Origin of the sequence: Siminovitchia thermophila, from assembly GCF_016909185.1 — a bacterium.
In the GTDB taxonomy this organism is placed as follows: domain Bacteria; phylum Bacillota; class Bacilli; order Bacillales; family Bacillaceae_C; genus Siminovitchia; species Siminovitchia thermophila.
Genome location: NZ_JAFBFH010000007.1, coordinates 1 through 57,671, shown reverse-complemented (window position 1 = coordinate 57,671; position 57,671 = coordinate 1). Strand labels below are relative to the sequence as shown.

General features: G+C 43.0%; 52 protein-coding genes and 2 pseudogenes (1 of these 54 running past the window's edge). 24 read left to right on the top strand and 30 right to left on the bottom strand.

Features of this window, described 5'->3' with window-relative positions; genetic code table 11:
• Positions 1-137: the 3' end of a general stress protein gene (locus tag JOC94_RS06660; protein WP_077109736.1), read on the top strand. The gene continues 184 nt to the left of window position 1, outside the view; the window shows 137 of its 321 coding nt (coding positions 185-321); the start codon falls outside the window, past its left edge; the stop codon is at positions 135-137.
• 423 nt (positions 138-560) lie between these two features.
• Here JOC94_RS06660 and JOC94_RS06655 read toward each other — a convergent pair whose 3' ends face one another.
• Genes JOC94_RS06655 through mobA form a run of 4 tightly spaced genes read right to left on the bottom strand, consistent with a single transcriptional unit; the run spans position 561 to position 2,868 of the window.
• Complete coding sequence (locus tag JOC94_RS06655; RefSeq protein WP_077109678.1) at positions 561-1,589, bottom strand: ThiF family adenylyltransferase; 1,029 nt, start codon at positions 1,587-1,589, stop codon at positions 561-563.
• A 5-nt stretch (positions 1,590-1,594) separates the two neighbouring features.
• Positions 1,595-1,837, bottom strand: coding sequence for a molybdopterin converting factor subunit 1 (gene moaD / locus JOC94_RS06650; RefSeq protein ID WP_408021904.1), 243 nt, complete (start codon positions 1,835-1,837; stop codon positions 1,595-1,597).
• A complete protein-coding gene (locus JOC94_RS06645; protein ID WP_077109680.1) occupies positions 1,821-2,285 on the bottom strand; it encodes a molybdenum cofactor biosynthesis protein MoaE in 465 nt (154 codons plus the stop codon). The genes moaD and JOC94_RS06645 overlap by 17 nt, the downstream gene beginning before the upstream one ends.
• Positions 2,275-2,868: a molybdenum cofactor guanylyltransferase gene (mobA, locus tag JOC94_RS06640; RefSeq protein WP_077109681.1), complete on the bottom strand. Its 594-nt coding sequence runs from the start codon at positions 2,866-2,868 to the stop codon at positions 2,275-2,277. The genes JOC94_RS06645 and mobA overlap by 11 nt, the downstream gene beginning before the upstream one ends.
• 457 nt (positions 2,869-3,325) lie before the next feature.
• Between mobA and pdxK the strand changes: the two genes are divergently transcribed.
• The 3 genes from pdxK (at position 3,326) to bshB2 (ending at position 5,436) form a co-directional block, all read left to right on the top strand.
• The gene (gene pdxK, locus JOC94_RS06635) at positions 3,326-4,126 is read left to right on the top strand and encodes a pyridoxine/pyridoxal/pyridoxamine kinase (protein WP_213088987.1); all 801 of its coding nucleotides are present in this window, start codon (positions 3,326-3,328) and stop codon (positions 4,124-4,126) included.
• 257 nt (positions 4,127-4,383) lie between these two features.
• Positions 4,384-4,731 (top strand): YojF family protein, encoded by a 348-nt coding sequence (locus JOC94_RS06630; protein WP_077109683.1) that lies wholly within the window; start codon positions 4,384-4,386, stop codon positions 4,729-4,731.
• 21 nt (positions 4,732-4,752) lie between these two features.
• Positions 4,753-5,436, top strand: coding sequence for a bacillithiol biosynthesis deacetylase BshB2 (gene bshB2, locus JOC94_RS06625; RefSeq protein WP_077109684.1), 684 nt, complete (start codon positions 4,753-4,755; stop codon positions 5,434-5,436).
• 96 nt (positions 5,437-5,532) lie between these two features.
• Here bshB2 and JOC94_RS06620 read toward each other — a convergent pair whose 3' ends face one another.
• Positions 5,533-6,405 carry a Cof-type HAD-IIB family hydrolase gene (locus JOC94_RS06620; protein WP_077109685.1) on the bottom strand — a complete coding sequence of 291 codons (873 nt, stop codon included), beginning with the start codon at positions 6,403-6,405 and terminating at the stop codon, positions 5,533-5,535.
• Positions 6,406-6,589: 184 nt separating this feature from the next.
• Between JOC94_RS06620 and JOC94_RS06615 the strand changes: the two genes are divergently transcribed.
• Positions 6,590-7,915, top strand: coding sequence for a short-chain fatty acid transporter (locus JOC94_RS06615; RefSeq protein ID WP_077109686.1), 1,326 nt, complete (start codon positions 6,590-6,592; stop codon positions 7,913-7,915).
• A gap of 47 nt (positions 7,916-7,962) precedes the next feature.
• Here the strand turns inward: JOC94_RS06615 and recQ are convergent, their stop codons facing one another.
• From recQ to JOC94_RS06600, 3 genes are all read right to left on the bottom strand, one after another.
• Entirely contained in the window at positions 7,963-10,056 is a 2,094-nt protein-coding gene (recQ, locus tag JOC94_RS06610; RefSeq protein ID WP_077109687.1) for a DNA helicase RecQ, read from the bottom strand.
• Positions 10,057-10,115: 59 nt separating this feature from the next.
• Positions 10,116-11,075: an NAD-dependent epimerase/dehydratase family protein gene (locus JOC94_RS06605; protein ID WP_077109688.1), complete on the bottom strand. Its 960-nt coding sequence runs from the start codon at positions 11,073-11,075 to the stop codon at positions 10,116-10,118.
• Positions 11,076-11,358: 283 nt separating this feature from the next.
• Entirely contained in the window at positions 11,359-12,546 is a 1,188-nt protein-coding gene (locus JOC94_RS06600; RefSeq protein ID WP_077109689.1) for a glycine C-acetyltransferase, read from the bottom strand.
• A 655-nt stretch (positions 12,547-13,201) separates the two neighbouring features.
• On the opposite strand from JOC94_RS06600, the gene JOC94_RS06595 reads away from it, so the two are divergent.
• A complete protein-coding gene (locus tag JOC94_RS06595) occupies positions 13,202-13,345 on the top strand; it encodes a hypothetical protein (RefSeq protein ID WP_205178880.1) in 144 nt (47 codons plus the stop codon).
• A gap of 236 nt (positions 13,346-13,581) precedes the next feature.
• On the opposite strand, the gene JOC94_RS06590 is transcribed toward JOC94_RS06595, so the two are convergent.
• Positions 13,582-13,866: a DUF3139 domain-containing protein gene (locus JOC94_RS06590; RefSeq protein WP_077109690.1), complete on the bottom strand. Its 285-nt coding sequence runs from the start codon at positions 13,864-13,866 to the stop codon at positions 13,582-13,584.
• Between the two features lie 107 nt (positions 13,867-13,973).
• Between JOC94_RS06590 and JOC94_RS06585 the strand changes: the two genes are divergently transcribed.
• Complete coding sequence (locus tag JOC94_RS06585; protein WP_077109691.1) at positions 13,974-14,654, top strand: YiiX/YebB-like N1pC/P60 family cysteine hydrolase; 681 nt, start codon at positions 13,974-13,976, stop codon at positions 14,652-14,654.
• 598 nt (positions 14,655-15,252) lie between these two features.
• Here the strand turns inward: JOC94_RS06585 and JOC94_RS06580 are convergent.
• From JOC94_RS06580 to JOC94_RS06570, 3 genes are all read right to left on the bottom strand, one after another.
• Positions 15,253-16,341 carry a hypothetical protein gene (locus JOC94_RS06580; RefSeq protein ID WP_077109737.1) on the bottom strand — a complete coding sequence of 363 codons (1,089 nt, stop codon included), beginning with the start codon at positions 16,339-16,341 and terminating at the stop codon, positions 15,253-15,255.
• A gap of 224 nt (positions 16,342-16,565) precedes the next feature.
• On the bottom strand, positions 16,566-16,763 hold the full coding sequence (locus tag JOC94_RS06575; protein ID WP_077109693.1) for an SE1832 family protein: 198 nt from the start codon (positions 16,761-16,763) through the stop codon (positions 16,566-16,568).
• A gap of 47 nt (positions 16,764-16,810) precedes the next feature.
• A complete protein-coding gene (locus tag JOC94_RS06570; RefSeq protein WP_236017003.1) occupies positions 16,811-18,010 on the bottom strand; it encodes a CynX/NimT family MFS transporter in 1,200 nt (399 codons plus the stop codon).
• Between the two features lie 121 nt (positions 18,011-18,131).
• Between JOC94_RS06570 and JOC94_RS06565 the strand changes: the two genes are divergently transcribed.
• The gene (locus JOC94_RS06565) at positions 18,132-19,109 is read left to right on the top strand and encodes an NAD(P)H-quinone oxidoreductase (protein WP_236017002.1); all 978 of its coding nucleotides are present in this window, start codon (positions 18,132-18,134) and stop codon (positions 19,107-19,109) included.
• A gap of 31 nt (positions 19,110-19,140) precedes the next feature.
• Complete coding sequence (locus tag JOC94_RS06560) at positions 19,141-19,938, top strand: YihY/virulence factor BrkB family protein (protein ID WP_077109695.1); 798 nt, start codon at positions 19,141-19,143, stop codon at positions 19,936-19,938.
• On the opposite strand, the gene JOC94_RS06555 is transcribed toward JOC94_RS06560, so the two are convergent.
• Both JOC94_RS06555 and JOC94_RS06550 read right to left on the bottom strand, forming a co-directional pair.
• The gene (locus tag JOC94_RS06555; protein WP_077109696.1) at positions 19,929-21,512 is read right to left on the bottom strand and encodes a bifunctional metallophosphatase/5'-nucleotidase; all 1,584 of its coding nucleotides are present in this window, start codon (positions 21,510-21,512) and stop codon (positions 19,929-19,931) included. The genes JOC94_RS06560 and JOC94_RS06555 overlap by 10 nt on opposite strands.
• Before the next feature lie 80 nt (positions 21,513-21,592).
• Positions 21,593-22,504: a S66 peptidase family protein gene (locus JOC94_RS06550; protein ID WP_077109697.1), complete on the bottom strand. Its 912-nt coding sequence runs from the start codon at positions 22,502-22,504 to the stop codon at positions 21,593-21,595.
• Between the two features lie 110 nt (positions 22,505-22,614).
• Between JOC94_RS06550 and JOC94_RS06545 the strand changes: the two genes are divergently transcribed.
• Positions 22,615-23,373 (top strand): AAA family ATPase, encoded by a 759-nt coding sequence (locus JOC94_RS06545; protein WP_077109698.1) that lies wholly within the window; start codon positions 22,615-22,617, stop codon positions 23,371-23,373.
• Between the two features lie 253 nt (positions 23,374-23,626).
• On the opposite strand, the gene JOC94_RS06540 is transcribed toward JOC94_RS06545, so the two are convergent.
• Positions 23,627-24,172: a hypothetical protein gene (locus JOC94_RS06540; protein WP_236017001.1), complete on the bottom strand. Its 546-nt coding sequence runs from the start codon at positions 24,170-24,172 to the stop codon at positions 23,627-23,629.
• Positions 24,173-25,086: 914 nt separating this feature from the next.
• Between JOC94_RS06540 and JOC94_RS06535 the strand changes: the two genes are divergently transcribed.
• The 5 genes and pseudogenes from JOC94_RS06535 to JOC94_RS06515 all read left to right on the top strand — a co-directional run.
• Positions 25,087-26,106, top strand: coding sequence for a DUF1646 family protein (locus JOC94_RS06535; protein WP_077109699.1), 1,020 nt, complete (start codon positions 25,087-25,089; stop codon positions 26,104-26,106).
• Between the two features lie 386 nt (positions 26,107-26,492).
• A complete protein-coding gene (locus JOC94_RS06530; protein WP_408021903.1) occupies positions 26,493-27,044 on the top strand; it encodes an arginase family protein in 552 nt (183 codons plus the stop codon).
• A gap of 960 nt (positions 27,045-28,004) precedes the next feature.
• Complete coding sequence (locus JOC94_RS06525; protein WP_077109700.1) at positions 28,005-28,217, top strand: hypothetical protein; 213 nt, start codon at positions 28,005-28,007, stop codon at positions 28,215-28,217.
• Positions 28,218-28,255: 38 nt separating this feature from the next.
• Positions 28,256-28,933, top strand: coding sequence for a hypothetical protein (locus tag JOC94_RS06520; protein ID WP_139345540.1), 678 nt, complete (start codon positions 28,256-28,258; stop codon positions 28,931-28,933).
• A gap of 811 nt (positions 28,934-29,744) precedes the next feature.
• Positions 29,745-30,179 (top strand): annotated as a pseudogene (locus JOC94_RS06515) (arginase family protein); the annotation flags it as partial.
• A gap of 345 nt (positions 30,180-30,524) precedes the next feature.
• On the opposite strand, the gene JOC94_RS06510 reads toward JOC94_RS06515, so the two are convergent.
• From JOC94_RS06510 to JOC94_RS06485, 6 genes are all read right to left on the bottom strand, one after another.
• Positions 30,525-31,421: a DUF1002 domain-containing protein gene (locus JOC94_RS06510; RefSeq protein ID WP_077109703.1), complete on the bottom strand. Its 897-nt coding sequence runs from the start codon at positions 31,419-31,421 to the stop codon at positions 30,525-30,527.
• 10 nt (positions 31,422-31,431) lie between these two features.
• The gene (locus JOC94_RS06505) at positions 31,432-32,466 is read right to left on the bottom strand and encodes a SepM family pheromone-processing serine protease (RefSeq protein ID WP_077109704.1); all 1,035 of its coding nucleotides are present in this window, start codon (positions 32,464-32,466) and stop codon (positions 31,432-31,434) included.
• Positions 32,467-32,697: 231 nt separating this feature from the next.
• Positions 32,698-33,480, bottom strand: coding sequence for a cobalamin-binding protein (locus tag JOC94_RS06500; RefSeq protein WP_077109705.1), 783 nt, complete (start codon positions 33,478-33,480; stop codon positions 32,698-32,700).
• A gap of 2 nt (positions 33,481-33,482) precedes the next feature.
• Positions 33,483-33,941 (bottom strand): nucleoside deaminase, encoded by a 459-nt coding sequence (locus tag JOC94_RS06495; RefSeq protein WP_077109706.1) that lies wholly within the window; start codon positions 33,939-33,941, stop codon positions 33,483-33,485.
• A 35-nt stretch (positions 33,942-33,976) separates the two neighbouring features.
• The gene (locus JOC94_RS06490) at positions 33,977-34,666 is read right to left on the bottom strand and encodes a phosphoribosylaminoimidazolesuccinocarboxamide synthase (RefSeq protein ID WP_077109707.1); all 690 of its coding nucleotides are present in this window, start codon (positions 34,664-34,666) and stop codon (positions 33,977-33,979) included.
• A 111-nt stretch (positions 34,667-34,777) separates the two neighbouring features.
• On the bottom strand, positions 34,778-35,680 hold the full coding sequence (locus tag JOC94_RS06485; RefSeq protein WP_077109708.1) for a LysR family transcriptional regulator: 903 nt from the start codon (positions 35,678-35,680) through the stop codon (positions 34,778-34,780).
• A 168-nt stretch (positions 35,681-35,848) separates the two neighbouring features.
• Between JOC94_RS06485 and gdhA the strand changes: the two genes are divergently transcribed.
• Positions 35,849-37,231 carry an NADP-specific glutamate dehydrogenase gene (gdhA, locus tag JOC94_RS06480; RefSeq protein ID WP_139345542.1) on the top strand — a complete coding sequence of 461 codons (1,383 nt, stop codon included), beginning with the start codon at positions 35,849-35,851 and terminating at the stop codon, positions 37,229-37,231.
• 26 nt (positions 37,232-37,257) lie between these two features.
• Here the strand turns inward: gdhA and JOC94_RS06475 are convergent.
• From JOC94_RS06475 to JOC94_RS06465, 3 genes and pseudogenes are all read right to left on the bottom strand, one after another.
• A pseudogene (locus tag JOC94_RS06475) lies at positions 37,258-38,636 on the bottom strand (FAD-binding oxidoreductase).
• Between the two features lie 566 nt (positions 38,637-39,202).
• The gene (gene bioB / locus JOC94_RS06470) at positions 39,203-40,213 is read right to left on the bottom strand and encodes a biotin synthase BioB (protein ID WP_077109709.1); all 1,011 of its coding nucleotides are present in this window, start codon (positions 40,211-40,213) and stop codon (positions 39,203-39,205) included.
• Between the two features lie 15 nt (positions 40,214-40,228).
• Positions 40,229-40,819: a biotin transporter BioY gene (locus JOC94_RS06465; RefSeq protein WP_077109710.1), complete on the bottom strand. Its 591-nt coding sequence runs from the start codon at positions 40,817-40,819 to the stop codon at positions 40,229-40,231.
• 146 nt (positions 40,820-40,965) lie between these two features.
• On the opposite strand from JOC94_RS06465, the gene JOC94_RS06460 reads away from it, so the two are divergent.
• Genes JOC94_RS06460 through JOC94_RS06450 form a run of 3 tightly spaced genes read left to right on the top strand, consistent with a single transcriptional unit; the run spans position 40,966 to position 42,687 of the window.
• Positions 40,966-41,463 carry an RNA polymerase sigma factor gene (locus JOC94_RS06460; RefSeq protein ID WP_077109711.1) on the top strand — a complete coding sequence of 166 codons (498 nt, stop codon included), beginning with the start codon at positions 40,966-40,968 and terminating at the stop codon, positions 41,461-41,463.
• Complete coding sequence (locus tag JOC94_RS06455; RefSeq protein WP_077109712.1) at positions 41,456-41,998, top strand: zf-HC2 domain-containing protein; 543 nt, start codon at positions 41,456-41,458, stop codon at positions 41,996-41,998. The genes JOC94_RS06460 and JOC94_RS06455 overlap by 8 nt, the downstream gene beginning before the upstream one ends.
• Entirely contained in the window at positions 41,995-42,687 is a 693-nt protein-coding gene (locus JOC94_RS06450; RefSeq protein ID WP_077109713.1) for a YfjL-like protein, read from the top strand. The genes JOC94_RS06455 and JOC94_RS06450 overlap by 4 nt, the downstream gene beginning before the upstream one ends.
• 757 nt (positions 42,688-43,444) lie before the next feature.
• Here the strand turns inward: JOC94_RS06450 and JOC94_RS06445 are convergent.
• Positions 43,445-44,053 carry a nitroreductase family protein gene (locus JOC94_RS06445; RefSeq protein WP_077109741.1) on the bottom strand — a complete coding sequence of 203 codons (609 nt, stop codon included), beginning with the start codon at positions 44,051-44,053 and terminating at the stop codon, positions 43,445-43,447.
• Complete coding sequence (locus tag JOC94_RS06440) at positions 44,053-44,907, bottom strand: VOC family protein (RefSeq protein WP_077109714.1); 855 nt, start codon at positions 44,905-44,907, stop codon at positions 44,053-44,055. Before JOC94_RS06440 ends, JOC94_RS06445 begins: the two co-directional genes overlap by 1 nt.
• A gap of 298 nt (positions 44,908-45,205) precedes the next feature.
• On the opposite strand from JOC94_RS06440, the gene JOC94_RS06435 reads away from it, so the two are divergent.
• The 4 genes from JOC94_RS06435 (at position 45,206) to uraA (ending at position 48,598) form a co-directional block, all read left to right on the top strand.
• Entirely contained in the window at positions 45,206-45,508 is a 303-nt protein-coding gene (locus JOC94_RS06435; protein WP_077109715.1) for a winged helix-turn-helix transcriptional regulator, read from the top strand.
• A 22-nt stretch (positions 45,509-45,530) separates the two neighbouring features.
• Positions 45,531-45,722, top strand: coding sequence for a hypothetical protein (locus JOC94_RS06430; RefSeq protein ID WP_077109716.1), 192 nt, complete (start codon positions 45,531-45,533; stop codon positions 45,720-45,722).
• A 114-nt stretch (positions 45,723-45,836) separates the two neighbouring features.
• Positions 45,837-47,093, top strand: coding sequence for a peptidase T (gene pepT, locus JOC94_RS06425; RefSeq protein WP_077109717.1), 1,257 nt, complete (start codon positions 45,837-45,839; stop codon positions 47,091-47,093).
• A 224-nt stretch (positions 47,094-47,317) separates the two neighbouring features.
• On the top strand, positions 47,318-48,598 hold the full coding sequence (gene uraA / locus JOC94_RS06420; protein WP_077109718.1) for a uracil permease: 1,281 nt from the start codon (positions 47,318-47,320) through the stop codon (positions 48,596-48,598).
• A 309-nt stretch (positions 48,599-48,907) separates the two neighbouring features.
• Here the strand turns inward: uraA and JOC94_RS06415 are convergent, their stop codons facing one another.
• The 4 genes from JOC94_RS06415 to JOC94_RS06400 all read right to left on the bottom strand — a co-directional run bounded on the left by JOC94_RS06415 (position 48,908) and on the right by JOC94_RS06400 (position 56,594).
• Positions 48,908-50,110, bottom strand: coding sequence for a dicarboxylate/amino acid:cation symporter (locus tag JOC94_RS06415; RefSeq protein ID WP_077109719.1), 1,203 nt, complete (start codon positions 50,108-50,110; stop codon positions 48,908-48,910).
• A gap of 40 nt (positions 50,111-50,150) precedes the next feature.
• Entirely contained in the window at positions 50,151-51,377 is a 1,227-nt protein-coding gene (locus JOC94_RS06410) for a threonine synthase (protein ID WP_077109720.1), read from the bottom strand.
• Between the two features lie 115 nt (positions 51,378-51,492).
• Positions 51,493-52,962, bottom strand: coding sequence for a catalase KatA (katA, locus tag JOC94_RS06405; protein ID WP_077109721.1), 1,470 nt, complete (start codon positions 52,960-52,962; stop codon positions 51,493-51,495).
• 461 nt (positions 52,963-53,423) lie between these two features.
• Positions 53,424-56,594, bottom strand: coding sequence for a DEAD/DEAH box helicase (locus JOC94_RS06400; protein ID WP_236017000.1), 3,171 nt, complete (start codon positions 56,592-56,594; stop codon positions 53,424-53,426).
• Positions 56,595-56,972: 378 nt separating this feature from the next.
• On the opposite strand from JOC94_RS06400, the gene ytxJ reads away from it, so the two are divergent.
• The gene (gene ytxJ, locus JOC94_RS06395; RefSeq protein ID WP_077109722.1) at positions 56,973-57,314 is read left to right on the top strand and encodes a bacillithiol system redox-active protein YtxJ; all 342 of its coding nucleotides are present in this window, start codon (positions 56,973-56,975) and stop codon (positions 57,312-57,314) included.
• The last annotated feature ends 357 nt before the right edge of the window (positions 57,315-57,671 follow it).

Here is a 57,671-nt window from a genome sequence, read left to right as displayed (position 1 = left end):
CGGTAACAAACGTATTCCGCGAAAGAGGAGATGAGCTTCGTTCCGAATTGGAAGCAGTTGGGCTAACCGAAATAGAAGCCGAGAAATATGAAAAAGTATTGGACGGCGGAGAAATCGTATTGGTAGCAAAAAAATAATAGATCGATTGGCTAAAAGCAGGTGAACCACTTCACCTGCTTTTGCAGTTCTTGAGATGAAAAGGGTGTCTTCTCTCCATAAGAATGATGAAGCCGTCACCTCTTTTAAAGTGCGACTTATTATCAAAAAATGCTTATGCTCCATTCACGCGCTCATATAGAGTGAGACGACTTCGATATAGGAATACCTTTGGCTATCGCTATTTCAATTCACGTACTCATGTAGAGTGCGCGCCGAATACAAGCGCTTTGGCCAAATTTCAATTCACGCACTCAGGTAGAGTGTGACGTACGAGGCCAGACGCTAGACATTGACATTGAAACGATTTCAATCCACGCGCCATGTAGAGTGGCTGAGCGGTTTGACTTAAACCATGGTATTTCAATCCACGCACTCGCAGAGGCGAAAAACCGGCCCTATTACTACCCTACTAAAGAATGGTAAATTTTGCGGGCTGTATCTGGGTTGCTTGTGCCATGAATAAGCGCACGGCCATCGCGAAAAAAGACAGCTCTCGCTCCTCCCTTGCGAACGGAAACAAGAAAAGGGTTGCCGCCTACCTCATATCCCGCTGAACGCCATTGCCTGACCATTTTCTCCAAAGGAAAATCTCTCTGGTCTGCCGGCCTGATTTGCACCGTATCACGGCCACATAAAACAGCCACCTTCATTTCATGGGCCGGGTCCAAAAACGGGTATGCCGGCTCTTCTCCGCATGAACGACAGCCACTTTCTTTTAAAGCATCCGTCTTTAGTGATAAGTAGTTGTTTTCCCACAAATCGAAGGAAACGTACGCCTGATTAACCGCCGCTACATTGCCAGATAAAATTTTTAACGCTTCCGCCCCCTGGTGGGCTGTTACCATTTGAACCGCTGGCGCGATAATGCCAACGGTGTCACATGTCTGTCCCTGTAATGGGATTTTTTTTATCAAGCATTGAAGGCATGGTGTCACATCCGGCATGATGGAAAAGGCCATGCCAAAGCTGCCAAGGCAGGAGCCGAATAAATAAGGAATCCGGTATTTTTGTGCCAAATCATTCATGATAAATCTTGTTTCAAAATTATCCGTTCCATCTATTAATAAATCCGCGCCATCTATCACATTTTCTAACAAAGGAGCATCTGCCTGGGCAACAATCGCGGTTATATCCACTTCTTTATTAATAAGCGCCAACTTCTCTTTTGCCGCCTCCGCTTTTGGCCACTTTTTCCTGGCGTCTTCCTCTGTAAACAAATGCTGGCGCTGCAAATTACTCATTTCTACATAATCCCTGTCAATCAAAATCAGCTTTCCGACTCCGGCCCTTGTCAAAAGTTCGGACGTGTTTGTTCCGAGCGCTCCGACGCCGACAATAATCGCGCTTTTGTTCCGAATTTCTTTTTGCCCGGTGGGTCCAATCGGCTTAAATAACTCCTGACGAGAATAACGGCCTGCTGGGGTGGTCATTATCATCACCCTCCGCTGACAGGAGGAATTAACGCGATTTCGTCATGTTCCCCGATGACCTTTTCATCTTTGGCAAATTCTTCATTGACGGCAATCATAATACCGTCCAAACTACCCAATGACGCTTTTTTTTCAAGGTAAGCACGCAATTCCCCGACTGTTTTGCCGGCCGCATTGATTTCTATGAAACTTTTACCGGCATTTTCCTTAAGTTGGGCAAACAACAGTACTTTATTCAACCAAATCACCTTCCTTCGGTTTCCCTGTCGCATATTCTTTCGTTCCTTGTTGGTTGCCGATCCATTCCTCCCCATCTTCCCAATGCTCTTTTTTCCAAATCGGAACCATTTCCTTTACTCTTTCAATTGCATATCTGTTTGCCTCATATGCTTCCGGGCGATGGGGAGAGGAAACAGCGATGGCAATGGCGATATCGGTTATTTCAAGCCGGCCGATTCGATGGACCATGGCCACCTCGACAACAGGCCATTTTTCCTTCATTTCCTTGACAATTTGTTCCATCTTTTTAAGAGCCATAGACTGATAAGCCTCATATTCCAAATAAAGGGTTTTCCTTCCATGTGTCAGCTCGCGTACAGTACCGATAAACGTTGTCACGGCTCCTGCTTCTCTTCGAACGACTTTTTGAAAAACGTCGTTTATATTGATGGGCTCTCTCGTAATCTCACATGTCATTTTTCTCACTCCCTTTGGCCAATTCGCCAGCTTTTATGTAGTCTTCCATTGTATTCATATTCCAGATATCCAGAGTACCATCATCAACTATCATATATTCGGCATCAATCCGGTCAAGCAATGCTTTTACCGACCGTTTCCCTTCCTCCAATGCCGCTTTTGCCACTTCGGCAATTCGAGCATTATAAGCGCCAAAAAGCGGGTGGATCCGTTCAGAATCTCTTAGTATAACAGCATCCCGATCATTTTTCTTTAAAAGATCAATCAATTGGCACCCCCGTTTTGCAGAAGCAAACGGCATGTCGCAGGCTACAATCAGGCACGGTCCGTTTCCAGCGGTATGCAGCCCTGTATAGATCCCCGCAAGCGGTCCCTGCCCCCTAAATGCAGCTTCATCTTCCAGGACACGCACATTCAGGTTTTTATAAGTTTTCACATTATTGGCGATCACTATGATTTTTTTTGACACAGGCTCGAATTCGGCAATGAGCCGGTCTATCACGCGGCGCCCACCTACTTGCATAAGCGCTTTATTTTGTCCCATTCGACTTGATTTTCCCCCGGCCAAAATAATGGTTTCCATATTATGCCTCCCGAATGTAAGAACTAAGTAGTCCCTCTGGTAAATAATCCTGTCCGAATTGAGAAAAAACAAATAGGGATGAGCATATTGCAGGTTGTCCTCCAAGCGGCAGCGCGGGTTCTCTATATGTCACAATCCTGTGCCATCTGATAATGCGCCAAAAAATCCACTTGCTGTTTTTCAAAAATGCCATGATAGTTCGCACCGGAAACCCGTCATTTCGGCAAGCCCTATTGAACAACAAAAAAATGGTGTTAGAAAAATGAGATTGTCATCATTATAACAGAAATGACGTTCTTCTTGGTTCTTGGGACGCGGAGTGCTTGTTTAAGCGCGCTCAAAATCTATGTCAAGCATACGCTTGATTCACATGGTGTGTGGGAATTTTCTTTTTCCCGCGAGAGGTATATAATAGTGGGACTGGTACAACCTTTAAATTGGAAGGAGCACGATTTACATGAAAAAAGCTTTGACACTCGCTGGGTCCGATTCCAGTGGAGGAGCCGGTATACAAGCGGATTTAAAAACTTTCCAAGAAAATGATGTGTACGGCATGACGGCACTCACTTCCATTGTGGCAATGGATCCCAACAATCACTGGAACCATGAAGTCTTCCCCATTGATGTCCAAATCGTAGAAAAGCAGTTAAACACGATCCTTTCTGTTGGAATCGACGCGATGAAAACGGGCATGCTCGGTTCAGTAGATATTATCGAGCTTGGTGCCAAAAAAATAGATGAACACAAATTGAAAAATGTCGTCATCGATCCCGTTATGGTCTGTAAGGGTGAAGACGAAGTCCTTCAGCCGGAAAATACCGACGCGATGCGCGAATTGCTCGTTCCCCGCGCCACCATCGTCACGCCCAACTTGTTTGAAGCGTGGCAGCTCGCCCAAACTGGGCCGATCAAAACAGTCGATGACATGAAAGAAACGGCCGCTAGAATTCATGAACTCGGTGCTCAACATGTGATCATTAAAGGAGGAACAGGGTTACAGACGGATAAAGCCACAGACCTGTTCTATGATGGCAAAGAATTTATCTTATTGGAAAAAGACAAGCTCGATACAACATACAATCATGGAGCCGGCTGTACATTTGCCGCTGCTATTACAGCAAACTTGGCAAAAGGAACATCTGTTAAGGATGCCGTCCTTGCCGCAAAAGAATTTGTTACGGCCGCCATTAAGCATGGATGGAAATTAAACCAATATGTCGGTCCAGTCATGCACGGCGCGCTTCATAAATATGAATAACCATTCCCGTTCTGAAGGACTGTTTGGTGTCCATTTCATAAATAAATAGGAACATCAAGGAACCCCGGCGGATGCCCTTTCTGCCGGGTGTTTTTTTCTGAGAAAACGCTGAAAATCTTTTTTTAGCGATATTCATTTGATTGTTGAATCATTGAAAAAGAGTTGACACTCTCCCATCGTAAAAATCCTATCTTTCGTAATTCCATTCATTTTTTAGTAAAATGAGCATAGGCTCACGGGTGAAGGAGGTAAACAACTTGGAAGAGATCAATATTCAGCAAGTCCAACATATGATCAATCGCTTTGCTGGAGAAGCGGTGTTCATCCATTTGGAAACAACAAACGGTGCGTACGCTTCCCATAAAGATGCGTCATTTTTCTCATCAGGTGCGTTTATTCGCAATGCTGAAGTATGTTATGAACATGGAAAGATTACAGGCGACGGTCCTTATAGAGTAGGCTTAAAGCTCCCGATTGGATGGATTTATGCGGAGGGCTTGACACATTTTGAAGTGGATGATCTCGGAAGACTTCTTCTTGCCGGCCATGATTATTCCGGAAAATTGGCCGTTGCCTTGCAAATAAGCAAAACACCTTTTAAATAGATTCAAAAGGAGCTGACGCCAATGGAAAAAGAACGGCACGTCCTTGTTGTTTTCCCACATCCCGATGATGAAGCCTTTGGCGTATCGGGAACGATCATCAAACATATCCAAAACGGCACGCCGGTCACTTACGCATGCCTGACACTTGGCGAAATGGCGCGAAACTTGGGAAATCCCCCTTTTGCCACGAGAGAGTCACTGCCTGAAATCAGAAAGGCGGAGCTTATAAAGGCAGCCAATATTATGGGTATTCAAGATCTTAGGCTTATGGGCTACCGGGATAAAACACTCGAATTTGAAAATGAGGAAGAATTGGCCAATATGGTCTTCAAAATGATTGAAGAGTTAAACCCATCCTTGATTATTTCGTTTTACCCGGGTTATTCCGTACATCCGGACCATGAAGCAACCGCCCGGGCTGTCGTCAGAGCCGTCCGCAGGCTGCCGAAGGACAAGCGGCCAAAACTGCACTGTGTCGCCTTTTCCAACAATCACGAAGAGGAACTCGGAAAAGCCGACATCATCCACGACGTCAGCGATGTTTGGGATCAGAAAGCCGATGTCCTGAAGGCGCACATCTCACAAACTGCGTGGATGATGGATGAAATGCTCGAACAAGTTGCCGCAAAAAATCCAGCCTGGGTAGAGAGAATGCTAAACGAACGTTTTTGGACGTACAACTGGGAAAAAGATCAAGTATTGTAAACAGCATGCGAAAAGACAAATAAAATGTACCCCATAGGCAGCTTTTAAGTGCTACACTATCGGGTACTTTTGCTACATTTTCCTACAGGCTTATCCTTATGAAATCGGCATTTCCTCAAGTATCTTATAAATGGCTTCCGCCACCCCGTCTTCCGTATTTAACCCTGTCACGTAGTGACAGGCGTCTTTTACTTCCTGTTCAGCATTCCCCATTGCCACCGAGTGTCCCACCATCCTGAGCATGGATAAATCGTTGTAGTTATCTCCCAGAGCCATCGTTTCTTCCATGGAAATCCCCCGTTTTTCCACATATCTTTTCAGAGCGGACCCTTTTTGGGCATCCCGGTGCGTAATTTCGATATTGTGGCGCCCTGACGCGGTAACCGTTATTCCCTTAATGACTTCAAGCCGTTTGCTTAAATCGGCAAGCAGTCCCATATCTTTTGAAAAGCCGAAAAACTTATAGGTGACGCAATCTTCCGCGGCAAAAATTCCGTTATAGTTATCCACGATCTGAATAGCTCTTTTTTTGAAACGCTTTTCTACTCTATTTCTTAAACTGGAGACTTCAAGGGACGGATTTGCCGTCCGGTAAATATCCATTACTGCCTGAATCCCTTTTTCAAAACTCGTCGTATACGTTCCCTGGCTCGTATACAGTTCAAAATACACACCGGCCCTGTTGAGCACGGAAGCAACGGTATTTGCTGTTTGTTCATCGAGTCCGACCCCGTATTCAACCTCCCCATTTTCATCACGAATTTCTGCTCCGTTCAGTAAAATCGCCGGGCAGACAATATTTGTATGGTCCAGCACGTAACGCATGTCATGATAAGATCTTCCAGTGGCCACAAGAAAGTCTATTCCTCTCGCCCGCGCCTCCTGAATCGCTTCCTGATTGGCTTCACTCACTTCCTGATTGGCGTTGAGCAACGTTCCGTCCATATCGGTGGCAATACATTTAATCAATGACAAGTCTCCTTCTGTTAAGGGCTGTCATGCCCCCTTGATATCGGCTTGTATTCTATCGAAAATAAACTGAAAATGCAACGAAAACTCACAAAGGCTGGCAAGCATAAAGGATTTTTACAAAACAATGTAGAATATACTTTATCATGAAGTAAGACCAATCCATATATGGAGGTTGATAATCTTGAAGAGGTTGATCGGCTTTTCAACCGGGTTAATGCAAAGGTATTTGCCTGACCCCTTCCTCTTTGTTATTCTATTATCGTTTATCGTCTTTATTCTTGGCCTTATTTTTACGAACAGCACACCGTATCAAATGATCCAGTTTTGGGGTGAAGGCTTTTGGGGGCTGCTCGAATTTTCCATGCAAATGGTGCTTGTTCTAGTAACAGGACACGTGCTGGCAAGCAGCGGTGTTTTTAAAAGAATTCTTGGAAACCTTGCCGCGCTTGCAAAATCTCCAGGTTCTGCCATCATCCTGGTAACCGTCATTTCCACACTGGCAAGCTGGATTAATTGGGGATTTGGGCTTGTGATCGGCGCTCTTTTTGCCAAAGAGCTGGCGAAAAAAGTGCAAAATGTGGATTATCGCCTGTTAATTGCGAGCGCTTACACCGGTTTCATCGTTTGGCACGGCGGTTTTTCAGGCTCTATTCCCTTATCCATCGCCACACCCGGTCATCCGTTTGAGGATAAAATTGGGGTTATTTCAACAGGTGAAACGATTTTTGCTTCATTTAATATGATCATCCTGCTTGCACTGTTTATTGTTCTTCCTTTATTAAACCGCATGATGATGCCCGATAAAAACCAGACGGTAACGATCGATCCGAAGTTGTTGGAAGGAGCGGATCACCTACAGGCAGCGACACTTGAAAAAGAGCAACTAACCCCTGCAGTCAGACTGGAAAATAGCCGAATGGTATCCATATTGACAGGTATTTTTGGCATCATCTTTTTAGTCTATTATTTTTCACAAAACGGATTTCAATTGAATTTGAATATCGTCAACTTTACATTTTTAATATTTGGGATTCTTTTCCACGGAACTCCGGGAGCGTTTTTGAGAGCGGTTTCCGACGCTGTAAAAGGAGCTGGCGGAATCATTATCCAATTTCCTTTTTATGCCGGCATTATGGGAATGATGACCGTTTCAGGACTGGCAACCGTAATGTCTGAAGCATTTGTTGCCATTTCCAATGAGTTTACATTTTACTGCTTTGCTTTTTGGAGTGCGGGACTCGTCAACTTTTTTGTGCCTTCCGGAGGGGGCCAGTGGGCGGTTCAAGCTCCTGTCATGCTGGAAGCCGCAAAAACAATGGGGGCATCCGTTCCGAAAACCGCGATGGCGGTTTCATGGGGAGACGCGTGGACCAATATGATTCAGCCTTTTTGGGCACTTCCCGCCCTTGCGATTGCCGGTTTAAAAGCACGAGATATCATGGGTTTTTGTATCATTACCCTATTTGTAAGCGGCATCATCATCAGCCTGGGGATGTTGTTCCTGTAATCCAATCAAACGTTTGATTGGATTACAGCTTCCATTCAAACGTTTGATTAAACTGTTTTTTGTTTTTCCAAATAGGCCCTTATCATGAAATAACTAACTTCCTCCGGGAGAAGCTCCTTAATCGGGGTCAGTCTTTCCATTCCCGCTTCCCGCACAGCTTCTTCGATGATTTCCTCATAATGTTCCGGAATGAACGCCGACCAATTAATCGGCAGGTTGTCCCCCGGGCATTTTAATAAGTGGGTTTCAATTGTCCGCTCAGACAACTGCCGGACTTGAGCAATTTCTGCTATCTCCATGCCTTGATTCCACATCTCATATGTAATATGGTGACTAGGCGTGTCCCCGCGCTTAGCTGCCCGAATGCCGTGCTCTTGGCCGTACCGGACAATTTCCGCCAGAAAAGCGGCGCCGTATGCTTCCAGCTTCTTCCTTCCTACTCCTTTGATTTGGCGCATTTCTTCTTCCGTCATGGGAAGATGCGCGCTCATTTCTTTTAGAGTCGTATCTGAAAAAATGATATATGGAGGCACCCGTTCGGAAGCGGCAATATCCCTGCGGAGCTTTCTCAACGCATCAAACAACAGATTATCTTCCACAACTCGTGAAATACTCATTTTTTCTTTCCGTTTGACTTGCTGATTCCCCCGCAATACATCGGCCGCTTTTTCAGTAAGCATCAAAACGGGGTATGTTCCATCCGTAGGCCGCAAATACCCTTCTGCTGTTAAAAAGTCGATCAATTCAGCTGTTTCCTTTTGCGTTTTTTCACTCATGATTCCGTACGTTGACAGCTTGTCAAAACCAAAACTCCTAATCTTTTGATCAGAAGAGCCAGTCAACACTTTTGCGATCATTGTTTTTCCAAATTTTTCATTCATGCGCCAAATGCATGAAAGTACTTTTTGTGCTTCAACGGTGACATCAATTTGTTCCCTGTCATCCGTACAATTTCCGCATCGTTCGCACTCTACTGACGACTCTTCACCAAAGTAATGGAGTATATATTGCTGTAAACAAGATTCCGTATGGCCATAAGCCATCATCTTTCTCAGCTTGCCATATTCATTTTCTTTTCGGAGTTCGTCCATCTCCGATTGCTCAATTAGAAACGATTGAATGTGACTATCCTGCGGGGAAAAAAGTAAAATGCAGTCACTATCAACACCATCGCGGCCCGCCCGTCCGGCTTCTTGGTAATATGCTTCAAGATTGCCCGGAAGGTTATAGTGGATAACAAAACGGACATTTGATTTATTAATTCCCATACCGAATGCGTTTGTGGCGACCATCACCTGAATATCATCGTATAAAAACTGTTCTTGATATTGGCTACGCGCTGTTTCCGACATGCCCGCGTGATATTTTCCCGCCTTTATTCCCTTTCCCGCCAATTGGCGTTGTAACCGCTCCACTTCTTTTCTCGTCGCGGCATAGATAATACCGGCTTGGCCGCTGTTCTTCTTTAGGTAATCCATTAAGAACAGATCACGATCTTGGCCCTTAACAACATGGAAATGCAAATTTTCCCGTGCAAAACCAGTCACAACGACATGTTTTTCTCTTATATGGAGCAGTTGGCGAATGTCCTCCCTCACCTGCAAAGTGGCAGTGGCCGTCAAGGCGAGTACGACAGGTTTCGGACGGATACCGGCAATCAGCTTTTGGATTTTTAAATAGCTTGGCCGAAAATCATGGCCCCATTGAGAAATACAGTGGGCTTCATCAACGGCAATAAGAGAGATATGGACCTGGCGTAAAAGCCGCAAAAAACTTGGGGATTCCAAACGTTCCGGCGCAATGTAAATCAACTTGAACTTTCCATGATAAACACCTGAAAGCCGCTCTCTCATTTCTTCATCAGAAATACTGCTGTTAATATAGGTTGAGGGAATGCCCAACTTTTCCAGCGCGTCCACCTGGTCTTTCATTAACGAAATAAGCGGGGATATGACCAGAGTAATCCCGCGCAACATAAGGGACGGGATTTGGTAGCAAACGGATTTCCCGCCTCCTGTCGGCATGATACCGAGCGTATCATGTCCTCCCAATACATGTTGAATAATGACATCTTGACCTTGGCGAAATTGTTCATATCCAAAATATGACCGCAACAGGTCTTTTGCTTTTTTCAGCAACATTACAAACCTCCAATTGCCAATATGTCCATTATACAAAAAAAGAAGCCCCCCAGCCATGGTCAGGAAGGACTTCTTTCCAGTTTTGCTTCAATTTTATCAAGCATATCCGCAGTCATTTTCGACAAATCATATTCCGCATTATACCCCCATTCAGTACGGGCGCACGTATCATCAAGAGAATTCGGCCAACTATCGGCAATTATTTGCTTGATCGGCTCCACTTTATACTGGATGGAAAAATGCGGGATATGTTTTTGGATTTCCTTTGCGATGGCCTCGGGATCGAGGCTCATGGAAGTAATATTATAGGCATTGCGATGTTTGAGCCGGTTAGGGTCCGCCTCCATCAGATTGATGATGGCTTCAAGTGCATCAGGCATATACATCATATCCAAGTATGTGCCTTTTTGAATACACGCTGTATAAGAGCCTTTTTGCACCGCGTCGTAATATATTTCAACGGCATAGTCCGTCGTTCCGCCGCCTGGAGGAGCCAGATGGGAGATAAGCCCAGGGAAACGAACGCCACGTGTATCCACCTTGTATTTTTTAAAATAATAATCACATAAAAGTTCACCCGACACCTTATTAATGCCGTACATCGTTTCCGGCCGCTGAATCGTTGTTTGTGGGGTCTTCGTTTTTGGTGTCGACGGGCCGAAAGCGGCAATTGAACTGGGAACAAAAATTTTCACATTCAATTGCCGGGCAGTTTCAAGTGCATTCATCAAGCCATTCATATTCAAATTCCAAGCGAATAACGGCTTCGTTTCGGCGACAGCGGATAACAGGGCCGCCAAATGAATGATCGTATCTGCTTTAAAACTACTTGCGACTTCCAGCAATTTTTCCCCGTTCGTCACATCCACTAATTCAAACGGCCCCGAATCTACGACCTCCCCCAGGGATGTCCGGATGTCCGTCGCAAGAACATGTTCTTTGCCATATTCTTGCCGCAGCCTTAAAACAAGTTCTGAACCAACTTGGCCAAGCGCGCCAGTCACCAAGATTCTTTTCATTGAAAAATTCCCCCTTGGTTCACGAATAAGGCGAAACTTCAATCAGTGGGATCCGCTGATCAAAAGTAGAACAAAGGCTAGATCGTCAAGTCCGTTGGCAAGCTCGGAAAGCGTCGTCCTCGAAAAAGCCTTGCGATGACGATACCGAGGCTTTCCTTTTCCTGTCACTTTGCTTGTCGCCGCAGCGCCTTTTAGCAATTGAGCGCTTGTTGGAGATGACCTCCTTCCCAGATTGGATAGAAGAAGGAAAGTCTTACTGTCCGTTCATATGGGTAAGTCCACGCTAAATAACACCGAGTTCCTTGCCGACTTTTTCATATACCGCAATGGCACGGTCCAGCATGGCTTTCGTGTGTACTGCTGTTGGCATATTGCGTACGCGACCGGTTCCTTTTGGTACAGTAGGAAAAACAATGGACTTGGCATATATGCCTTCTTCAAATAAGCGTCGACTAAATTGTTGAGTTGTTTTTTCCTCTCCAATGATACATGGCGTAATCGGTGTTTCACTTTTTCCAACATCAAACCCCAGTGATCGCAATCCATCTTGTAAGTAGCGGGCATTCTCCCAAAGACGTTCGCATAATTCTGTACTTTCCATCAAAACCTCAATCGCTTGTGTCGCCGCCGCAGCATCCGCGGGCGTAACAGCAGTTGAAAACAAAAAAGGCCTGGAACTGACTTTCAACCAATCAACTACTAATTTTTTTCCCGCAACATACCCGCCAACCACACCGATCGCTTTCGATAATGTGCCAATTTGAAAGTCAATTTCTTTTTCCAAGCCGAAGTGCTTCACTGTTCCGGCTCCTTTTCCAAGAACACCGGAGCCATGCGCATCATCCACATACGTAATCAAGTCAAACTCTTTGGCGATCTCCATGATGTCAGATAGCTTGGCAATGTCGCCATCCATGGAAAAAACGCCATCTGTTATGATCATGATTTTGCTATAGTTGCCCGACTCCTTCGCTTCCTTTGCCTTCTTGCGCAAATCGTCCATATCCGAATGATTGTATCGGATAATGGTTGCACGTGAAAGCCTGCACCCGTCAATAATGGAAGCATGATTTAATTCATCCGACAAGATTGCGTCATGCTTATTCATGACGGCTGATATCGCAGCCATATTGCAATTAAAACCGGACTGAAACGAAATGGCCGCTTCTGTTCCTTTAAAGTGGGCAAGTGTTTCTTCCAGCTTATCGTGGAGTGTGAGCGTTCCGTTAATCGTCCTGACAGCCCCCGCTCCAACCCCCCATTCTTTGACAGCGGTAATAGCCGCTTCTTTCAAGCGCTCATCCGTTGCCAAGCCAAGATAATTATTGGAGGATAAATTGATTTGCTCTTTTCCATTCATTTTGATAACCGGTCCATTAGGCGTTTCCACCGTATCAATTTCGTTATAGAGGCCATGCTCACGTAAAGCGGTTACATTCTTTTTCAAAAACTGCTGTAATGCTTCCGACATCTTCATCCCTCCTGATTATAATGGAACACACAATTGTTCACCCCAGAAAAACAAAATGAATGTGGTGTTTCAATATTATAATATTTACCTAGTAAAAATATAATACATTGTTTTTCTTGTAAAGACAAACAATTGAAAGTGTTATTAAAAATAAAAATGAGCAGCACAACCCAAAGCCTCGGTTTGTACTGCTAACGTATAAAGGAGATGATAAAGTTCATTCATTGTAGTGGGTACCAAGATACAAGAGCCTGCTAACGAAATGTTTGTTTTTGTAAAAACTTTATGAATCATCTAGTAGCCTATGACAGTATCAGGGAAGAGAAAATGATACGTGATCCCTCTCCCTCTAGGCATATACATTATGAACATTGCAAGAAATTCCACAAACAAAGCTATCCCTTTATAAAGTATTATCCATTTTACCTTTCGGTTAGGGATCGTTTATTCATATCATTATCGAAAAACATAAACCTCTAAAATGAATCCGCTCATTCATTGAATTTCCTCATATCCTATTAAGCTCAATTCTTCAAAAAATGTCACTGCTTGAGATTTTCCAAAAAACAGATTATGGAGGGTTATTTTTTGACTATTTCGTTTTCAATTTAAGCTTGTCAACATTCTGCCTGTCGGTTGGCAAGGAGAAGGTTGTATGTTGCAAGAAAAGAACCTTTTACGCTTCTGTGGAAAAGTAAGAGATAGCTCTCTGCAAAACAAGCCTGTGATCGTCGCAGGAGATACAGAACGCAGAAGTGGAATCGTCTTGGTTGCATGTTCCATTAGCAAAGAAGTTTAGTATTACTACTGCTGAGGCATTAGGTTCTGCAATATTAAAATACCCACATGTTTCTGTGGTGACGCCTCATATGCAGTTATATATAGATATTCCCATCCAAATAAGCAAGATCGATTTATTGGTTGAATCATGTAAAACGAACGAGAACATTGACTCCAAATTCAAATATGACAAACCTTATTAATTCTTTCATTTTTTAATTTTCTTCATGTTTACCAGGGGTTAAGTCATCTATCTTACGACTGTTTGATAACAATAATCGGAGGCTTTTGTTTTTTTCTATAAATATAAATATAAGAGATATCCGGTTCATCCTTATATACAATTTCCACATAATATTCTCCTACTTTTGAATCGTATAAGGTTTCCATAGATATGAAATCATCCTCATCCAACCCCTTACTTTTAACGTGTTCCAAGACTTTATTAGTAGTTATCGCTTTTTGAATGGGGTATTTATAAATAATAAAACCAGCAACGATTATAATGATAGACCCAAAAATAATAAGAACTAATCTCATAATAATATCATCCCTTTTTAAATTTCCTAAAATAAGAAATTTTATATTTTTCTGTTTATATTATACTATATTAAATAAAAAAGGGAGGTTTTATTGAGGTTTTATTTATGAAAAAAATAGGTATTTTATTTGGAGCAGTACTCTTTTCGGTTTTCTTATCTTCAATTGTTCAAGTGAATGCAGCAGAAAATGAGCCGCACGAAGGTCTCGTAGAAAACATCACTGAAGAAGAATTTAAAACTCTCCAAGAAGAAGGTGTTTTGGATAATACTTTCACCTACGATGAGTATAAAGATTTGTTATCTGAGCCAATGCTAGAAGATGAACTGATTTTACCAGCAGCAACATATAAAATGACCAAAGGTGATATTTTTATTACTTCTAGCACATCCTTTAAAGGACTTACTGGTCACGCCGGAATTGCTATTAATCAGCATCAAATTCTGCATTTTCCAGGGCCATCTGTTTCAGGGCCGAAATTAATCTCACGTTCAGATTGGCATAAAAGATATCCAAAGACTAATGTATATCGTGTGAAAAATTCTACTATAAGAACAAAAGCAGCAGACTGGGCGTATAATAATTACTACAATAAAAAAATCACATATAGTGTTACGAGCCACTACCAATATAAAAACCCGTCTTATTGTTCTAAAATAGTTTGGCAAGCTTATTATTATGGAACTGGCATTACTAAAGTTGTAAATATACCACCTGGAGGAATAGCTGCACCATATCAGTTACCCAACTACTTTGTACCGGCTTTTAAACCAGTGAGAGTTTTATAACTTTATTATCGATGTACTTTGATTTGCAAAACCACTCCAATTACTGCAAGCGTTTAGGAAAAAATTGTCTAAAACCAGTATAAAAGCTTAATTGAACGGTAAAATGAAAAGTTTAATAAAGGGTTTAAAAGAAAGTTTGTTGAGAGTATAAAATATTTTGCGAAGCGAGGTGCGGTCTTGCCTTTCCTTCTTTTTTTGGTGTAAATATAAAAATGTGCCGTGGACTTTTTGTATGCTTTTTTGGAGAAAAAAGGTGTAGGTTAATATCGCAAGTAATCCTCTTTCCCATTACTCCATGCAGTTTGCAAGGGGTATAGTTTGCAAAGGGGCTGTCCAGAAAGTCGGTGAAAACCGTTTTTCTCTGTGACAGCCTTTTCCTTTTCATTTTTCTTTTTTATCAAAAACGTGGAATTCGGGATTGTGGCCCTGGCCCACAACTTCCTAAAAGTGGCGGGCATTTGCCAGCTACTTTCAAGGGGAGACCCGAAAAACACAAAATCAGGCGAAGGAAAACAAACCGTTTTCCTCCGCCTGATTTATTTTAAGGGCTTTTTAGAAACCTCCTGTCAGTTTGGCCTGACTTTCTGGACAGCGCCTTTTAATCTTCTTCCAAGTTGTTGGCCAAGTGGGTCATTTCATTTGAAATGTCCTTGTAAATTTCTAATAAGCGGGATGGATCAGATTGTTGTCGATAAATTGTGTCCAATTGATCCTGAAACTGTTTGGCTTCGGCCAGAAACTTTTGTGCTTCGGCCATTTGTTCACGGTATTTACTTTCCACTTTAGCGACCTCTTCCGCTATTAGTTCATCTGTCCCTGGAGCGATCGTCAATTCATACATATCAATGACTTCGTCTCCCGCTCTTGATGGAAAATATTCGTGGGGTGCGGTGCTGTCAAAAACAGCCCAGCCTAATTCCCTTACAAGAACCATATCCAAGCTTTCGGGATCAAAGCCGCAATGATAAATTTCCATGTCATAACCCCGCTTTTCCGCCTGCGCGACAATTTTTTTCAGCAATGTCGACTTGCCCGTTCCTGCCCGGCCTTTTAACAAATATCTTTTCGACAGACCTTCCGTAATATTTTCAACAAAATCAAACGAGCCTTGATGCGTTGTTGTTCCTAAAAATCGCCGTCGCGCTGTCCCTGTACATCCTTTGGATGTTTCTTCAAATAATTTCTCGATTAGCGATTGTGCCACATCGTCCGCTTTTGCGAAATCCATTCTGTCGATAAACAACTTCTCCCAATCATCATGAACGCTCAATGCGTCCGCATAGCTCTCATACGCTTTGACCAGGGCTCGATTCCTATCTTCCATTATTTTTTCCGTTTCATTCTGGTTTTTTTCCATTACATCCAGATCAACCGTTTCCCAACCGTCACCGACAAAATGTTTTCCTACATTACGCGGCGGATCCCCATCCACGATGCCGAATCCGAGGTCACGGATGATAAAACCTTCTACGGCGTCCTGATCACTTGGCCGGTGGATTACTTCCAAGTCAAAACCCTTTCCGATCCAGTCGTCCAATAACTTCCCGATTAACCGTGATTTTTCGACATGTGATTTTCCGGATAAAATAAATACGCGATCCAGTCCCCGCAAATTACTGTCGTACAAACAGTAAAAACCCTTCGCGGTATTTCCGCCGGCAAAGTACCGCAATACTTTCGCGTTCACTTTTTCACTCCTCAAACTATAGCTTTTGTTTCTTTCTTCCAGCCTATGCAAGAAATTGTTGATGTGTACTTTATCCCGCATATAAGGTGCCGTAATACTCCCACTTCAAAACCTGAATTGATGCAAAAGGTCTAAGTGGGAGAAAACGGCACCTAAATGCCCGATTTGTTCAACTAACATTCAGTAGGAGTTGGAAGAAAACTCCTACTGAATGAAGTTTCACTTTATATCTTTTTTTCGGCAAGTTCGAGTTCATCAAGCAGTTGATAACATTTCTTCAGCTCTTTTTCCAATCCCTCGAGCTGTCTTTCAAGCGGATGAAGGTTTCCTTTTACATACTCCAGTTTTTCCAAGTCATGTTGAAGCCTGACATAATCCGCTTTAATATCGGCAATTTTATATTCGATTTCAGACTTTTTCATTTTCTGCCCCTCCCAAGATTCCTACATAAAAAGTACGCCAAAAGCAATTACAGGACATATTTATTTTTTCCTGCGCCAATACCCGCCAAAGTCATTCCGCAAACGACCCCCATAAGGGTAATAATCGGCAATGTCCATGATTGTGTCAAGTCAAGTTCGTATCCAATTAACATGGGGCCGATAGCGGACATTAAATACCCCAAAGATTGTGCCATCCCGGACAAACGTGCTGCATCCATCACATCTTTTGCACGTAAAACAAAGAAAGTCAACGCCATGCTAAAGCCGGCTCCTTGAGCAAACCCCAATAATATGATGCAAACGGTCAACATCGCTTGGCCGCCCCCCGCCAAAAGACCGGAATAAGCGATCAAATAAATAGAGCCGATCACAAGTACGATACCTCTTTGGTTTTTTAACCTGCCGGCAATCACCGGGGCAATGAAAGAAGCCGGCAAACCCGCAAACTGGAGAATTGACAACATCCAGCCCGACATCGTGCGACTAAACCCATGGCTATAAGCAATTTCTGGAATCCATGTGATCAGAGAGTAAAATAAAAATGACTGCATCCCCATAAAAAATGTGACTTGCCAGGCAAGCTTGGAGCGAAATAAGCTCCCATTAGACCGCACGATATGGATTTTCCCTTTGTCTTCCTTTTGCTTACGAGTTAACGGAAGCCAAACAACAAACGCAATGGCCGCTAAAAAAGCCCAGGCCAATAAAGCATTTTTCCATCCCCAGCCAAGATTTTCCGATAAAGGAACGCTGAGTCCGGAAGCGAGGGCTGCAAAAATTCCGAGCGACGTCGTATATACGCCTGTCATAAAGCTCGCTTTATCAGGAAATCTCAACTTAACAATACCCGGCAATAATACATTGCCTATGGCAATGCCGATGCCGATCAGGACTGTTCCGAAAAAAAGCGTGCCGACACTTCCGCTTGAACGGATGATGATGCCGGCGGCCAACAACCCTATACCTATTAATATGGCGAGTTCATTTCCCAGTTTCCTTCCAATTATAGGGGCAAAAGGGGAAAGTGCGGCAAATGCCAGCAGAGGCAAAGTGGTAAGCATTCCAGCCACCCCGTTGGACATCCCGAGATCTGTGCGGATCGAACTGACAAGCGGACCGACAGAGGTAATGGCTGGCCGCAAGTTAAAAGCAATAAATATGATGGCACATACAAGAAATACTCTCTGATTTGCAGTTTGTTTTGTCATTGGAGAAAATTCGTTCATTACTTCATCAACCTCTTTTTAGAAACCCGATATTCTGGAAAAAACATGTTTATTTTTATACGATAACAGAGATAGCGCATATTTACATTAGTTTTGATTTTTCAAATTGGAACGGAGGGTCATGATGAAAGCAATCCTTGTAGATGAAAAAGGAAATGTAAAGATTGGAACTACAGAAAAACCGGACATTGCCCCTGATGAACTTCTTATTCGGGTAAAGGCGACTGCTTTAAACAGGGCCGATTTGTTGCAAAAGCGCGGGCATTATCCGCCGCCACCCGGTGCATCCCCCATTCTGGGTCTGGAAATGTCTGGAATTGTAGAAGAGATGGGAGAGCATGTTCAGGGTTGGAATAAAGGTGACCGTGTGTGTGCCCTTCTTCCCGGAGGCGGTTATGCCCAATATGCGGCTATTCCGGCAGGAATGGCCATGCCTGTTCCGGAAAACTTGTCATTTGAAGAAGGAGCCGCTATTCCGGAAGTTTTTTTAACAGCGTATATGAATATGTTTGACTTGGGAAAGCTGCAGAAAGGACAAAGCATATTGATTCACGCGGGTGCAAGCGGTGTCGGTACAGCCGCGATTCAGCTTGCTAGAGAAGTCGGCGCCAACATCATTGTTACCGCCGGATCACAAGAGAAACTCGACCTTTGCCGTTCTTTGGGGGCTGATACCATCATCAATTATACAGAAGGTCCTTTTCTGCCGGAGGTAAAAAAAGCGGCGACTGACGGGGTCGATCTTATACTGGACTTTGTCGGAGCCCCTTATTGGGAGCAAAATATAAACGCCCTGGCCCTCGACGGCAGGCTTGTGTTGGTCGGGATAATGGGCGGGGCCAAAGTGAAAGAGGTGAATCTGTTGAAGATAGTATTTAAACGAATTCAAATCATTGGAACGACTCTTCGTTCACAGCCTGTTGAGAAAAAAATCGCTTTAACGCAATCTTTTGCTGCTTTTGCCTTGCAAAAGTTTTCTGAAGGGCGACTAAAACCCGTCATTGATTCAGTGTGGGATTGGAAAGATGTCAATCAAGCACATGAACGAATGGAGAAAAATAAAAATGCGGGGAAAATTGTTTTGAAAATAGGGGAATAATATAAAAGAAGTACAACCCGGAGGGAAAGATATGAAAATCATTTCTTCTGTTTTCAAACGTTTTTTTACGGAACGGTTTCATGACCAATCTGCACAAATGGCTTATTTTTTTATGTTATCCATCTTTCCCTTCTTAATTTTTGTTATTTCTCTGCTTAGTTTTTTACCGATCCATTCAGCCGACGTCTTGGCCGCGATACAACAATTTGCTCCAAAAGGGAGTTATAAACTGATAGAAAACAACGTGATGGCCATTTTAAGCGAGCACCGGACAAGACTGGCTTCCATCAGCCTACTTGCCGCTTTCTGGGTTTCTTTCATGGCGGTGCAGTCGCTCGTCCGGGCAATGAATGATGCCTATGGCATTCACAGACAAGAAAGTTTTTTTCTCGTCTTTGGCAAAGATTTATTTTTAACTGCTATCATTATGGTGACATTGGCCATTTCCCTGCTCGTTCCCATTGGGGAGGAAATTGGCCGCATCTTTTTATCCTCCCAGTTGGAACTCTCCCCTGTTTCTTATCAAACATGGATGATCATTAAATGGGGAATTGGTTCGGCTTATTTGTTTTTGTTCTTTCTTTTCTTTTACAAGCTAGTGCCCAGTGGCAAGGTTTCGCTTTCTTCCGTCCTGCCCGGAGCACTCTTTTCGACGATTTCTTGGCAAGCCGTTTCAATCGGATTTTCCTATTATGTTTCTTATGTCAATTACTCCCAACTTTATGGACAACTCAGCAGCATGATGGTGCTCATGGTTTGGTTTTACTTGACCGCCGCGGTTTTACTGACAGGCGGTCTCGTGAATGCCGCCTTTATCCATCAATCATAAATGACTTTCCAATTATGGTTTACCGTTGCCTTTACTTTTTTTCTTTCTAACAGGTAGTTGGCAATCAATTCAGATACATCTGTTGTGATTTCCTTTATGACCGGTTTCCCCTGAAACATGAAGTACTGCCCGCCACCACCGGCCCTGTAGTTGCTCATGACGACATCATAATGGGCATCGGGCTTTACAGGAGCGCCTTTATATAGGAGCTTGACGATACGCTCTCCTTCAGGCTTGGAAATGTTAATTGTATACTCGATCCCTTCCCACATATCATAGTTATAATGCTGCGGTTTTGGGATTGTAAATGTTGGATTGACTTCAATTTTTCCGCCTTTATATTGTTTAAAATAGGAGGCCGAGCGCTCCAGGGCGTCTTTCATGTCCTTTCCCGTAATACGGACAACTTTTAATGTATTCGGATATATGTAATTCGAAACAACATCTCTCATCGTCACATTCTCTGGAAATCCCGGTGATTCATTGTCAAACAAGGCAGTTGCGGAAATATCAACACCGGCCGCATCCATTTGCACTTTATTGATAAACTCGATTAATGGATGATCCCCCAGTCTGATCTCCAACGCGTCGTTTACACGCATGTCCCCTTCTATTATGCCAATCGGCTGATCAAGCCATTGCTGGGTGATTTCCTCATATATTTTGACCTTCTCAAGTACTGCCTCATCCTCGGGCACACCGACAACAGGCAATAGCTCCGAATCCTTGTGAATGACTGTCCATTTCCCATCCCTTTTCTCCAGTTCCATTTCAGCCTTGCCGAGAAAAGAACCTGAGCTTCCCGGCTGAAGTACAATGACACCGTTCACTTTTTTCCCCGCAATTTGCCGATGCTGATGACCGGTAAGCAGCACATCAATTCCTTCGACTTCATGGCACAGACGATAGCCCTGATTTTCTCGGGTAATTTTTTCAATCGGTTCTCCTGTGTCTAAATCGCGTTCAAATCCGCCATGGTATGAAATGATGATCACATCAGCCTGCTTCTTTTCTTTCAAGAAAGGAACCCATTTTTTCGCTGTTTCAACCGGATCGTCAAAAGCGAGTCCTTGTATATGCTCGGGCTTTTCCCAATAAGGGATATAAGGCGTCGTTAAACCAAGCACGGCCACTTTTAACCCATTTGCATATCGTTTTACCATATAAGGCTTTCCAAAATAAGGGGTGCCGTCCGCGCTGCTTACAATATTGGCTGACAACCACGGATACCGGGATTGCGAGATGGCAGCTTCAAGCACTTCCATGCCATAATTGAATTCATGGTTTCCCAACACACCAGCATCATACTGAAGTTCATTTAATACGACCACCATGGGGTTTGGAAGGTTGTTCTTGGAATCCGACCGAACATATTGATATGTTAACGGTGTCCCCTGGATCAAATCGCCGTTATCAATTAACAGGGTATGGTTATTTTTCTTTCTTTCCGCTTGAACAAGGGTAGAAATTTTACCGAGTCCGACATCTGCATATCCATTTGTTCCATAATGGATTGGAAAAATATTGCCATGGACATCGCTCGTTTGCAGGATTACGAGTTTCACTTTTTCCATAGGTTTCATGTCTCCTCAACCAGTCAATTCATCATAATGGTATAATGTAATGTTCGTGGTAGCAAGAAGCTTGCCTAAAATCAATCACAAATTCGGAGACTTCGCTGAAAACCATTTATTTCGGCAAGGGTCCCGAACGGGAGCGCGACCGCAGGCCGGCAATGACCTGCCCGAAGGTTGAATAATACCGGTATGTTAAAGGGCAGGAATAATTCTTTAAATAAGTTTTTGAGCGGCCAATCATTGGATGGTGGAGAACAACCTGTCCATGAACCGAGAACAATGCCCGCCGCGGCAGCAAATTTCCCGGCGATGGCCAGTTGATTCAACATCCGGTCCACTCGATACCACTCTTCATTCACCTCCTCCAAGAATAAAATTTTCCCCTTCGTATCAAGTTCATACGGTGTTCCCATTAAACTGGCAATAAGACTTAGATTTCCTCCTGTTAATATGCCGCGGGCTTTTCCGGGCACGAGACATTCGATGGGCTCACCAACAGGATTATCAATGATGCGCGCTGAAAATGGACTTTCTAAAAACGACTGCAATGTATATTTGGTATATTCATCCGCATCAATTAAATCGGAGGCGGGCATTGGTCCATGTATAGTCGAAATCCCGCTTTTTTGTTGAAAGGCAATATGCAGGGCCGTAATATCGCTATACCCGATAAACAATTTGGGGTTATCTTTTATAAGCGTATAATCGAGCAAAGACAAGATTTGCGGTGACCCGTACCCCCCGCGCAAACAAAATATGGCGGATATTTCCGAGCTGGCGAACATCTTGTGTAATTCTTCAGCTCTCATTTCAGGCGGTCCGGCTACATATCCCCTGTATTCCTGAAAACATGTGTCGCCGACCTCTACTTCCCACCCAAAACCTTTTAATGCCTCCACACTTTTTCTGAGATATCCCGCTTCAACCGGGCCTGCCGGAGCTGTCAACCCAACTTTATCACCGGGCACAATGCCTTTTTTCCTTTTCATCTATTTCACCACCCATTAGGAAATTGTCGTTTATTGCCGGGGAAATATGTAACGATTTTTGACCGCAAATGTTGTAACATGGAATTAATATATATGTTGGGGCGATTCATATGAAACTACATCAGTCAAATCAATATGTTAAAAGAATTGCATTAAAGCAAGAACAATTGCCTTCCATGTCCAAGTATCCTTTCTCCCTTCCGGCCGTCAAAAACCTGCAAGAACTTCATTTCCATCCACAAGTTACATACTTTGTCGGAGACAATGGAATGGGGAAATCAACATTGTTGGAAGCTATCGCAATCAGTGTTGGGTTTAATCCGGAAGGCGGCACATTCAATTTTAACTTTTCAACCTATCACTCCCATTCCGAACTGGAACAGCACCTTCGGGTAATACGAGGAGTCCAAAAACCAAAAGACGGATTTTTTCTGAGGGCGGAAACATTTTATAATGTGGCTACACATATAGAAGAGCTTGATCAAGAACCAGGAACAGGATCACGCATCATCGACCAGTACGGAGGCACTTCATTACATGAACAGTCTCACGGCGAGTCTTTTTTTGCCGCCTTTACGAATCGTTTTAGGGGAAACGGCCTATATATATTGGATGAGCCGGAAGCGGCATTGTCCCCTTTAAGACAATTGTCCATGCTGGCCCGGATTCATGATCTCGCGGGGCAGTCATCGCAATTCATCATTGCCACCCACTCCCCCATCATGATGGCATACCCGGATTCAATCATCTATGAATTTACCAAAGATGGATTACAAGAAACAAAGCTCGAAAATACAGGCCACTATTCCATCATGAAACAGTTTTTTGATGATAAAGAGCGGCTACTTTATCATTTATTACAAAATTAGCTGTTTTGAACCGAGACAAATGGACATCATTCAAAATACTGAAATGGAGACCCATTGTTAAACCTGCCGATAAACGAAGGTGAAGGATATATGCTTGGAAAGGCCCGTAATGAAATGCTTGATTTGATGCATTCTGTTTCCCGTTCATAGGAAAATCCCTGCCATGAAACAGACAGTGAATTGGAAAGGACGACTGTTATTGTATTTGGGCAGACGTTTCATCACACCATCCGAACTAAATACCGGAAAATAACTAAGCGATCATGTTTTTGAATCTCTTTATGAAGAAGTGGCTGGTCCAAAGCCAAACCCAGCCGTACCAAGCCGAAAACAACAAAATTCCAAACACGATCCGAATATCCGGCGAAGTTGATACGACGGGTCCGAACAATGGAAACTGCAATCCGTATAAAACGAAGAAAATCCCGGATGCCAACGTGAAAGACGTAATCACTCCGGCAGTTAAGCGTGTATTTGTAATCAAAAAACAAAAACCAATGGCCAGACCAAGCAGCCCGGTCGTAAAAGGAAAAATCAGCAACTCGCTTGGATAGAAAAATAACACGAGAATGGTCAAGAAATAAGACAGCATTCCTAGTGGTAGTGAAAAGATGGTACAAACAATAATGGGAGCTGTTGAAAGGAGGCTAATGAGATATCCCGCCCCTTGAAACAGCGCTCCGGCTGATTGAAAAGCCGCGGCAAGTCCACTAAAAAGCGCTGTCAATACAAGCTTGTGTTGAAGCGGCATATGTTTGCATGTATGGTGAACTGCGATGACATCTTCCCAAATGGACAATGATTTTCCCCCTTTTTGAAACTGATACAGTATATGACCTTCCTTTCTCGTTGATTCCTTCCCGGCAACAGTCCCAGCCCTTTTTCTACTTGCGGAATTATCAGAATCAAATTTTAGTTATTCTATGAACCTATTACCTGAAAGGGAGGATTTCAGTCTTGAAGCGGATATCACTATCAGCATTGTTTGATAGTGTTGAGCCCGACTTTAACCGTTCCTGCCGCAAATGCCAAGGAAATCTCCGCCCTGCCGCCACCGGCACAAAAGGTTTTTGATTAACAAATGATTAAAAAGAGAGATGTCGCGGACATTTATAACGATATTGCGCATCAACCAAGCCGTGTGTAGCCGGTACGGAAATAGAATGGAATGTCGTCCGGTATATTGAATCAAAACCCGATTCCTATGGATATGCAACAGAAAGCCAGCCATTCTACATACAGCGGAAGATACCATTGATAAATGAAAAAAGAAAAGTGAAAAGAAACTGCTGAGATAGCGAACTGCTGTATATCAAACATCTCGCCCTGATACGCCGGCATTGCAAAAATCGCGTGTGGCCCCAAATCAGTAGAGTATTAAAAAATTGTTGAAGGAATACATGATGAGTCTGGGACATAAGCAAATACGAAATAGCAAAGAGTCTGGGAGAAAACGGCACCTAAATGCCCGATTCGTTCAACTAACATTCAGTAGGAGATGGAAGAAAACGCCTACTGAATGAAGTTTCACTTTATTGTTCGTTTTCTAATCAGCTGATTTAGCTGTGTTCCAGACTCTTCTTATCTACTCATTCCTGCTTCTTTTCATAACCGTAAAAGCCTCGACACCTATTATTTTCCTCTATCATCATGATTTAATGATGTCTAATTATGCTATAATAGAAAGAAAAACAGAGAAAAGGATAGAAATATATGATTTTAGGTTTAACAATTATATTAATTCTCGTGCTATTTTTACCGTTTACCGTTCATAAAGTTGAAAAGAATTTGGAAGCCTTTTTATTTATCATGGGGCTTTTGGCTGCCGCAATCAGCCAGGTGCTTACGGGAGCCCTTTTTACAAAAGCGTTGGTGGATCCGGTACATATTACGTTGGCAGTATTAATTGCCGGCTTACTATTTAAATGGTTTCAGTCTTCGATTGAAAAAGGAATTTTGGGGATGAGCCGAGCTATCCCGGCCCGCCTTTTCATCGCTTTGGTTGTTATTATTCTCGGACTTATTTCCAGTATCATTACTGCCATTATCGCCGCAATCGTATTAGTCGTGATTGTAAGCGTGCTCCGTCTAGAAAGAAAGTCGGAAATCCGCCTCGTCATATTGGCGTGTTTCTCGATCGGTCTTGGAGCTGCTTTAACTCCAATCGGTGAGCCCTTATCAACGATTGCTGTAAGTAAATTAAACGCAGACTTTTTCTATTTGTTGCATTTAATTGGTCCCGATGTCATTCCCGCAGTCATTTTGTTCGGCATTCTGGCAGCCATTATCGTGAATCCAAAAGGGAATGGCGGGAGCCTTGGAGCTAGCATGGAGTCTGAAAGCTACAAGGAAATCTTCATTAGAGCGTTTAAAGTGTATTTATTCGTTATGGGCTTAACATTACTGGGTGCAGGTTTTGAGCCATTCATCGAAAGATATTTGCTCGGGTTGAGCCCGCAAATTTTATACTGGATCAACATGATCTCGGCAGTTTTGGATAATGCAACTTTGGCCGCGGCAGAAATCAGTCCGCAAATGACAGATACTACTTTAATTTCCATCCTGTTGGGACTTCTAATTAGCGGCGGGATGCTGATTCCCGGAAATATACCGAACATTATCGCCGCCGGCAAATTGAACATTACGAGCAGCGAGTGGGCCCGTTTTGGCGTTCCTGTCGGATTGATTGCCATGATTTTATACTTTATTGTCATTCTCCTATTTTATGTTTAACCAAAAAATAATTAAACGGCTTTAGCCTGGCACTCAAGGGCTAAAGCCGTTTATGTTTGTTATCCACTTACTATGCTGCAGCTCTTTCTTTTTTAGCATATTCTCAGTGACCTTTTTAATTTTTTCAAATAAAGCACAAAATCAAAAGATATTATGTTCATTCTATTGCCTAATTACCTTTACCATCCTGTTTACCAGCACATAGTCTACTAGCCACAACTTGAATTCAAATCCAAATGACGTTTACATTTTGTCAAAATGACGTAATAGATATTATATATACAAGAGAGGAATGAGTTACATGCTTTATGGCAATACCCCGTGTTTTTTAAATGCAGAGAATATTTCCAAAAGCAAAGATATGTCGAACGTGGATGCCATAGTATATGGTATTCCGTGGGAAGGCGCAGTTACTTGGGGGGGACTATACAGGATGTGAACTTGGTCCGAAAGTCATGCGGCTTTGCTCGGCAAGATATAGCGGGTACTTGCCTGAATTAGACCATATTGATGTATTCGAGCATATTACATTAGGTGACATCGGTGATATCGATGTCGTACCTGCTGACGTGGAAAAAACAATGAACAGAATTACAAATTTCACTAGCAACCTTTGGCGAAGCGGTAAATTCATCATCGGATTAGGTGGAGACCATGGTGTGACATTTCCCATTGTAAAAGCCCTAGCAGAAACGACAGGCAAAAAAGTGGGTATTATCCACATGGATGCACATTACGACAATATGCCCCATTACAGTGGTGACAAATTTGCAAGATGTACGCCATTCGCAAGATTGTATGAACGAACCGATGATTCCATCGATATGGTCGGTCTTAATCCGGATGTCGTAACCGGCCATCAACCTCGCGACTTCATCGTCCGAGAAGCGGTAACCAGACCACACGCACTTAAAGCGCACCCCCTCTCCATTCGGTAGCGTCATATGTACATATTCATTTTCACAGTCGTCTAGTTCGGATTTGTTGTGTTCGTTATTCGGCGGTGTCTTGGTTGGATTAAACGGTTGTAAAAACGACATTGGAGCACCCTCCTTTTCTTTATCATGGAATTCCTCAAGCAAAGCTAGGGTGGAGATCTTTTCTCGCATAAAAAACACTCGTTAAAACGCTTTGTACAAAGCATTTTTGTGTTATATTAAGCATATAGAAATCATGAAAGCTAAGTGGAGGGTAGTTCAAGAAGTCACGAGTGTTCTCGGCTAATTCATAAAAAACCTTATGTAATAGTTTTAGTATTACATAATATGTAATAATGATAATTAAAACCAAGTAGAATCTCAAGAGGTGAATGGCGGTATGTTCAGTGTTTTTAAATACATCCTGAATCTGTGGTATAGATTGTTAAAACAATAGAAATCCAGTACTATCCACACACTGAACTGCTCCCCGTCAAGGTTGTACCCATGCCGGATAACAACAAACCAGATAAATTTCATGAATTTATGAAAGAACAGATTGGCCTCCTTTTGATTAGACTATGAAATTCATTCACACAGATCCCATTTGTTTTTTATGTGTATTTTATTTTTTTTTGCACGTACATTTATAAGCCTTTATGCCTATCCATATCTATAATATATATACATATAGTCATTTTTTTACACAATTCCTTGCAATTTTTTAGGAGTTTGCTATAATATCCGGAAGAATTGTAAGTATTTTCAATCAAATCAAAAAAAGGAGACGATTGAAATAGATTTAGCACGATAGCATTTGAAGAAGGCAGAAAATTATACGTGCGGAGGCTTCATGTCAAGCGGCACGGCATTGGATCTTTATACAATTAAATGAGTATACTTGATTGCCTTTTGATACATTTGATTGCCAAATACAAATGAGGTGATCTATGGAGTAATATTTGAGGAGGAATTGATAGATTGTTTTTTAAAAAAATGACAAATGAAGAAAGAAAAAGTACTGAAAAGGCTATAAAAATAGGATTTGCTTTTTATATGGTTGCTTTATTAGCAAGTTCTATATACTCATTTATTACAAGCTCGGGATTTAATATTTCATTTATAATTTTAATGGCTGGATTGGTAGTTTTTTTTGTAAGTGATTTTATACTAAATAAATTTAAAAGACCTTGAATGCAACAAACATATTTGTATTTAAGATTATTATGAAAATGAAAAAGTTTAGTGTTTTGTTCTTAAGTTTGGTGCTTTTTCTTTCTACACTATCTATATCTAACCTAAAAGTGCAGGCACAGTCGCTAAATCAAAATCCGAATGGTGGTAAGTCAGTGTATTCTGCTATAGGAATGAGTGAAAACTCTTTGAATGACGAACTTGATCAGCTAATTAATTTATTAGAAGAAATGGACTCCAAAGGAATTGATATTATTAACTTAGAAAATAATAAGTCTGAGCAAATTGAATTATTGAGTCCTGATGCAAAAGAACTTTACTTAAAATACGAATTAGAAATTCAAAATAACGGAACAAATGAAGTTGTAGGAAATGTTTTATATTCTGAGAATTCCTCAGTGAATCCTGGAGAAATTGGAACCCTTACTAAAAAAACTAAAGTTAGAGGTATTTATATTTCTAATGCAACTGTAAAAAAATTAAATACAATTACTAATTATAGTGGAGGAATTTTTGGGGTAGCTGCCGCCCTTATTAAAATGAAACTAGGATTATCCCCTACAGCTTTAACTATGCTAATATTAGCTGTTGGTACTTTAGGGATGAAAGTTGTTAATTCATGTAATAAATATAAAAAGGGTTTTTATCTCTCAGGAGAATTTTATGGGACTATAACAATGCCTCAGGGTGTTGTCACTTGTGTCCCTAGAAAATGATTATTAGTTAGAAAAAAGATCAACCGACTTTCCAAAATAACTTTTTAAAGAGCCTTTTTTGGCTCTTTTTTATTTTGGCCTGGCGGGTAAGCGTAAAATAGCCCACACCTAGTACGTTTGTACCGCTCCCTGTCAAGTAGACAGTGAAAAAACAAAAAAATTATGCCACAGCTTGGTGCCGGTGTTCTAATGGTGCTAGGCTGCTTAATCTCTTTATCTTTTGGCATCGTTCCTCACTTTGAACCACCCGCCACTTAGCTTACGCTTGAAGTGGGGGGGGGGGTTCCTAAGAACACATTCGTAACCGAAAGTTATGGATTAGGCTATCCCTGCGGTCCCCGCAGTTAGAAGCTGTATGGCTTCGTTTTTTTCAAATTTTTACTTGCGTTAACTGGTCACCACCAGTATATCACAAGGTTATTAACAGGACGACCATCATCTTTATTGCGATTCCCAAACAAAAAAAATAACTTCTCCCACATGGGGTTGTGGGAGAAGAGAAAAGGGGTGAGCTTGACCCGTAAAGGGTAAGCGTTCTGATGCTCTAACCGATATGGTGCCGCACCGCACCGTATAGTAAACAGACACGGAACAACGCCACTAAAACACCCCCACACACACAGAACATCTAAATTCTATCATGTCTGTTCAGTTTCGTGCAAGATAAGTCGCGAGAATACCCGCTCACCCAAAATCGGGCACAAGCCTCCAGGACTTTTTACCTTTATATTCACTTATTTCGAGAGAAACGTTACAATCAAACGTTTTACCCTTCTTACTTTTCGCGGTGACCAAGACCTACCCACCGGAGGAAGGCGTTAGAAACGAAAGCCTCGTTCACACTGGAATTCATGGCCCAAGGAACAAACCGGACAGTGGAAAACTTGCCAAAGAAGCTGGTGCGGTGACAGTTACCATTAACGATATCCGCAAAAAAAATCTCATTGAAACTGCAAATGAAGTATATGAAATGGCAAGTAAAGATGTGGATGGTGTATACTTGAGCATCTGCAGCGATGTTCTTGATTTTGCATTCAACCCTGGAGGCCCGGTGGACGGCAATGGGCTTTCTTCTTATGAACTATTAACGCTTGTTCACGAGTTTACGAAAAAAGGCGTGATTGGAATGGACTTTGTTGAAGTATATCCTCAGCAAGATCCAAACCAATTTTCAGCTCACTTAGCTTCCACTATTATTTTATATGCTTTAGCCGGAAACGCCCTTAATATGCAAAATAATGGATAGGTAAAGTGGATAATCGGAATTTTTCACTTAGCTCAAGATCTTGAATCGAATCATTTTAAGTGCTACAACTTTCCATTACAAACAACATATTTGTAAGGCTTGGCAATCATGTAATACCCCGCTTTAAAGTGTGATGGACACTGTAGTGGTCATTATTTGTAGAGGTCTTGTCCTGAAAGCCTGTGATGCTGTTAAAACATTTGTCGGATAATTTTGTAAATTTTTCCAAAAACTGCATTAAGACACTCAGGTGTTCCAATGGAAAGTGGCCCCTTTCAAGATCCGGACTTTCTTGCATCGTCCATATCCTGAAAGGGGCCCTATTATTTCAAGAGCTTTTGATGTTTATTTAAATAAATTGCGGAAGAAGTCGGCTATCTTTTGGAAAAAGTTTGCGACTTTATCCCAAAATCCTTCATCGCCGACGACTTCCTCCAGCTTTCCCTTAATATCTTCCAGTTGCTTTTTTACACCGTCAAAGTCAATTTCCAGAGACCTCATTTTATCAAATAGGTCAATTAGTAATTGACGATCCTTTTCGCTTAACTCGATGTTCATCTTATTTAATTGTTCTTCGACAATTTGTTCCACATCTTCCCGTGTAGCCGGATTTTGCTCGGCGATCATTTTTTTAATTTCGGTTAACAGTTCTGTTACCTTTTCATCGTTCAGCCCTTCCTTATTAGCAAGTTCGGTGGCAAGGCTCAATTCTTCATTCGCCACTTCCATCCGATCTTTGTCAAGAACTTCACCTTTTGATTCATAAGCTTTATAAATGCCGACAAGGGCGGAATGCCCTGTTACCTTCACTGGGGAGGCAACATCCACATTGGCATTTTCGACTCCGGCGGTTAAAAGGGCGTTCGAATACATTTCACTCGTTACTTCCGTAATGTTTTCCGGTGTAACGATGGAAACAACAAGGCCATTCCCCTTTTCTTTCACGGTAATTTTTGCTGAAGAAAACATGCGGGATTTGGGATTTCCGCCAATTAAACGCGCTAAGTCCTGGGCGGTTACCGTAATTTCGTCGACATTTTCCGGGTTCGTCACTTCAAGCAGCTTGCGCACTTCATCCTTTTGTTCATTCGTCAGTGTTTCCCCATAAACAACGATCGGCACTCCCAGTTTCTCATTGATGACATCGTCTTTTTGCGCTGCTGCATTCATTTGTCCAGATAAAACAAGCACCGAACAAATCAGACCCATTATGACTGCTTTGCCAATACGTTTAAACACCATAATTCCCCTCCTAAGGTTTTGGCGGAAGTTTTTCCAAAAATTTAATGGCTTCCTCCAACGTTTCGACTGGAACAATCTTTACGTCATAGCCGTATTTCTCAGCTTCTTCCATTACAGTTTTTTCATTTGTGTCAGTCGGCTCTATATCTTTCGGACAAAAGAATATGTCGATATCCGCTTTATCAACAGCAGTGATTTTCTCACGAATGCCGCCAATTTGTCCGACCTTTCCGTCCTGACTAATCGTTCCAGTGCCGGCAATTTTATAACCTTTCGTAATATCCCTGTTTTGAAGCTGTTTATAAACTTCCAATGAGAACATCAATCCTGCGGAAGGTCCTCCTATATCACCCGCTTTTATTTTTACTTTCCTGGACGTTTCCAATTTCGTATAATCCGAAAGGACAATGCCCAGACCAGCCTTTGTTTTCGAATGTTTAAGCGGGATGAGTTCGATTTCCTCTTTTTTTTCCACCCCGTCCCTGTTCAATCCAACCGTAACTACATCTCCCGTCTCTTTCCCTTTGAGGTAAGCAAGCAAATCAGAGGACTTTCGTACAGGGAGACCATCCACTGTATGAATAATATCCCCGACTTCCAACGATCCTTTCGCTTTCGACTTTTCGTCAACCGCTTGGATAATGACCCCTTTTGGATAAATATTTACCTCTTCCCCAGCCGCTTTTAAACCGGCAACGACTGCGCTTTCCTGGGAAGAATCCATTAAATATTTAAGCCAGCGGTTGTATTCCTGATCCGTCATGTTGCCTTTTACACTCGTGGAGCGTTCAACAGCGGCATGAGGAGCGAGAAGCCCATAAGCCAAATAATAAATATTGCTCGCCTTCATTGAAAGGACTGTCGTTAAATACAGTTGTCCTTCTGCCTCTTGTTCCCCATCCTCCACAAGTACCTTCGAGCCTAGCTCCTCAACTGACCCGGGCTGGAAAATATGAAAAGGGGTGGGGACAAATAAAGAGACTATGAACAAGATCACGATGCCTGTAAGTATTCTTTTTTTTCTTGTACCTTTTGCTGGCAGCATCAATATTGATCCCTTTCTTTCTTGAAAAGAAAAAATCATTCATGTTTTATTTTACTTGAAAGCGAACGATTCTATAAAGGAAAAATGTCCTGTCCGTCCCCTTAAAGAAAATTCGAGTGGCAAAATCCGTTAGCATGAGCTTTGTTTGGTTCGTTTTTATGAAGGCAAGAGTATTTCCCCTGCTTCAAAAATACATTCACGTAAACAAGTCAATCCCCGCCATTCGGTACGTTACCGCGGCGGGGACTGACCCCACAAAGTATTCATCAGCTTGTCAAGCCCAAGCAATAGCCTGGGCGAGGGCCGGCAATACAGTGAATCTCCAAGAACATGCACGGATTGATTCTGTACTGCCTTCATCTTTTCCCATCCCGGCCGCTTTAGCAATAAATGGGGGTTTACTTTTTCTTCTTTCACCCCGACCCACACGAGACAAATATGATCCGGGTTTCTTTTCCTAACTTCTTCCCAGTCAGTCTGTACATTTGCCTCTGGTTCTGTGGCGAAAATGTTATATGCGCCAGCAAGCTCGCTTATTTCCGTTAACCAGTTTGCTCCCCCAGGAGTAAAAACAGGTTTCGGCCACCATTCCCAATAGAGGGAAGGTTTTTCATCCTTCTGTTCGGAAAATTTCCTGTAGCGGCTGACGCTCTCCCGGAAAGCGCGGGCTTTTTCGCTGCCTGTTTCTTTACAATGGAGCGCTTCGGCAACTGTTTCGATGTCACACGCAATATCCTCTAGTGTATTCGGGTTTAAGACGATATGGGGAATATTCCTTTTGTTCAGCTCGTACACATTTTTTTCCATTCCCGGCACACTGAGAGAAGCCAACACCAGGTCTGGCCGCAAGGACTCAACCTTATCCATATCAATAGTAAGATCAGGTCCTACCCGCGGCAAATCAGCCACTCGATCCGGCCAATTGGAATAATCATCAACAGCAACCAACATGTCTTCTTTCCCCAAATACCCGACTACTTCCGTATTGCTTGGACAAATGGATACAATCCGCATGATTACTCCCCTTTTTTCGCTTTCCAATAATCAAGTGGATCTTTTTCTTCACCTTTAACCGGCATATGGATCATTTTGACGGATCTTTCTTCCCGCGGCAGAGCCAGTTGATTGTATATATAGACAGATGTGCCCATGCCTGCCTGTTTGGCTTCCTCAATCGATCCGGCATAATAGACTGTGTCAATGCCCGCATAGTAAATGGCCGTCATGCACATGGGGCAGGGCTCGCCGCTCGCATACATAATCGAACCGCTTAAATCATTCGTTTGCAATTGTTCTTGAGCTTTTCGAATCGCGACAAGCTCGGCATGTCCGCTCACATCAAATTTTTTGTGCAGTTCGTTGACCCCTTCTGCAATCACTTCACCATTCCTTACAAGAACAGCCCCAAAGGGCGTGCCCCCTTCATCTACATTTTGGTTCGCCAACTCAACGGCTTTTTTCATAAATTGATCCATTTCTCCCCCTCCAATTTATCGAAATGGTACTTTATTTATTCACCGTTCAACAGCAACCGGCCAAGTTCAAGCGGCTCAATATACCGGCCGTTTTTATACGCCCGCATGTTTCCACCTGAAATTTCATCAATCAGCGTAATGTCCCCATTTTCGCCAACCTTGCCAAATTCAAATTTAATATCGTATAACTCAATTCCTTTTTCACTTAAGGCGTCCTTTACGATCCGTCCAATCTTTTCCGCAAGTCCTGTTAACTGCTTATATTCTTCATTTGTTAAAATACCCAGCATGACCAACGCATCTTCGCTGATCGGGGGATCCTGGCGCTCATCATCCTTCAATGTGACTTCAACAAATCCGTCCAATGGTTGTCCTTCCTCGGCATAGGCGCCGTACCTGCGATAAAAACTGCCTACAGCCCTATAACGGCAAATCACTTCAAGCCCTTTTCCAAATTGTTTGGCAGGCTTCACAATCATCGTATTTTCTTGCACATTTGCACTTACATAATGGGTAGGTATGCCCTTTTCCTGCAAAAGTTCAAAAAAGTACTTCGTCAAGCGAAGACCGGTTTGTCCTGCTCCTTCAATCGTCAATCCGACAGTGTTGGCTCCAGGGTCAAAAACGCCGTCTTCCCCGGTAACATCATCTTTAAACTGAAGCAAAAAATTCCCGTCTTCCAGCTCGTATACGTTTTTTGTTTTTCCTTCATATACCAGTTTCATAAGGACCCCCCATATGTTGATAAAATTTTACTCAATCTCACTTATTAATATACATGAAATAAATACGTATGTCTCATCGTATTTTTTTGATTCAACTCTTTCCTGCCGATACTAGCGATAGCCGCTCAACTTCTGGAAGAATTCTTTTAAAAATTGATGAAAAACCAATTCTGTCGGGAGCAATTTTCGGTTTTTAGGAATAATCATTCCAACAGTCCGCGTTACATGCGGCTCGGAAAGAGGAACTTTTTGCGTCGCCCGCGGCAAGCTGTCCACCAGCGTAACTTCAGGAAGCAATGTGACCCCGAGGCCGGCAGCAACAAGACCCTTGATCGCGTCGATATCCTTCCCCTCAAAAGACACCATTGGAACAAATCCGTATTGCCGGCATGCATCCTCCACAATATCCTGCAAAATATACCCCTTTGGCGACAAAATAAATGGGTCCCTGCGCAAATCCTCCAGATTAATGGAAGCTTTCGATGCCAAGGGATGACTAACATGCAGCAATGCCACGAGATCTTCAACAAATAACACTTCGCTTTTGACTCTTGTTTCTTTTTTCGGAACGGGTCCAAGCAAAGCGAGATCGACCTCCCCCAACACGACTGCTTCCACCAGATTACGATAAGAATCTTGGTAAAGTTGGATTTTGACATAAGGATGTTCTTTTCTAAATGCGGATATGATCGTAGGGAGCAAATACGCCGCCAAGCTGCTCGGAAAACCAATGCGGACGGTCCCTTTTTCCGGATCAAGGCGTTCTTCAATCTCTCTTTGGGCCTGCTCAATCAGATTCATGGCGTGTTCCATCTTTTCAAGAAACATTCGTCCAATTGCCGTCAAACGAATACTGCGACCTTCACGTATGAATAAATCAACCCCCAGCTCCGCTTCCAAGTTGACAATTTGCCTGCTTACCGCGGATTGGGCGACATGCAGCGCCTCGGCAGCTTCCGTCATATGTTCCCTTTTTGCCACCTCAATAAAATATTGAATCTGTCTTAATTCCATTCGACTATCCCCGCTCTCAAATGATTAATCTCATTTTGGCATTAAAATTATCTCATATTCATATTGTATAGATTAATTGTAAAAGATAAAATAAATTATACCAAGTTTTTTTGGACGTGGTTTTTTTTGAAAATGACATGAAAATACTGGTGAATGGGAGTGAAAACAATGGCAATGATTATGAAAATGGAAAATCATAAAGTGAAGGCGGCGAAAACTTACATTGACAATGTATACAACACTGTAAAGGAAAGAAATGCTAACGAGCCGGAATTTTTACAAGCCGTTCAAGAAATTTTCGACTCTCTTCTGCCTGTATTCGTTAAACATCCTCATTATATGGAGAATGGTATACTTGAAAGAGTCGTGGAACCGGAACGCCTGATCACATTCCGTGTGCCATGGGTTGATGACCAAGGAAAGGTGAGAGTAAACCGCGGATTCCGGGTACAATATAATAGCGCATTGGGACCGTATAAAGGCGGATTAAGATTCCATCCTTCCGTTAACGCAAGCATCATTAAATTTTTGGGATTTGAACAAATTTTTAAAAACGCCCTGACTGGCCAGGCAATTGGCGGCGGAAAAGGCGGAGCCGACTTTGATCCAAAAGGAAAATCGGATGCGGAAATCATGAGATTTACACAAAGTTTCATGACAGAGCTTAGCAAATATATCGGCTCCGATGTTGACGTTCCAGCCGGAGATATCGGTGTCGGCGCAAGAGAAATCGGCTATATGTTTGGCCAATACCGCAGAATGCGCGGTCACTTTGACGCAGGCGTCCTGACCGGTAAAGGAGTCGGATATGGCGGAAGTCTTGGACGGACTGAAGCAACTGGTTACGGTCTTGTTTACTTCGTTGAAGAAATGCTCAAAGATAAAGGCATGAGCTTTGAAAACAAAACTGTGGTCGTATCAGGATCGGGAAATGTATCCTTATACGCGATCGAAAAAGCACAGCAATTTGGCGCTAAAGTTGTTGCGTGCAGTGATTCCACCGGGTATATTTATGATCCTGAAGGCATCTGCATTGAAACACTTAAACACTTAAAAGAAGTGGAAAGATGCAGAATTTGCGAATACATTAACGAACGCCCCAATGCCCAATATTTTGAAGGCAGCGAAAATATCTGGACAATTCCTTGCGACATTGCCCTTCCATGCGCCACACAAAATGAATTGGATAAAAACGCGGCGGAAACCCTTGTGAAAAACGGGGTAAAAGCGGTCGGAGAAGGGGCAAATATGCCTTGTACACATGACGCAGCGGAAACATTCCTGAGCAATGACATCCTCTATGCGCCAGGAAAAGCATCAAACGCTGGCGGTGTGGCGGTTTCGGCACTGGAAATGGCTCAAAACAGCTCTAGAATGCCGTGGTCCTTTGAAAAAGTGGATAAAGAACTTAGAAAAATTATGACCAACATATACCAAGACAGCATAAAAGCGGCTGATGAGTATGGCATGAGCGGAAACCTTGTTGCAGGCGCCAATATAGCAGGCTTTGTAAAAGTTGCCGACGCGATGCTGTTCCAAGGTGTTATTTAATTAAAAATGCGCAGAGACTTCATTCTCTACGCATTTTTTTCATTGATTGGAAGAACCTTCCCAGGGTTTAAAATATTGTTCGGGTCTAATAACTGTTTAAAAGCAATCATGACATCCAAGGCTTCCCCATGTTCTTGTCTTTGGTATTTTAGCTTACCAAGACCCACTCCGTGTTCTCCGGTGCATGTTCCCCCCGACAGCAATGCTTTATTGACAATTTGTCTATTTAAATCTTTCGCTTTATCGATTTCCTCAAGGGAATTTGGGTCAAATAAGATCATAACATGAAAATTCCCGTCTCCCACATGACCGACGATACCGCCTTTTAATCCCAAGACATCCAGTTGGGTGTCTGCAAACTCCACATTGTCCGACAAAGCGGAGATCGGAACGCATACATCCGTCGTCATACTGGCAAGCTCACGACTGCCGTGTCGCAACGCATAATTTAACTCGTGGCGCGCTTTCCACAGCAAGGCCCGTTTAAGCGAATCCGTTTCAAACAAGAACTCAAGACAGCCCGCCTCTTCCACAATTTCTTTGACAAACTCGATATCTTCCTGATTTCCCGCCTGATTTCCGTGGAATTCAAGGAAAAGCGACGGTGCCTCGGGGTAATCGGTTTCGGAATAAGCATTCACAGCTTTGATGCTTCGGGAATCGACTAGTTCAATACGGGCGATTGGAATACCCGCAGTCAGAATGGAGACCGCCGCATCCACACTATCCCTCACCGTTTTGAAAAAACAACGGGCCGCAACAATGTTTTCCGGAATACCATGGAGCTTCAGCGCAATTTCCGTAAACACTCCGAGCGTTCCTTCCGAACCGACGAACAAACCATTTAAATGAAATCCCGATGAAGACTTTTTGGCGAGGCTCCCCGTTTGAATAACGCGACCGTCGGCAAGCACGACTTCCAGATTCAAAATTTGATCCCGCATACCCCCGTAACGAACCGTCAAAGTGCCGCTGGCATTTGTTGCGGCCATTCCGCCAATGGACGCATCCGCACCCGGATCAACAGAAAAAAACAATCCGTATTTTTGAGCTCCTCATTTAATTGAACACGTGTAACGCCAGGCTGTACGATAGCAACCAAATCTTCCGGCCTTACTTCCACTATTGTATTCATCCGTTCAAAGTTCATCGAAATTCCTTTGTGGATTGGAATGGCCTGCCCTTCCAAACCGGAGCCGGCACCGAATGGGACGACTGGGATGTGGTGCTTATTCGCATATTCGACAATTTGAACCACATCATCTTTTGTCTCGGGAAAAACAACTACGTCCGGCTTCACAGCTTCATAATCAGACTCGTCCTTGCTGTGATGCTGTAAAAGTGTTTCATTGATCGATACTTTACTTTTTCCGATCAAATCACACATTTCTTTATATATATCCATGGCTAATCCCCCAACTTAATAAGAAAATCTGTTTTCATACAATCATATCATACAGGACGAGCCCTATTGCGAATTTTTCATACAGCCACCGCTTGTCTTTGCAGTCAAATTTCCGGGAAGGAAAGTTCTTTCGTTTTCTTTAAGATGAAATACATAGCTGAGAACGGGTTTTTAAAAAAGAGCTTTTTATCAAAGGACCTTGAAAAAACAGCTCAAAAAAGGAATTCATAGCAACACAATCCCCAATAATGCAAAAGTCATCCAGCAAGCATATCCCCATTTTTGAAGAATATTTTTTACCGCCCCATTAAAATCGGCTAACGTGTTGATGGATGATTCCAATAACAAAAATGGGCACGGGCACGCATTTACATAAAAGTCAAAAAACAACCTGTTTTAAAGCCATACAGGGAGCAATGTTAACAAGAAAGTCTCTTGGGAGAAGGCTTAGATATTTGGAGGAGCTTTCAGAAGAAATTGGCATCAAGTTGTATGCCGACACCCTCCCCGCAAGACCACCATCATGGAAAAGCGGCTGTTTCTCCATCTGAAACAGACGCCTTCCATTACAAAATCGCTTTTGCTTTTTCCCGATTTAACGGTTCCAAATCCACCTCAAAACCCATGTCCGTGAGCATTTGCCAATCCGTGGAGCCTTCCTGCCCTTCGGTTGTCAAATAGTCTCCGATAAAAATGGAATTGGCTGGATACAAGCCGAGCGGCTGGAGGGTGCGCAAGTTAACTTCCCTTCCCCCGGAAATTCGAATTTCCTTCGTCGGATTCATGAATCGAAACAGACAGAGCACTTTTAAACAATAACGGGGATTTAATTCATCTGTCCCCTCAAGAGGCGTCCCGTCAACGGCATGAAGAAAATTGACCGGAATGGAATCCGCATCAAGTACTTTTAAGCTCCGGGCCATGTTGATGACATCTTCTTTCGTTTCTTTCATGCCGACAATGACCCCGGAACATGGCGAAATCCCGGATTCTTTCACCGTTTCCACCGTGTTGACACGATCATCATATGTATGTGAAGTCGTAATATTGGAATGGTGGCGGCTTGACGTATTGATATTATGATTGTAACGGTCGACCCCCGCTTCTTTTAAACGGGCAGCCTGTTCAGGCTTTAATATGCCGAGGCACGCGCAAATGGTCATTTCTTTATGGGTAGATTTAATTTCTTTGACGGCATCGACCACAATATCCAGTTCACGACTGGCCGGGCCGCGTCCGCTCGCCACAATACAATAAGTTCCCGCATTCAATTCGGCCGCCCTGCTTGCACCCGCCACTATTTCTTCTTTTTTCATCATGGAGTATTTTTCAATCGGTGCTTTTGATACAATTGATTGAGCACAATACCCGCAGTTTTCCGGGCACAGACCCGATTTCGTATTGATGATCATGTTCAATTTCACTTTATTGCCGTAAAACTGTTTCCGCACCTGGTAAGCTGCGTGAAGCAGCTTTAACAAATCTTCATCCGGGCACTCCAGAACAGCCATTGCCTGCTCATCTGTCAGCTCTTTTCCTTCCAATGCCATATCTGCGATATGTTCATATATATTCATCGTTCCATCCTCCCCTTACTTTCCTGTTTTCACAATCTTTCTCATCCGATGCGCAAACATCCCGGCAAATATCGCCAGAATAATATCTTTTGGAAGCGGAACGGCCATCCATGCCCAAGCCATTTTATAGGAAAAAGCAGCTGGCGCCTGCGCCCAAAGTTTATATGCCATATACATCCAATTCGTTCCAAACACATAGCTGAAAGCCGTTCCAATCAATGCCGCCACGATAAATCGGAACATGCTCTTGTTTTTCTCAACCATTTTTCCTGTTATGTATGCCGTAAACGCAAATGCAATGATAAATCCGAAGGTAGGGCTAATGATTTGGCCAATGCCGCCTTGAAACCGCGCAAACACCGGAGCTCCCATAAGACCAATCAATGCATATACACCCATTGAAACAGCTCCAAGACGCCCGCCGAGAAAAGCCCCCGCCAAGACCGCAAAAAAAGCCTGCAGGGTGATGGGTACCCCGCCGACAACCATGAAGGGCAAAAAAGATGTGATATTGGCCCCTACCATCATCAAAGCGGAAAATAAGCTGATATACACCATATCCAGTGTTCTCATCCTGCTTTTACCGCCTACAGCCGACGCGCCCATTGTACATCACTCCCTTTTTCGTATTATGTTGAGAATAATAGATTTTAAGCATAATTGTCAACCCGATAAAAATATTAGTTAACATAAGTAACGAATTTCGCCTTCATGGTACTAATCTTATAGATACGAATTTCGGAGGGGGCAAAATGAATGATCTAGAAAATCTGTATCGGCGTATTCAGCGAAAGATTTTTGCTTTTTTCTTTGTAAAAACAGGCAATCCATTCATTGCCGAAGACCTGACCCAAGACGTCTTTTATGAAGCGCTTAAAGGTTTTCACCGCTTTACTGGAAATTCTTCAATCAATACATGGGTTTTCTCGATCGCCAAAAACAGACTAAAGAAGTTTTACCGTTCAAAAAAGTATTCCAAATTGTTGCAAGAAAAGCTTGCATGCGAAGCAGGAGCAATGCCGCTCCCCCTTGAGGACCTTTTCGTCTTGCGCGAAGACAGCCGCACTCTGATCAAACGCATTTCCAGATTGGATGAAAAATCGAGGGATATTGTTACGTACCGCATATACGGAGAATTGTCTTTTAAAGAAATTGGCGACCTGACAGGAGAAAGTGAATTGTATGCCAGGGTAACATTCCATAGAGCAAAAATGAAATTGAAAAAAGAGATGAGGTCGGTCAATGAATAAAGATTGTTATATCGCCAAAGATTTGCTGCCTTTGAATCACGAAGGGCTTCTTCATGAAGAAACAGCTTCCTGGCTGAAGGAGCATTTGGCATCATGTGACAACTGCCGCGAATATGCGAAATCGACAAGTGAGCCCATTGAAAATGCCGTCATTCCTTCCCCGATTGACAACGATAAAATGTTTGCCAATATCTACTTGAAATTAGCGGTTTATCAAATAATCTTTGTGACAATTTCATTCTTTTTCGCGCTCATAACATCCTTGCTCAATAATCACTTAGTATTCGTCTTGACATATACCATTTTCGGGTTTGTCCTATATCTCTTTTATAAACATTTTGTAATGGTGACAGCGATCACTTTTTTGCCCAGCTTCATTTGGTCATTGGTGGATTCAACGCAAGCCAGCCTATTCGCTCTGGAGATGCTGCTTGGCGCAGCTTTTCTCGCTTTGATTCATCTGGTGTTTGCGCTTGTCGGAAGCCTCATGGCTCTCCTGCTTTTAAAATGGTTGAAAGAGGTTAGAAGCGTATGAAAAAGAAAAAACGGATCTATGGCTCATTGATCATTATGCTATGGGCTCCCACACTTTTTTTCTACATTGACTTTAACGGAAATGCCGTTAGCGACCTTTTTTCCAAGCAAGCATTGGACAGCTATCTGACGAAAACATATCTTAATGAACCATTCCACATCCTTGACGGCTTTTTCAATTTGAAAATCGGCGGTTACACGTATGAAGGTGAACAGGTAGCAAGTGAGAAAGGGTTCGAGTTTGAAGTAACGGGAGCTTTGCAACCGAAGGTCGCCTTTGACGCCAAAAGGGATACATCTCTTAGGGATAGACTGGAAAATGAAGCGTCCGAAGAAATCAGGGAATTACTAATAAAAGATGTGCCCGACATCATCCATGTAGAAGTGCAACTGGATAGTTTAACAGGAACGTTGGATTCGAATACGAAATGGAGTAAGACGGGTCCCCTTGCGAAACCGATGCACATTCATATGATGATTCAGGCAGACGGAAAAACAAAAAAAGATGTGGCCAATACCATGAAAGCAATTCAACAATTATTAAACGCAAATCACTATGTATACGACTCCGTGACCATTAACGCAAATGTTGTAGAGGGGCAAAAAATGCCCGGATATGTAAAATTCTCCGGATCTTTTACAAGCAATAAGACTATTCGGGAAAAGGATATTCAACAGCTATCAAACTAACCATATATTGGACAATTTCACCGCAAAAAATTGTATACTTCCAACATGAGACTCACGGGAAAGCCTTTGAAACCAAGCAATTTGCTCGACCTGATGTTGCAGGATTCATACAGCCGGAAATAGAGAGAGTAGCGAGAAACCACCTTAGCGAATCACAACCAGAATAAACGATAAGCGGAATTCCCGGAAAACGAAGATAATCGAAATGTATGTGATGATGTTCGATTGATTCATGACCAAAAACAGAGATGTTCAAAGAAAACGCCCAAGCAAAGATGAAGGCAGGGACAAATCCCTATAAAAATGAATAAGGTGAAACTTCTTTCAGTAGGAGCTTTCTTTCAGCTCCTACTGAATGTTAGTTGAACCAATCGGGATTTTAGGTGCCGTTTTCTCTCACTATTTTGCACAACTCAGGTCTAAAATTGCTGTATACGGTACCTTACATGCGGGATAAACCGCGTGAAATCAAATTGAAAAACCTTGATTTCACGCGATTTTACTTTCACAATTTGTATGAATAGCCACTCTTATGCCCCGGCTTTTTCTCCTCATTATAAAAACCTTGTGTGCTGAAAAAAACCAATGTGCTCATTCGTACAAACTTCTTTGACATCAAATCTCTCATTTGACTTTGTTTGCACAACCCTTTTAATGGCTGATTTATTGCTTGTTTCTCCAATATTCGGCACAAAGTACACTAATTGGAGTGTTCCCATTATACAAAAAGGCGTCCTTCCTTTTGGAACCTCTCTATTTACTTAAACACTTTGAAGCGCTCTTCGATGCTTTTGAATTCTTTTTCACCCGGCTGGGCCGTCGGCTTTCCGAAAGGCATTTGGGCAAGAAGTTTCCAATCGGATGGAATGTTCCATATTTTATGCACAGCTTCGTCTATTAACGGCTGGTAATGCTGCAACGATGCGCCAAATCCTTCTATTTCCAAGGCCGTCCACACGATATATTGCAACATTCCGGATGACTGCAAGGAATAATCCGGAAACTTATCGGCATATGTCGGAAATGATTCCTGCAATGATTTTACGACCGATTGATCTTCAAAGAAAAGGATGGTTCCATAGCCATTCCGAAAGCCTTCCATTTTTTGAGCGGTTGGCTCAAAGTCTTGTTCGGGAACCATTTCCCTTAGAACCGCTTCCGTTATATTCCAAAGCTTATCGTGATTTTCTCCGAGCAGCAATACTGCCCTGCCGCTTTGGGAGTTAAAAGCTGTTGGTGTATACTTGATGGCATTTGCGATGATTTCTTCAATCTGTTCATCAGAGATATCCGATTTCTTGCTAATGGCATAGTAAGAACGTCTTTCTTTCACAGCTTTTAAAAAATCTTGTTTTGTTTGAATCATCATTCATGCTCTCCTTTATGGTCAACTTCTAACTTGATTTGAATATCAGATGGATCTTTTACTATTATGATGCCCTTTTCCCTAAAAATGGAGACATTGATTTTATCCAATCGCCGGACCGCTTTCTCCCGCTCCTCTTCACTCGAAAAAAGAAGAGAATACCGCTTTAATCCTGTGCTGTTTTCTTCAGGAGGCGGCGCCCCCGCGCTATTCCACGTATTTAAACCAATATGATGGTGATAGCGGTGCTTGGAAATAAATAAGGCTTGGCTGCCATAATGGAGAATCTTGTCAAAACCAAGTCCATCACAGTAAAAGTGCTCCGAAGAAACTAAATCCGCTACTTGCAAGTGGATATGACCCATCACGGTTGCTGAAGGCATACCTTTCCAGCCGGACTCGGAAGCATCCTCCATGAGATTTTCTACATTTAGCGCCGCAGTCGTCATAAATATTTGATCACCTTTCCGCCATGTATCAGGCGATCTATCCGCATATATTTCAATTCCATTTCCTTCCGGGTCCGCCAGGTAAATCGCTTCACTGACATGGTGGTCCGACGCCCCTTGCAAAGGAAGACGAATGTCGATAAAATGCTGTAATACATCAGCAAGAGACGAACGGTCCGGCAATAAAAAGGCCATATGATACAATCCTGTCGTCCTACCCTTTCTTGGTTTGGCATGCTTGTTTTCCTCAAGCGCCAGCAAGGCCCTTTTTCCGTCTGCTGTAAACACCGCGGCACTTCCGGTCCTTTTTAACAACCGAAGCCCGAGGATATTTTGGTAAAAATCAGCGGCTCGTTCCAAATCCCGGACTGTCAACTGAATTGTGCCAACAATAGGATGAACCATTTTTTCATGCCTCCTTTCTAAAACAATAACTTACTTTATGTAAGTAACTTTATATTAGTTAACATTAGTTGTCAAGTAGTGTAAAATAAAGCGAAACTTCATTCAGGAGGAACTTTCTTTCTCTCCTACTGAATGTTAGTTGAACCAATCAGGCATTTAAGTGCCGTTTTCTCACACTTATACTTTTTGTATTCACTCAAGAATTTGAAGTGAGAGCCTTACGGCACCTTATATGCGGGATAAATTTTATAAAAATCATGGTTCTAGTGATATAATGATGATGAGCGAGGTGAGGACAATGAATTCAAATAAATGTCCGAAGTTTGAAAAAGCGATGAGCATATTGGGACAGCGATGGACAGGGTTGATTATTCATCAGTTGTTGGATGGCCCGCAGCGTTTCTGCACTGTGGAAGCAGCCATGCCGATCAGTGCCCGCGTACTATCAGAGCGCTTAAAAGATCTCGAAAAAGAAGGCATCGTCAAACGTGAAGTATATCCGGAGACCCCGGTAAGGATAGAGTATTCGCTGACTGAAAAAGGAATGGCCCTTGGTCCCATTATGAAAGAAATTGAAAAATGGAGCGAAAAGTGGATCTAAATTCGTGTAAGGTGTTGATTGAATGAATAAAATTTTAGCGTTCTCAATTTTAGGGATGGGGTTAACTGGTGGCGTCCTAGTCATCTCGGTTGCTTTATTATTCAGCACTCCAATAGGAAATGTATTAAAGATAGTTACTGCCGGTTCAATAGCAGCTTTCGTTATATTCACTATTTCGGCTTTAGTGTTTCGTCGGCGATTAGCTAAGCAGTAGTAACCGAGAAAACAACAAATGCGTAAAGCCGATTGCTTTTCATAAGACAATCGGCTACTTTTTTGTATATTGTATTCCCTTCCCTTTACATCACACAGAAAGGAGATTGAAACGTTGAAAAACGAAATCATTAAAAGATTTGTTTCCTATGTGAAGATTGATACCCAGTCCGACGCCAACAGCGATTCATGTCCATCCACTCCCGGGCAATGGACGCTGGCTCGTCAGCTCGTGGATGAATTAAAAGCCATAGGGATGAAAGATGTCACTGTTGATGAAAATGGATATGTCATGGCCACACTCCCGTCCAATACTGACAAAGATGTCCCAACAATCGGATTTTTGGCCCATATGGACACGGCCACAGATTTCACCGGGACTGGGGTAAATCCGCAAATGATTGAAAACTATGACGGGAAAGACATTATATTGAATGAAGACAAAAAGCGGGTCTTATCCCCAAAAGAATTTCCGTCCTTATTGGATTATACAGGACATACGCTTATAACCACGGATGGGACAACCTTGCTTGGCGCCGACAATAAAGCGGGGATTGCCGAGATCATGACAGCAATGAATTATTTATTACAGCACCCGGAAATAAAACATGGCAAAGTACGGGTCGCTTTTACACCGGATGAAGAAATTGGCCGTGGACCACATAAATTTGATGTAAAGGCGTTTAACGCGGCTTTTGCCTATACAGTAGACGGCGGGAAACTTGGCGAGCTACAGTATGAAAGTTTTCATGCGGCAAGTGCTCATGTCACTTGCAAAGGTACAAATATACATCCGGGATCAGCCAAAGGGATCATGGTGAATTCACAAAAGCTCGCGATGGCATTTCACGCCCAGCTTCCGGCCGATGAAACTCCGGAGCTAACGGACGGATACGAAGGCTTTTTCCACCTTTTATCGATCCGGGGAGATGTCGAGGAAACAAACCTTCACTATATCATTCGCGACTTTGACCGGCAGAAATTTGCCGAGAAAAAAGCGCTTGTCCAAACCATTGCCAGCAGGCTTGATGAAAAATACGGACCTGGACGCGTATCCGTCAATGTAAAAGACCAATATTACAATATGCGAGAGAAAATTGAACCCGTCAAAGAAATTGTCGATATTGCCGCAGATGCCATGAAACGGCTGCAGATTGAACCGGTTATCCTCCCAATCCGGGGCGGTACGGACGGCTCCCAGCTATCGTTCATGGGACTGCCGACGCCAAATATTTTTACAGGAGGAGAAAATTTCCACGGTCCCTATGAGTTTGCGTCTGTTGACGTGATGGAAAAAGCTGTCCTTACGATTGTTGAGATTTGTAAATTGTTTGAGGAACGCGCGGAAAGCTTGCACAATATTGGTCGATGAATTGATTTATTTTCGCTTAAACAGTTGACTTTCCACACGCTACCTGCCATAATACTTAAGACAATTTCATCATATTTGCCTTTAAACCGGTCCCGTGAGGCTGGCAAGGTATCCGATCAACCGTATATAAACGGTAGATTTTCCATGCAAAATACCCAGCACCTTGCCCACTATCGGACAAGGTGCTTTTTTTGCGGACAAATAACAGTGAGGGAGAGAAAAGAATGAGCCAACGAGAGATTCAGGTCGATGAACGACTGCCTATTTTACAAAGCTTGCCATTAAGCTTCCAGCACTTATTCGCCATGTTTGGTTCCACCGTTTTGGTTCCATTATTGTTTCAGGTTGACCCCGCAACCATTTTACTCATGAATGGAATCGGCACATTGCTCTATATTTTTATCACAAAAGGGAAAATACCAGCTTATCTCGGCTCCAGTTTCGCCTTTATTTCTCCCGTATTTGCCGTTTTGGGCAATTATTCCGGAGGAAAGGGCTATGCCTACGCACTCGGCGGATTCCTTGTTGTCGGGATTATCCTTATACTCGTTGCGCTCATTGTCAAGCTGGTGGGAACCGCGTGGATTGATGTCATATTCCCGCCCGCCGCCATGGGAGCGATCGTCGCTGTCATCGGTCTCGAACTTGTTCCAGTCGCAGCCGGAATGGCTGGTTTGGTAAAACCGGAGGACGCCGCGGCCAATTGGAAGCCCGATCCCGAGACGATTACCGTTTCCTTGTTAACCCTTGGAATTACGATCGTATGCTGGGTCACACTTCGGGGATTTTTAAAAATCATTCCCATCCTGCTTGGAATTGTTGCGGGATATGTAATTGCCTTATCAATGAACATGGTCGATTTAACGGCTGTCCAAGAAGCAGATTGGATTACAATGCCCACATACTATGCGATGAAATTCAATTGGGCGGATATCTTTTTAATCCTGCCCGCAGCTCTTGTACTCGTCCCTGAACACATCGGCCACCTGGTCGTAACGGGGAATATTGTCAAAAAAGACTTGGTTAAAGATCCCGGGTTAGACCGTTCATTAATGAGCAACGGGATTTCCACCATCATTTCAAGTTTTGTCGGGTCAACTCCCAACACAACGTACGGAGAAAATATCGGTGTGCTTGCCATTACAAGGGTTTACTCAACCTGGATTATCGGCATCGCTGCTTGTATTGCCATTATTCTTTCCTTTTGCGGTAAATTAGCGGCTCTCATCTCGTCGATCCCGGCGCCCGTCATGGGCGGAATATCCCTTCTGCTCTTCGGAATTATCGGAGTTAGCGGCATCCGGATGCTCGTTGAGGCAAATGTCAATTACAACACATCTCACAATATGATCTTGACATGTGTCGTACTCGCCATCGGAATCAGCGGCGCAACCATTCACATCGGCGCGGTTTCATTGGCCGGAATGGGATTGGCGACCGTCGTTGCCATCATATTGAGCTTGTTCTTTAGACTGTTGGAAAAATTGAAGCTAGCGAATGACTAAGAAAACTTGCGCCTCTTGAAAAGGAAGTCGATAGTTCCGCAACGCTTTTTACTGAATTCATGGAAATTTCTTCAAAAAAGCTCATATCTTTTGGATTATCAACAGATGACGAAAGTATGGGCAGTATGCCCAAGACAGATATTGCAGCGGCTGATTTTTATTGCATCGTATAAGCTTTGTGACGAGGGTAAACAACCCCGCTTTTCACAAAAAGCCGACGTTGCTTCGTTTAGCACACACAATTGAACGTCTCTTTCGGCAAAGGCCATTATGTAAAAAAAACCGGGTGTTACGCCCGGTTTCCATTTTTCATGCTGTTTTTTGCGCAGTTGGTTCGCTTCCCTGCTCCACAACCACACAGGCCGATGCATCTCCCACTATGTTGACGGATGTCCTGAACATATCCAAAACTCTGTCAATCCCGGCAATTAATGCAATGCCTTCAAGCGGCAAATTGACGGCGGCCAACGTCATCGTCAGCATCACTAACCCCGCACCCGGCACACCCGCCGTCCCAATCGAAGCGAGTGTTCCCATAAGGGCGACAATCAGAATTTGCGCAAACGTTAATTCCGTACCGAAGTACTGGGCAATAAACATGACGGTAACTCCTTGATAAATCGCTGTTCCATCCATGTTGATCGTTGCCCCGAGCGGTAAAATAAAACTGGTCGTCGTTTTCGATACCCCCAAATTCTCCTCGGTATTTTTCATCGTCACCGGCAGCGTTCCTGAACTGCTGCAAGTTGCAAAAGCGACGGACGCGGCTGGAAAGATCCCTTTAAAAAAGTGCAGAGGATTCATCTTGCCAAACGTTTTAACTGCGGTCGAATACACGAGGGCAACATGAACGATGATAGCGACAACCATTGCGATGATCACTTTTATCAGTGGCAGAAGGACAGATGCCCCATATGTTCCGACAATGGGGGCAAGCAAACCAAAGATGCCGAGTGGAACCAGCTTCATCACAATGCCTGTAATTTTATACATCACTTCAGCCATGCCCTCGAAGAATCGCTGGACAGGAGCCGCTTTTTCACCAACGAGAGAGATGCCAATCCCCATAAATATGGCAAAGAAAATGATTTGTAACACGGCTCCGGTTGTTAAAGCTTCAAATGGATTGGTAGGTATAATATTTAATAATGTAGCGATGACACCTTCGGTTTCGGCCGCTTCGACAGCTTCCCCTTGGACAGCCACCTCAACACCGGCGCCCGGTTGAAAAACGAATCCCGCAAAAAGGCCGAGCGCAATAGCGATAAAACTGGTTACAAGAAAATAGACGACTGCCTTTCCTCCCAGTCTGCCCAGTTTTTTTACATCTCCGGCGCCCGTCACTCCTACAATAATCGTGGATAAAATAAGAGGGACAATAATAAACTTAATAAGCCTTAAAAACAAATCTCCCAACGGCTGAACGACTACTGCTCTTTCTCCGAATATCCATCCCGCCAGAACAGCAAGGATAAAGGCGGCCAAAATATGAAGCACAAAGTTTTTTCTCATCGGTGGACCTCCCTTTTTCCCAAGATGTTTGAGGGAGAATTTACTCATCAATAAGGCTTTTGATATAACCGTCTCTTTGTAATACAGGAGTGTTCTGTTCATCAACATGTAAATACTTGAGTCCCATCCCGGTATTCACGGTAACCACCGTATCTTTTTGATCAATTACTCCGGCATTGCCGAGTTTTCTCGCAGCCAAAAAAGTAGCCGCTCCTTCGGGACAAACAAAAGCGCCTTCTGTTTGGACAATCCTTTTTTGTTCCTCCAAAATTTCTTCATCATTTACGGAGAGCGCAAAACCGTTTGTTTCGTAAATGGCTTTCAACACTAAAAAATCCCCTAAAGCTTTCGGAACATTGATTCCAAAGGCAACTGTTTTTGAATCACGCCAAAGCTCCGATTCCATTTTCCCCTCTTGCCACGCCTTTACAATGGGAGCGCAACCCTCCGACTGGACGGCGACCAGCCTTGGCATTTTGCCTTGGTCAACCCATCCCAGTTGCTGTAGTTCGCGAAAAGCCTTGTAAATCCCGATTAATCCAACGCCGCCCCCTGCAGGGTAGATAATGACATCAGGTACTTGCCAATCCATCATCTCCGCAATTTCATAACCCATCGTCTTTTTGCCTTCAATCCTGTACGGTTCTTTTAATGTGGAAGCATCATATAAATGAAAATCGGCAGCGGCTTTGGCAGCCATTTTTCCAGCATCACTGATCAAACCATCCACGAAAAATAGTCTCGATCCTGTTGCGGCAACCTCTGAGCGAATGAATGGGGGAGCAGCGACAGGCATGACAATAACCGCTTCGATTCCCGCCTTGGCCGCATAAAGGGACCAGGCGGCTCCGGCATTTCCATTTGTCGGCATGACAAACGCTTTCACGCCAAGTTCTTTCGCTTTTGAAACTCCCAGCGCGGCCCCGCGGGCTTTAAATGTACCTGTAGGAGTCAAGCTTTCATCCTTCATCAGCAGCCGTGGAAGGCCCATTTCTTGCCCAATTTTCTTCATGGGGAGCAGAGGGGTCATGCCTTCTCCTAATGAGACAATATTGTCCGGGTGTTGGACAGGCAGCAGTTCATGGTAACGCCACAGATCATTGCTTCTGTTTAATAAATGCGCACGTTTCACTTTCATGGAAATGCTGGATAAATCATAGTTTACAAGGAGTGGAGAGCCACAGCGGCACAGTTGATGAACTTCGTCAGGCTTGTATACGAATGAACATTTGGCACAGGATAAGTGCGAGATATGGCTGAACGTCATACATTCTCCTCCCTCGCTTCATCATATGCCTTGTTTGGCGGCTTTATGAAGCATGTATGGCTAGTTCAAAAAAAAGCGGAAACCCGTACTCGGGTCCCCGCACATTGATTTTTTATTAAGCTAGTACTTCCTCATCAGTAGGAACTTTTAGGCCAAGACCTTCGGCCACCTTCGTTCCATACTCGGGATCCGCCTTATAGAAATGGCGGATCTGCCGAAGCTTGATTTCTTCTTTTTCAACCGGCTTCATGGCCGCAACGATGTTAGAAACAAGTCGTTCGCGCTCTTCCTTGTTCATAAGCCGGTACAAGTCGCCCGCTTGTGTGTAATGGTCATGGTGATCATAGCTGGTACTTGCCGCAACACCGGAAACGGCATATTCAGCTTGCTTGTTTTCCGGCGTTTCTTTTGGTCCGTCGTAGCTGTTAGGTTCGTAGTAGACGGATCCGCCACCGTTGTCGTCAAAACGCATGGAGCCATCGCGTTGATAGTTGTTGATCCCGTTGATGGGCCGGTTAATCGGCAAGAGCTGATGATTCGTTCCGACTCGATAACGGTGGGCGTCATGGTAGGCAAACAAGCGGCCCTGCAACATTTTATCTGGCGATACATCAATGCCTGGAACAAGCGTGCCCGGTGAAAATGTTGCCTGTTCGACTTCAGCAAAATAGTTTTCAGGATTACGGTTCAACACCATCTTCCCGACTTCAATCAGCGGATAATCCTTTTGCGACCATACCTTCGTCACATCAAATGGATCGAAACGATACGTTTCGGCGTCTTCAAGCGGCATGATTTGCACTTTTAGCGTCCAGGAAGGATAGTCGCCATTCTCAATGGCATTATACAGATCTTCAGTATGATAATCCGGATTTTCTCCGGCTAGTTTCGCCGCAAGGTTCACATCAAGGTTTTTAATTCCTTGGTCTGTCTTGAAGTGATACTTCACCCATACACTTTCGCCTTCGGCGTTCGTCCATTTAAATGTATGGCTTCCATACCCATTCATATGGCGGAAAGTGGCAGGAATACCGCGGTCAGACATAAGAATCGTTACTTGGTGAAGCGATTCGGGCGACAAGGACCAGAAATCCCAAACGGCGTTTGGATTTTTCAAATGTGTTTTTGGATCTCTTTTCTGCGTATGGATAAAGTCTGGAAACTTAATGGCATCGCGAATAAAAAATACAGGCGTGTTATTTCCTACCAGGTCGTAGTTGCCGTCTTCCGTGTAAAATTTAACGGCAAATCCACGCGGGTCCCGGACAGTGTCAGCTGAACCAAGCTCCCCGGCAACTGTAGAAAAACGAATAAACATGGGCGTTTTCTTTCCAACTTCCGATAAAAACTTGGCTTTCGTATATTTTGATAGATCATTCGTTACTTCAAAATACCCGTGTGCGCCCGCACCCTTTGCATGTACGACCCGCTCAGGAATTCTTTCTCTATTAAAATGAGCGAGCTTTTCCAACAAATGAACGTCTTGAATAAGCGTCGGCCCACGAGAACCGGCAGTAATGGAATTTTGGTTATCTCCTACAGGCGCTCCCCAACTCGTTGTCAAACGGTGATCTTTCTTCGTCATTACTCATCCCACCCTATTTATAATAATTATAATCTGATAACAGCATAACACGGTTGATAATTAGTTTCAAGTTAAAATTATTATTATTTTATACACTGTATTGAAAGCTGCCTTTCTTAATAAAATAATGCAGACCATTGCCCACTTTAAGGAATATATTCAATGAAACAGACGAAGATCACTATACAACATTGAAGAAATTATCGAAAATAATTTGCAGTTACAATATCAACCATCCCCATATTATTGAATATTCCGACATAATAATTGATAATTAGACTCATTTGGAAGGGTCTATCTTTTCTTACTTCCAATACACCCAAATCAAACGAGGCCGGGACAGAACCCTATAAAATGAATAAACCGCATGGAATCAAGTTTAAAAATCTCTTGACTTCACGCGGTTTTTATTCTCACAATTTTTACGAATATCAATCAGTTTTCAACGCAAGTCCCAGCCCCTACATGCTCAATATTTCTTTTATATCTTCTTCAGATAGGCTGGACAGCATTGTTTCTCCGGGCTGAATAACTTGTTCAATCAGCTCTCTTTTCTTTTGCTGCAATTGATAAATTTTTTCTTCAATGGTTCCTTTCGTAATCAATCTGATCACTTGAACCACGTTTTTTTGTCCAAAGCGATGGGCTCTTCCCGCCGCTTGGTCTTCTACCGCCGGATTCCACCACAAGTCATACAAAATCACCGTATCGGCTGCTGTCAGATTGAGCCCGGTGCCGCCCGCCTTCAGCGAGATGAGGAAAATGGCCTTCTCTCCTTCATTAAACTGTTGGCTCATGCGCAAACGTTCCTGCGAAGGGGTTTTGCCGTTTAAATAAAAATGCGGATAGCCGGATTTTGTCAACTCGGTTTGAATAATGTCCAGCATGCTCGTAAATTGAGAGAAAATAAGGAGCCGTTTCCCGTTCGCAATAGAATTTTCGACTATTTCCAAAAGCTGCTCCAATTTTCCCGACGTTCCTTGAAAGTTCTCCAAAAAGAGCAGTGGATGACAGCACAGTTGACGCAATCTTGTAATGCCCGCCAAAATTTTCATCCGGCTTTTTTGGAATCCTTCTTCTTGCAAAGAGGCGGCCGTTTCTTGCTGGATACGTTGCAAATAACCAACGTATAACTCCTTTTGTTCCTTTGATAATTCCAGAATATGGGTTGATTCAATCTTCTCGGGAAGTTCTTTTAACACATCGGATTTAAGCCTGCGCAATATAAAAGGCCTGATCATGTTCGCTATTTTTTTAGGCTCCATCTTTTTAAAGTCTTTCAGCCCCGGAAACAGACCGGGCAAAATGGCCTGAAAAATGCCCCATAATTCATCAACTGAATTTTCAATTGGTGTCCCGCTTAATGCAAACTTCCTCGTTGCGCGGATTTCCCGGACAGCCGAAGCCGCTTTCGTTGAGTAATTTTTAATAAACTGGGCTTCATCTAAAATTAACGTATGAAACTGCTTATCTTTGTACAGCTGAATATCTTGGCGAAGCGTTGAATAAGAAGTGATAAAGATGTGGGCATCTTCGGTATTTAACATTTTTTCACGGCTCTCGGGCGTTCCCGAGATGACGACTGTTTTAACACCAGGCGCAAATTTCTCCCATTCGCTCTGCCAATTATAAATTAACGATGCGGGTGCGACGATTAAATGCTTGTTCCCTTCGATCACCGACAATAAATAGGCTATGCTTTGGAGTGTTTTTCCAAGCCCCATGTCATCTGCCAATATTCCGCCCAAATGATAATGGGATAATGATCGGAACCATTGATAACCGGTTTTTTGATATTCCCGCATGGAAGCATTGAGCCCTTCGGGGAGTGGAAAAACCTGTTCTTCAGGATTGTTTAAGTGGTCAAGCAGCTTGCGGAAAGAAGGGTCGTACTGCTTTTTTGTGCGAAGAGTTTCATCCAATTGCATACCCCTATAAATGGGCACTTCCAATGTGCCTTTCGCCACTTCCCCACTCTGAATATGGAGATCGGTAAACATTTCCTGAAGTGATCGAAATTCATCGGTTTCGAGAGATAAAAACGCTCCGCTTTTAAGCTTGTAAAACCGTTTCTTTTCAATGGCAGTTTCCATAATCTTGGCAATTTCTTCTTGATCGACCCCATCCATTTGAAAGCTGATTTCTAACAAGCCGAAAGATTCATCCGTGCGAACTTCTGTTTTCGGGACGGGCTGTTCTTCCATAACCAACAGACGCAGGCTATTGGTCATATACAATTCACATCGTTCTCCCAGTGCCGGCAAGATTGTAAATATAAAATCGTACAGCTCCTCTTCATCCAGTTGCAGATGGAGCTCCTTCCCGTTATATTTCATCTTTGCGTTCTCCATAATGGTCATGATTTCCTGCTCTTTATCCACGTCCCTGATTAAAATAGTTCCATCCTGCCCCTGAGGTTGAAACGGATCAACCAAAAAGTCGCCATAGTGGTATTCCAGCCTGGCCTTGATCGTATCTTCTTCCAAGTCGAGGTACAACTTTGCCGTGAGCGGCGCTTGAATAATTTGTTCTTTCACTTTTTCCGCCACTTGAACAGTACCAACTTTTTTCAGCATTGGGAGCACTTCGGAAGCAAATGCATCTGCCTTCTCAGACGGTATGAACACACGGTTCGTTTTATTTTCGATGTCAAATATTTTTTCGATAAGCGGCAAAATGTTAGGAGCTGGGTAAAAAATTCTTCCATTCATAAAAACAAGCTCATATGGCTTCATGAATATGGCATTTTCCATATGCGGCAAAAAAAGTTCCAATTCCTTTTTTTCATTTTTGTCGAGTTCAAACTGAAAAGGCAGTGGTTCATCCAACAACTTTAATTCCGAGAAAGAACGATTGTCCAGTTTACTGACGGTTTTTCTCTTAGTCAATTTTTTCAAAAGCGACTTGGCAAACAGCGGAGGAATCATGATGGAACGGGCTGTAGAATAAATCGCATTGCTTGAGTATTGGTAACGGATGCCATCTGCATACAGCCTTTCGTTTTCGATCATTGCCAAAAGCTCGTATAATATTTCCTGATCAGCCGAACTTACAACATGTTCTTCAGGACTGTAAGTAAATTTTGGTGTAAAAAGATGTTCACGGCCTCCCTTTACGTTCTCGATGAATTCACTCACATTACGGACAACATATAAATGGTCCACTCCTGCTTTTATTTCTATAAACAAAGCTTGCGGATTAGAAAAGTCGCAATGGTACTCGATTTTCAACCGTTTTCCTAACGATGAAACGGGAGGCTCAGCAGGCGCAGTACCAACTGATTCAAGCAGTTCTTCAACAGCAAAATATTTCCCGTTATCCGTGTATCCCACCATGTTGATCACTTCTGCTTCTTTTTCGCACATTTTCAACATGACCGCCACGATGTGTTTGCATTCATCATATTGCAAATATGCTTTACAGTCGCAAAACATGGCCATATGAGCCGGGTTTTTATTCAATTGTATTTCAACCAGATAAGAATGACTGCCCTCTACGTTTGCCCAGCAAGTACCGTTTGAATGTTCAAAGTGAAGCTTTCCCACCCGATCTTGAAAATAATATTCCCTTCCCCGCCGATAGACGATGGGGTTGAACATTCTCTGGACATCGCTTTTATTAACTGGTACCAAAATATTGATGCTAACCTTCTTTCTATCCTTTATTTCCCTACTCTATATCTAACCTATTTTATCATATTTTAGACGTCAGTTTTGCCCGAATCATCGCTTCTGCGCATTAGGTAATAAAACATCATACGCAAAAAGACCCCTAGCGATACGGGGGCACTTTTCAAAGCGATACTGTCAGTGGAATTTTCCCGAACCTTATGGGCTCCAGTTTTGGCGGCAAAAGCCTCGTAACAACCCGTAAAAAACGGCAGTAGAAAAGCCCCGGCAAGATCTTATTCACACTCATTTCTCCGTACATAAAAACGTGAAAAAAGCACAAAACATGAATGAATCTGGCAAATCTGCCATAATAAAACAAAGAATGAAAGGATGAGGAATATGTCTACTTTGATACAACTCACAAAAACAGATGAATGGGAAAAAGTCTTGCATCAAACGAACGAAGAACCCGTATTCATTTTTAAACACAGCTCAACATGCCCGGTCAGCGCCAACGCCTTTAAAGAATACGAAAGCTTTTCAACAGATATGAATAAGTACTTCTTAATTGTAAGTGAAAGCCGAACCGTTTCCAATCAAATTGCGAGCGACCTCGACATCAAACATGAATCGCCGCAAATCTTTCTTCTTAAAGATGAAAAGGCCTTATGGAATACTTCCCACTGGCATATTACAGAAAACAATATTAAAAATGCTGTCAAAGAACATATCAACAGTTAAAAAGGAAGAGCCCTAGGCTTATTCTCAGAGTCTGGGCCACAACTAAATCAGCTGATGAAAAAACGAACAATAAAGTGAAACTTCATTCAGTAGGGCTCCTACTGAATGTTAGTTGAACCAATCGGGCATTTAGGTGCCGTTTTCTCACACTTAGACCTTTTGTATTAACTCAAGATGTTGAAGTGGGAGTATTACGGCACCTTACATGCGGGATAAAGTGAAACTTCATTCAGTAGGAGTTTTCTTCCATCTCCTACTGATCGTTAGTTGAACCAATCGGGCATTTAGGTGCCGTTTTCTCACACTTAGACCTTTTGTATTAACTCAAGATGTTGAAGTGGGAGTATTACGGCACCT

Bases quoted from the DNA above. Each gene is read 5' to 3' on its own strand.
- bioB (WP_077109709.1), bottom strand. From the start codon at position 40,213: ATGAATATATATGAACATATCGCAGATATGGCATTGGAAGGAAAAGAG.
- JOC94_RS06550 (WP_077109697.1), bottom strand. From the start codon at position 22,504: ATGAAAAGGAAAAAAGGCATTGTGCCCGGTGATAAAGTTGGGTTGACA.
- mobA (WP_077109681.1), bottom strand. From the start codon at position 2,868: ATGGAAACCATTATTTTGGCCGGGGGAAAATCAAGTCGAATGGGACAA.
- JOC94_RS06590 (WP_077109690.1), bottom strand. From the start codon at position 13,866: ATGAGATTAGTTCTTATTATTTTTGGGTCTATCATTATAATCGTTGCT.
- JOC94_RS06465 (WP_077109710.1), bottom strand. From the start codon at position 40,819: ATGGGCGCGTCGGCTGTAGGCGGTAAAAGCAGGATGAGAACACTGGAT.
- JOC94_RS06585 (WP_077109691.1), top strand. From the start codon at position 13,974: ATGAAAAAAATAGGTATTTTATTTGGAGCAGTACTCTTTTCGGTTTTC.
- ytxJ (WP_077109722.1), top strand. From the start codon at position 56,973: ATGTCTACTTTGATACAACTCACAAAAACAGATGAATGGGAAAAAGTC.
- JOC94_RS06655 (WP_077109678.1), bottom strand. From the start codon at position 1,589: ATGACCACCCCAGCAGGCCGTTATTCTCGTCAGGAGTTATTTAAGCCG.
- JOC94_RS06510 (WP_077109703.1), bottom strand. From the start codon at position 31,421: ATGGTGTTTAAACGTATTGGCAAAGCAGTCATAATGGGTCTGATTTGT.
- JOC94_RS06555 (WP_077109696.1), bottom strand. From the start codon at position 21,512: ATGGAAAAAGTGAAACTCGTAATCCTGCAAACGAGCGATGTCCATGGC.
- JOC94_RS06570 (WP_236017003.1), bottom strand. From the start codon at position 18,010: ATGAACGAATTTTCTCCAATGACAAAACAAACTGCAAATCAGAGAGTA.
- pdxK (WP_213088987.1), top strand. From the start codon at position 3,326: ATGAAAAAAGCTTTGACACTCGCTGGGTCCGATTCCAGTGGAGGAGCC.
- JOC94_RS06605 (WP_077109688.1), bottom strand. From the start codon at position 11,075: ATGAAAAGAATCTTGGTGACTGGCGCGCTTGGCCAAGTTGGTTCAGAA.
- JOC94_RS06415 (WP_077109719.1), bottom strand. From the start codon at position 50,110: ATGAGAAAAAACTTTGTGCTTCATATTTTGGCCGCCTTTATCCTTGCT.
- JOC94_RS06485 (WP_077109708.1), bottom strand. From the start codon at position 35,680: ATGGAATTAAGACAGATTCAATATTTTATTGAGGTGGCAAAAAGGGAA.
- JOC94_RS06430 (WP_077109716.1), top strand. From the start codon at position 45,531: ATGAATAAAATTTTAGCGTTCTCAATTTTAGGGATGGGGTTAACTGGT.
- JOC94_RS06565 (WP_236017002.1), top strand. From the start codon at position 18,132: ATGATGAAAGCAATCCTTGTAGATGAAAAAGGAAATGTAAAGATTGGA.
- JOC94_RS06460 (WP_077109711.1), top strand. From the start codon at position 40,966: ATGAATGATCTAGAAAATCTGTATCGGCGTATTCAGCGAAAGATTTTT.
- bshB2 (WP_077109684.1), top strand. From the start codon at position 4,753: ATGGAAAAAGAACGGCACGTCCTTGTTGTTTTCCCACATCCCGATGAT.
- JOC94_RS06440 (WP_077109714.1), bottom strand. From the start codon at position 44,907: ATGGTTCATCCTATTGTTGGCACAATTCAGTTGACAGTCCGGGATTTG.
- katA (WP_077109721.1), bottom strand. From the start codon at position 52,962: ATGACGAAGAAAGATCACCGTTTGACAACGAGTTGGGGAGCGCCTGTA.
- JOC94_RS06560 (WP_077109695.1), top strand. From the start codon at position 19,141: ATGAAAATCATTTCTTCTGTTTTCAAACGTTTTTTTACGGAACGGTTT.
- JOC94_RS06495 (WP_077109706.1), bottom strand. From the start codon at position 33,941: ATGGATCAATTTATGAAAAAAGCCGTTGAGTTGGCGAACCAAAATGTA.
- JOC94_RS06490 (WP_077109707.1), bottom strand. From the start codon at position 34,666: ATGAAACTGGTATATGAAGGAAAAACAAAAAACGTATACGAGCTGGAA.
- JOC94_RS06535 (WP_077109699.1), top strand. From the start codon at position 25,087: ATGATTTTAGGTTTAACAATTATATTAATTCTCGTGCTATTTTTACCG.
- JOC94_RS06455 (WP_077109712.1), top strand. From the start codon at position 41,456: ATGAATAAAGATTGTTATATCGCCAAAGATTTGCTGCCTTTGAATCAC.
- JOC94_RS06505 (WP_077109704.1), bottom strand. From the start codon at position 32,466: ATGCTGCCAGCAAAAGGTACAAGAAAAAAAAGAATACTTACAGGCATC.
- uraA (WP_077109718.1), top strand. From the start codon at position 47,318: ATGAGCCAACGAGAGATTCAGGTCGATGAACGACTGCCTATTTTACAA.
- JOC94_RS06435 (WP_077109715.1), top strand. From the start codon at position 45,206: ATGAATTCAAATAAATGTCCGAAGTTTGAAAAAGCGATGAGCATATTG.
- recQ (WP_077109687.1), bottom strand. From the start codon at position 10,056: ATGTTGCTGAAAAAAGCAAAAGACCTGTTGCGGTCATATTTTGGATAT.
- JOC94_RS06530 (WP_408021903.1), top strand. From the start codon at position 26,493: ATGGTATTCCGTGGGAAGGCGCAGTTACTTGGGGGGGACTATACAGGA.
- JOC94_RS06500 (WP_077109705.1), bottom strand. From the start codon at position 33,480: ATGCGGATTGTATCCATTTGTCCAAGCAATACGGAAGTAGTCGGGTAT.
- JOC94_RS06595 (WP_205178880.1), top strand. From the start codon at position 13,202: ATGTTGCAAGAAAAGAACCTTTTACGCTTCTGTGGAAAAGTAAGAGAT.
- gdhA (WP_139345542.1), top strand. From the start codon at position 35,849: ATGGCAATGATTATGAAAATGGAAAATCATAAAGTGAAGGCGGCGAAA.
- JOC94_RS06450 (WP_077109713.1), top strand. From the start codon at position 41,995: ATGAAAAAGAAAAAACGGATCTATGGCTCATTGATCATTATGCTATGG.
- JOC94_RS06545 (WP_077109698.1), top strand. From the start codon at position 22,615: ATGAAACTACATCAGTCAAATCAATATGTTAAAAGAATTGCATTAAAG.
- JOC94_RS06520 (WP_139345540.1), top strand. From the start codon at position 28,256: ATGAAAAAGTTTAGTGTTTTGTTCTTAAGTTTGGTGCTTTTTCTTTCT.
- JOC94_RS06410 (WP_077109720.1), bottom strand. From the start codon at position 51,377: ATGACGTTCAGCCATATCTCGCACTTATCCTGTGCCAAATGTTCATTC.
- JOC94_RS06445 (WP_077109741.1), bottom strand. From the start codon at position 44,053: ATGATTCAAACAAAACAAGATTTTTTAAAAGCTGTGAAAGAAAGACGT.
- JOC94_RS06645 (WP_077109680.1), bottom strand. From the start codon at position 2,285: ATGACATGTGAGATTACGAGAGAGCCCATCAATATAAACGACGTTTTT.
- JOC94_RS06575 (WP_077109693.1), bottom strand. From the start codon at position 16,763: ATGAAAAAGTCTGAAATCGAATATAAAATTGCCGATATTAAAGCGGAT.
- JOC94_RS06600 (WP_077109689.1), bottom strand. From the start codon at position 12,546: ATGTCGGAAGCATTACAGCAGTTTTTGAAAAAGAATGTAACCGCTTTA.